This window comes from Bowmanella denitrificans (assembly GCF_002887595.1).
In the GTDB taxonomy this organism is placed as follows: domain Bacteria; phylum Pseudomonadota; class Gammaproteobacteria; order Enterobacterales; family Alteromonadaceae; genus Bowmanella; species Bowmanella denitrificans.
The window spans coordinates 115343-173013 of record NZ_PEBU01000002.1 but is presented as its reverse complement, the minus strand read 5'-3'; the positions used below and the strand labels follow the sequence as shown (position 1 = coordinate 173013).

Below are 57671 nucleotides of genomic sequence, written 5' to 3'. Positions count from 1 at the left end.
GTCGGGTGTTGCAGATAGTTATCCTGCTGATACAACACTCCTCCGGGAACAAGGTAGCTTTTTAAAAATCTTCCCAAATCGGTTTCTACCGGGTCCGGACAGCTGTCGCTGGCATAAAGCTCGTTGTATAAAGAGCGACTGTCATCCAGCGCGTAGTAAGCACACAGATAGGAAGCATCCGTTATACCGGAAGTGTGGCTGGCCAGATGCGCGAAACTGGCCTGTTGTGATATGCCTTGCAATGGAAAATCCAACCAGTTTTGCACCGGTGCAGATAGGTCCAGTTCCAGCTCGTGCTGAGCATGAGCCAGTGCTGTCCCGAGAAAGGTCTTACTCACTGAAGCCAGCTTGAATGGCGTATCCAGTGTCACAGGCCGGCCGCTGTCATCAGCCTGACCATAGTTACCCTGCCAGACAATTTGCCCCTGTTTGATTGCCGCAATACTGGCGCCCACCAGGTTAACGTCGGCCAGTATGGTCTCAATATTGTTATCCAACTCGCTTTCACTGCTCGCTGGTGCCAGTTTTCCACCCAGTTGTGTCAGTACATAATCGTAACTACTGAAGCGGCCAAACTGCGCACCGGAAAGACTGTAAGTTGGCAGATACACATCGGGCGGGATACCGCTCTTTTCAAAATGGCGGCCAAGGTGATCCCAGTAAAATTCATGAGAAAGCTCAGCGTCCCAGCCATTAGGTAAACTTCCGGGTAATTTGTCTGACAACCCGCCCCAGGTTGATTGCCCGACTAAGGTCACCTGAGGCAGAGCCGACATGGCCAGGGTGAAGGTTTCGCCAGCGCTGACAGTATCTTCACTGACAAGCAGATAAACCGGTTTATTGTAGAATATGTCGCCATCCGGCTCGATAAAGAACTCACCGACTGGCGAGTTTCCATGCTTGTTTCTGGCCTGTTTGGTAAAGGCGAGTCGCCGTTCATTGGTCAGGTAAGAGGCAATCTTTAGTCCCAGCGGATCAAATCCGCCGTCATTCAGGCGAATATCGACAATCATGCCCTTAGTGTCAGCCAAATCTGCCATGATTTCAGGCATGATTTCGTCCAGTACCGCCAAGTCTTCCGGGGCACCTTTACCACTAAACCCGTACATGCGGGTCACCACCAGTATGGCGACATTTTGTGCGGTTTTACCCCAAATCATGCCAGGCATACCAGAGTCGCCCAGCTCACCACCACTATCGGCGACGATATAGCTACGAATGCGCTGTATGTATTCGTTAATGTAGAGTTCCTGCAACGCGTCCAATTGCGCTTTGCTAATACTGGGGTCATCCATAAAGGCACTAACCTGCGCCTGCCCAATTTGTTTAAACAATTGGCCTGTTTTACTGGTAGGCGCATATTCCTTGTCCAGGGTTTGTGCAGACAGCACCACATGGCCGTCTTTCAGGGGCTCAACCATCTGGGTAAAGATATCGAACAGTTGCTCATCCGTAGTGGACGCATTAACAAGCGGGCGATACCTGTCATAGATGGCTTGCCAGTCCACTTCACGCAAAGCAAAAAAAGCATACAGTTCGTTAAACTTATGCCAGAAGTATTCGAAGTTCGCTACCGGGTCCTGGCTTTCGTCGGTGCCATCCGCACATACCGAAGGCAATGAATCGACCCGTTCAAACAAAAAGCGGTAATAAGGGCCATACTCAATGAGATCAAACTCCAATCGATTGGCGCCGGGCAACGAGAAGTCACCAAAAGTGTTATCAGCTTGCGCCATTGGTACGTTCATCAATGGCAGGCAGCCGACCTGATTGGCCTCAAAAATGCGCAGTCCCTGGCTGTCCGCCTGCAAATAGCGGCCATACCCTTTTTGTACCCATGCCCCTTGTGCCTGCTGATATACAGTCGGTTCAACCGGCCTAACGGGTTTCTTATTGTCTGAACCGCAGCCGGCTAACCCCAATGCAATAGCAGATAAACAAAATAGTCGTAACATACTCAATCCTTTTGTTGGTGATGTGGCCAACAGCATGCCAAGCGGACAGCCTGAATTCCGATCAGGCTTGTGGCAAAGTTGTATGTGAATGTCGAAACTTGTGGGGCACTAAATGAAGTGGGATGGCAAAAAACATCGGTTATGCTGGTAACCGCCAGCATAGTAGATTATCCGGTGCAGCGATGCGCAGGGAAATACCAGACATGCACAATCTTCTGCTCCCTTAACTCATATACAGCAACACTGCATTGACTCTTCTCAACACCATTGGATTGCCAAACGGCTTGTTCAAGGGTGTAGACAAATTCACCACTGCTGTGTATTGAACGGATCCTGGAACGGGCGCTGGGCATACTCTCAAAGTAACTCACCATAGCATCGCGAAGTGATGCCTGAGTTGAAGTTTCAATTGCAAGCTGTTGCCTGGAAATACCCATCCAATGTATGTCAGGCGCAGACAGTGCCAGCATGGCGTCCACATCATGGCGGTTAAATGCGCCAATAAACTTTTCGACTGTTGTGGTACTTTCCTGCCCTTGCACCAAGCCGCAGAGTAACATTGTCGCCAGCAAAGTCAGCCGTTTTATATGCATGTTCATCCCCAAACTAAGGCAGAAACCGATGGGAAAGGTCCTCATCTGGCAGCCAACATTGTTGTCGTCCAAATAAAGTATAGCGATGCTGTGCCACCCAGCGATAAAGCCAGTCCCTTATCCCTTGTGGCAGCATACGAAGCAACACTAAACAACGTGACCAGCCCTGTAACTGTGCAGCAATAGTTAATGCTGCATCACTCATGGTCAGACAATGATGGTCCTGAACGAGTAAAAAACTGTCTGGCGCAAGCGCGTTTTGAGCAAATTCGTTCAACAAACGCTGCCCCGTTTCCCCTTGTATGGCGGCAAATTGAAACACAGCCTTAGGATCTCTGGCGATGATAAAATTCACTGCGCCATGACACAGATTGCATACCCCATCAAATACGATGATCTGCCGACTAGCCACCAAAATGTGTCCGGTAATCCATAGGCGTAAAACCAAAGCGTAACTTGAACAAACGACCAAAGCTATTGGCACCGCTAAATCCGCATTCCTGACACACCCGCTCCAGATTATAACCGTCACACAGTAACAGACTGCGCGCCCGATCCAGACGCAACTGCTCAAGGTAACGGCTGGGGGAAAGGCCAAATCGCTGAGTAAAAATGCGCCTGAAATGCCGCTCACTCAGACAGGCCTTATCTGCCATTTGTGCCAGGCCGATGGGACGGTGTAAGTTGTCGAGCACCCATTGTTGTAGCTGAATAAAACGGGTTTCTTCGCTGGCCTGCACCGTCAGTGGTCGTGAATACTGGGTTTGATTGCCACTGCGGCGCAGGTACATGACCAGCTCCTGGGCCACGGTTTGGGCCAGATGCAGCCCCAGATCTTCTTCCAATATCGTCAAGCACAAATCAATACCCGCCGTCATACCGCCAGAGGAATAGTATTTATCCTCCTTGTGATACAAGGCCTCAGCATTAACCTGCACGGCAGGAAAGGCGTCCTGCAATTGCTGAGCAAAGCGCCAGTGAGTAGACAAGGTTTTGCCATTCACCAGACCACTGGCAGCCAGTAAGAATGCCCCAGTGCAAATACTGATTAGTTTTTCAAGCTGACTATCCTGGCTGCGCAACCAGTCCAAAAACACAGAATTCTGCTGTAGTTGCTGGTTACCGCTGCCACCGGGCAGCACCAGATAATCCAGTGCAGGACAATCATTCAGTGCGACGTCTGCCATCAGTTTCAGCCCGTTTTCGGCCCTGACCGGTTGCGTATTCAAACCCAGCAGATGTATTTGATAAAACGTCGGGCGCCCCAGCTTTTTCAGCTCCTCATTAGCCTGCCCAAAGGTATCTAAAGCACCGGCTAAATCAACGGCTTGCACCTGCTCATAAATAAAAATACCCACTTGCTTCATTGGCTGCTCCACCTGAGGTTTTAAGCAACTATAACAATGCCCAACACTGACCGAAAGGACGCAAAAGTGCAAATTCGGCCATAAAATATGAGATTTCAGGCGGCTTGATGAAGCGAATCAAGAATATCCAACAAGGCGGTTTCGTCCGGCTCCAGATCGGTTTGTTGCTTCCCGCTGAGGCGCTGACGGGTATGCCAGTCGCAATTTTCAATCACAACCGGGTCGATATAGCCAGGATCATTGTGCAATGACAAAGGACCTGGATGCAGACATTGCCAAAGGCGCGCGGAATCAGTCAGTTGTTGCTGAAAATAGGCCGCCTGAATCTCGGCCTGTCGCCAATGTTCGATATCTGCTTTAAGGGGAAAGGCGGGGGCCCCCGTCAGGGTTTCGGGGGCCTCAGGCAACGCCACCACAGACGGCTCGCTGGCAATCTGCAGGCGTTCAAGCAGATTTTGTTGCAGCATACTCAGCAGCAGACTGAAGGTCTGGCCCTGGCCCGGCCGGGCGGCCTGGCTTAGCTTACCACTGAACTCCAAATCGTTGACGATATTGCGCATACTCTCCCCACCTTCCAGCTACACTTGGTTATCGTTTACGCAGCACATAACTTTAGTTTGCTTTGTGGCGGTGATTCAAAGAAGATGGCTGGAGCAGTAACTATTGGATGTACGAAACTCAGGCTAAGATGGCGACCCTGTCCTACCATAATAAACGCGTATTAGTCGTTGATGATCAACGACCCTTTCTAATCCTGTTGCGCGGCATAATGAACAACCTGGGTGCCACTTCTGTTGTCGTGGTGCAAAACGGTGAGTCTGCCGTGGCGGCCTGCCGCCAGGAGAAGTTCGATATTATTATTTCCGATCTGCATCTTGGCAGTGACAAAAAAAACGGCTATCAGTTGCTCGAAGAGCTGCGGGTACGCAAGCTGATTAAGTCCACCACCATCTATATGATGGTCAGTGCCGACAGTGACCGGCCAATGGTATTGGGCAGCATTGAAAAACAACCTGACGGTTACATTATCAAGCCGTTTTCACAATCGCAGTTACATAGCAGATTGTCCCGTGCCTACCACAAACGGCACACGCTCAAAGACGTTTATCAGAAAGTGATGGACGGTGAAAATGTGGCTGCCATTGAGGAATGCCGCAAACTCATCCGTTCCGGTAACAGATATAGCAAATACTGTCTGTCCATCCTGCTGGATTTACTGTGGCGGGAGAACCGCAATGAAGAAGCCCTGCAACTACTCAACTCTATCAGTGACGCAAAGCCCCTGCCCTGGGTAAACATTGCCCTGGCACGCACACATTTATACCTTGGTAATATTCCTGATGCCATGCTGCTTGCCAGCCGGGTCGCAGCACAGAAACTCTATGCCGTGGAAGGCCTGGATATCATGGCCCAGTGCCGGGTTAAGCGAAACGAGTTGGATGACGCACTAAAAACCATACAAGCAGCCCTGAATATTGCCCCATTTTCTCTCACCCGACAGTTCCTGGGCTGCGAGATCGCCAGATTGGCCGGCGACTTTGAGTTAGCCAAAAACTGCTGCCAAGCCATCTTAGAGCAAAGCAAAAAGTCGGTTCATCGCAGTGTCACCCACCTGTGCAACTATGTACGCAGTATATTGGACGCTGCGGAACAAGCCGAAGATAAGAAACTGCGCAACCGTTACCATCAAGAAGCCATGCTGGTGTTGCAACGTAACCGCAACGATGAATTGTTAAGCCGCACCAGAGAAAGCTTTGACTACAATATATTTGAAGATCTGGTTGGGGCCAGAATAAACCTGATTGACGGCAAGCTGCTGGAAGCCAAACGCACCTTAAATGCCACCCAGTTTGAACTGCGCAGCCGCTTTGAGGAATATCCCATGGCGCTGGCACCGGATTCCCTGACACTGATGACCGATCTGGGGGAATTTGAAGACGCGAATCGTCTGCTCAGTGAACTGAAAAGCAGCAACCTGCCGGTGGATCCCAATCTGCAATATTTAATTGGTAATATTGAACGCAGACAAACTGAGGTCAGAGAGAACTACAATAAGCACAACAGAGCAGGTATTTCGCAATATGCGGAAGGTCAATACGAGGCCGCCTACCAGTCATTTCTGCAGGCGCAGGAACTGGCCCCCATGAACACCGGGGTGGCACTGAACTTGCTGCAATGCTTGCTTAAATTGATGGAAAAAATGACCAAGCCCGACCAGCAACTGCTGATGAAATGCCGACAAACCTACAGAATGGTAGATGGTATGCGTTTGCCGGAAAGTCATCAAAGCAAGTTTGACAGTATAAAAGAAAACGTTAAAAGCTATCTGGAGCACAGATGAAAAAGCACACACTGATCCCCGCATTGTTGGCCAGTCTGGCAATAGGTTGTACCAGCACTGACAATCCTTGCGAGCGAATTCTTGAAGTGAAGCAACAGGAACAGCAGTGCGCAGAGTGGCGCAAGGTTATGATGGATAAGGAACATCCTCAGCAGGCGCTGACAGCGAAAAAACGGTATGAGGAAGCCTGTCTGGAATTACGCTACTATCGCGATCAGTATGACACTATCTGTAAAGGTGACGAGCGCGCCATTGGCGAGCCAAGAAAGCCTGAAGAATCAAAGCAGTAAGTCAATTGAAGAGGCTGGCTCTAAGCCAGCCGTCCTTGTTGATAATCACTGATAGCCTGTTTGATTTCGGCCTCTGTGTTCATAACAAAAGGCCCATATTGCACCACAGGTTCGCCGATAGGCTCGCCTGCCACCAGAATAAATCTGGTATCAGTTGCCAACTTAAGTCCAAGATTCTCCCCATGCCCCAATACGGCTAGTTGCCCTTTTTTCAGCAGCTTGTCGCCAACGCTTAATTGCCCTTCATAGGGATAAATAAAGGCGTTGTGATACTGAGGCAATGGAATGTCTATTTCACCGCCCTGCTGTGTCTGAACATCCACAAACAGCGGTTTAACAGCCTGCGTACTGACAGGACCCGTTGCGCCAAACAGCTCTCCGGCCAACACCCGGATAAGTATGCCCGGTTGTGGCGAAACTTCGGTAACCTTATCAGAGGCAATATCCTGATAACCCGGCGCCGACATCTTCTCACTGGCCGGCAAATTCACCCATAATTGAAAGCCTCGCATTACCCCTTGGGTCTGCTGTGGCATTTCTTCATGAATGATTCCTTTTCCGGCATTCATCCACTGCAAGCCGCCAGTCTCGATAACGCCTTTATTCCCCACAGAGTCGGCGTGACCCATTTTACCCGCCAGCATATAAGTAACAGTTTGGAATCCCCGATGAGGGTGTGGCGGGAATCCGGCCAGATAGTCACTTGGCTGATCAGAGCCAAACTCATCCAACATTAAAAAAGGATCCAGGCGCGGCAAAGCGGGTTGTCCTATCAGTCTTGTCAGCGCCACACCAGCACCATCCTGGGTGCGAATGCCGCTTAGGGTCTGGATAATCTGTCTGTTAGCCATGGTTGTGCTCCTGGAAAGTGATGTGCTGATTGAACCACCGAAGGAAGAGAACATAAAGCGCAATTAATACGCAGATATATTCGATTAAATAGAACTATTTTTCCAACTCACTGACCACAGCCCGGGCGATGGGCATGGCCGATGTGGCCGCTGGCGAAGGGGCATTGCCCACATGCAGGGTTCGCTCACTGTGCACAAAGCGAAAGTCATGCAGCAGCTCACCACTTTGGGTTACCGCCTGAGCCCGCACCCCATGACGGTATGGCAGAAGATCATGCAGTTGAATCTGCGGACAGTACTTTTGCACCAGTTTCAAATACTGCGATTTAAACAGCGAATGGCGTACTTCGCTCAGGCCGCTCTGCCAGTATTGTCTGGCTAACGGCCAAAAGCCTTTGTAGCTGAGATTTTCCCAGCAGTCTTTAAAGTTGATATGCGTCCAACTATAACCTTCCCTGGCCAGCGCCAGTACCGCATTAGGACCAACCGTCACACTGCCGTCTATCATGCGGGTCAGATGCACACCTAAAAAAGGTAACTGCGGATCAGGAACCGGGTAGATCAGATATTTAACCAATGCATTGTACTTGTCAGGCAAACGATAATATTCGCCCCTGAACGGCAGAATGCGAAAATCCGTGCTCAGGCCCTGCATCTGAATCAAACGATCAGCCATCAACCCCGCGCAGTTGAGTAACTTTTCAGTCAGCAGCCGCCGTCCATCATGCAAAGACACCTGCACCTCATGTGCTGTTTCGTGAATGTCGCTGACTTGCGCACAGTATTCAATTTCTGCCCCGGCCTTAATGGCTTTTTCCAGCAGTCGACGGGTAATGGCAGTATAGTCCGTGATGGCGGTATCCCTGACCAGAATGGCTGCCCTGCCACTAATCGCCTGCTCGGTTTGGCGCAAGGCATTGGCATTCATCCACTGCGGATGCAACCCGTTGTCCTGACTGCGCTGATAAAGTGCCTGTAGACGAATTTCTTCCTGCGAATCGGTGGCCACAATCAACTTACCACACTGCAACAGAGGTATGTCTTCAGCCTGGCAAAAGGCCAGCGTTTCACTTAAGCCCTCGCGACAATACTGGGCCTTGAGGCTACCTGGAGCGTAGTACACGCCAGCATGCACCACCCCCGAATTGCGTCCGGTCTGATGGCGTGCCGGTGCTGACTCCTTTTCAATTATCAGAACTTTTTTACCTGGGTGGCACTGCAAATAATGCCGGGCACAGGCGGCACCAAGGATACCGGCCCCCACAACAATCAGGTCATAGGTTTTACCCAACATCAGTGCTCAATCAAGTCGTTCAGGTCGTCAATACGCTGCTGCATTTCGCGTAATACATGACGCTTTTGTTTATCACTCAAACCTGGGGTCAGTTCAGCAAGCATACGTGCATAGTATTCGCGGTTGGCCAGATCAGCTTCCCGCAAGGCATCGGACTGGTAATCCTGAGGACGCACCAGAAGAAGCGTGAAAGTATCCCGCCACGCTTTCGTATCCACTCGCCCCAACAAACTGTCCATCGCAGCCTGCTGCCAGTTTCGGCGGTATTTAAGTCTCAACTCGTAGGTTGGTGCAAACCCTTCGGCCCATTCATTGAGTTGCGCCTTTTGCTCAGCGCTCAGTCTGCCAGTCCACTCCTGCATGTCTTCGTGCAAGTTTTCCCTGCTTTTTTCCAGACGCTCCTGTTCATCGAGCTCGTTACGCTCCTCTTCACGCTCTTTTTGCTGTTCTTCAAAAGTGGCGAACATATCTTTTATCTGTTGATCATTAAGCTGTAGAGATAGCTCGGCCAGATCCGGACCAAGATGGTTGATCAGCGAATACCAATGGCCACGCACCCTGGAAAAAAACTCCTGCCACTGAGTTTGAGTCATCTGTCCCTGTTCAAACTGCTGTTTCAAGGCCACCAAGTCATCGCGGTATCTGGGCAATTGCTGATGTCTGTGCCACTTCAACCAGTCCTGCATTTTATGGTCAAACTGCTTTTTTTGCGCTTTATTGAGTTCGACATAATCGTCTATATACCAATGCACCAACCAGTCGAGATTGTTGTATACGAAGGTAGTTGAACAACCACTAAGCGTTAAAACCAGTAGTAACGCGGCAAAAATTCTAACCATGCATGATTCCCTGATACGCCATTTTGATCGAGTGTAACAAGGCTTTGATCTTAGGCAATAACCAAGTTATTACGGAAATTTAAACTGAGCAGTGGAAAAATTACAAAGGCCGGGTATAAGCTAGCCATGTGTCGCAGCGAAAAGAAGGACAAGGGATGAAACGCATAGCAGTGTTGACTTCTGGTGGCGATGCCCCAGGCATGAATGCCGCCATTCGAGCGGTGGTACTAGCCAGTCACTATTTTGACGTGCAGGTGATAGGCTACCGTCATGGATTTAATGGACTGCTTGAGCAGGAATACCAAATTCTGCAAAGCAGCGACGTCAACAACATTATTCAGCGCGGCGGTACGATTTTAAAAAGTGCCCGTTGCCAGGCATTTACCACTGACGAGGGCGGGCGTCAGGCGGCAGACAACCTTACAGCCCTTAAGATAGACGCATTAATTATTATCGGTGGGGACGGCTCATTCCGCGGTGCCGTGCATTTAGGTCGATTCTGGTCCGGCAAGATTCTGGGCCTGCCCGGTACCATTGACAATGACATTAATGGCACTGATGCCACCATAGGCTACTACACAGCCATAGATACGGCGCTGGAAAGCATTGACCGGGTCCGGGATACGGCCGATGCCTTTGAACGAATATTTTTAATTGAAGTCATGGGCCGTCACGCTGGCTTTATCGGCCTCAGTGCAGCCGTTTGTTCCGGGGCTGAGCAGGTTTTGCTGCCCGAGCTTTTCACCGACAACCTACCGGACCTGGACAGCCTGGCCGGGCATATTCAAACTGCCCAGAAGATCCGTGGCAAATGCAGTTATATTATGGTGGTGTCGGAAAACATCTGGCCAGGTGGGGTGATGGACTTAGCTGACCAACTGCACCAGCGCACCGGTATCGACTGCCGCCCGGTTATTCTGGGTCATGTACAACGAGGGGGTTCACCGGTCAGCCTTGATCGGATCCTGGCGTCAAAGTTAGGTGTTTATGCTGTGGAAGCCGCACGTGCAGGTAAAACCGGTATTATGATTGGCGAACATAATCAGCAAATGGTGGAAGTACCGTTTCAAGATACCTGGAACCAAGCCAAAGCCCTGGATCCTTATCTACTGCACATCCAGCAGGAAACCTTTGACTTGGAAAAAAATAGCAATAATCCATAAAAAAACCCCGCTTTCGCGGGGCTAAGGGAAAAATTGGGCAAAGTCATTTATCTGATTTAAGAGGCGTCAAAACCATCAGACAAATGACGCCCAAATGCTTTACTCAATTTATCTGCATTAACTGATACGTGACATCAGTTCCTGACCGATTGCACCAGCCATATGGCCATTTGCTTCTGCCCACTGCTGCAGAGCCATACCGTCTTTTTCGGTTTTTTGCAGGTCTGACTTGCTCATCTTCTTGATCATAAAGGTGCCAACTTCAGCTGCATTGTTTTCCATCGAGTAGCGGATCAGGCTGCTTCCACCACAGCTGATACCGTCGTAGTAGTCACCCAGACGCAGGTTGTAATCATCCTGTACTTGTTTGATTTTCTTGCGCAACTCAGACTTATCATCGTTCTTTACAATAGTGCAGATGTTTTGCAGATCTTCGTTGATATCAGCAAAGCTCAGTGGGGATACAGCCAGAGTCATCAAACCAAACAGGGTAACAGCAGATTTTTTCATGGATAACAGCCTCTTAAAAAATGTTGTAAATCTTGACGGCGCGAATCATACAGAGGCGCATGGTTTTTACCTACCACCAGGTTGACACCTATGTATATGTTTTAATACCAAACAAACCACACCTATGACTTGACACTTAACTTAATGAATTACAAAAGGTTAATGGAGGAAAAGTGAAACATAAAGCAAAGGTAAAAAAGCGCGTGATCGGCATGGGTAGCGGTATGATGAACAGACAAGGACAGTGTTAGCTGTTAGCCGCCTTAATCTTCCAATTTAATTCATTGCGCTTCCACTATTGCGCAGCCGCCTCCCCTGGCGGCCAGTAATAAGGGCTTTGACATATCATTGGTGAATCATATTCTTCACTCTGTCCCTGTGGCTGCGGCTGACTTTCAGTTCCGTACCATTTTGCAGGACCAAGTGATATTCACCACTGACGTGACTTACCAGCTTACTGACAAACTGGATATTAGCGATGGCGCTGCGGTGAACGCGCACAAACCGGCGTGGGTCCAGCTCTTCTTCCAGTTCTTTCATGGTACGCCGCATAATATGGGTGCTATCGCCGGCGTGCACACACATATAGTCACCGGCCGCGTCAATCCACTGAATATCCGTAACCGGCACCCGGGTGACTTCATTGCCATCTTTAATCGCCAGAATATCCGGATACTGACTGATAGGTTCTCCGTCTGCCAGGCGGCGTAAAATTTCTTCGCAATCGTCACCGATAATATCCGCCACCAAACGGGCTAGTTTGTCTTTACGACTGCCTTCCTGGCGCAATTCCAGCGTTTGGCAAACCTTGTCCACTGCCGCCTTAAGACGCTTGTCGTCCACTGGCTTAAGCACATAGTCAAGTGCATGTACATCAAAGGCTTTGATAGCATAGGTATCATAGGCCGTAACAAAAACAATCAACGGCAGATTACGGCTTTTTTCCCGCAACTGATTGATAACCTGAAAGCCGTTCAGCCCAGGCATCTGAATATCCAGAAAAACTAAATCCGGTTGAAGCTTGCTTATTTTCTCCACAGCCTCCAGGCCGTTCTTGCATTCGTCCAGCACTTCAATATTGGCAAAGTCGCCTAAACGAACCGCCAGACCGCGTCTCGCCAGTGGTTCGTCGTCTACAATGATAGTTCTAATCTTGGTTTGCATCCTGACCTACCTGATAAGGAATTCTGATACTGACTTTGACCCCAGATGGCTGATTCTGGGCGATCACAAAGGAAAAATTATTAGCGTACAAAGATTGCAATCGTTCACGGATGTTGGGCAAGCCCACGCCACCATTTCGTTGTAACTGGCCGTTCACAATATCAGCACCAGGCCCATTATCTGCTACTTCAATCAGCAGGTCACGACCAAAGGCTTTAGCACTGATAGCAATACAGCCGCCCTGCTCTGTGCGGGCGATGGCGTATTTAATGGCATTTTCTATCAGTGGCTGCAAAATAAGGCTGGGCACCAATGCTTCACGCGTCTCAGCGGCGACATCCCACTGCACCGTCAACCTGTCTTCAAAACGCACCTTTTCAATATCAAGATACATCTCTATGGCCTGAATTTCCTGCTCAAGAGGGACTTTCTTAATAGGATCTTTGTCCAGCGAATAGCGCAGAAAATCACTTAACCTCGACACCATGGCATTGGCGGTGTCGTTCTCTTTAATCAGCACCAAGGTAGAAATAGCATTGAGGGTGTTAAACAAAAAGTGCGGATTAAGCTGATAGCGCAACATTTTTAGATGGGCCTGATGGGCCATGGTCGAGGCCTTCAAAGCATTTTGCTTTTCATGCTGCATAAGTTGGTAGTACTTAATACCGAAGTACAAACCACTCCAGCACACAATCACAGAAAAGCTGTTAACGCTGTTGCTAAAGTAATAAATCCATTCATCCGGGCGATAACCGTGTTTATAGATTTCCCAATAGTTGATGTTCTTAATCACCGCCCACAGTACCCCAACAAAATAGGAACACAGTAGCGCTGACAGTACCATTTGCCAGGTCTGTAAACGCCATAAACGGCGGAACACATAGCGCAGGGGAATGGTAATCAACCAGCCGGCATAGGCATTGAGCAGTATCACAAACAACCAGATACTGCGCATATCGTGCAGGAAAGACCCCAGATAATAGATCAGGGCAAAGCCGGCCCAGCCACCTGTGTGCAACAACCAAAACTGACGCTCTCTGTCGTCAAACATTTTCAGCCAGTGGATCAAACCTAACTCTCAGGAGATAACAACCATTTGAATTATACGGCTTTAACGGATTGACCCGAGGCTGCTGGTCGTAAGCCTTACGTCATCCGCCGCAATGCTGGTTAAGGTGGCGTAAGTGAATTTGCCATCAATAGCTGATATTCATTCTTTTCAGCCAATGCACCCACCACCAGGCTGGTCCCACCAGCAGAAACTGAAGGTCTTTGAAAAAAGAGGGTTTCTTACCTTCGATATGGTGACCGACAAATTGCAGGATCCACATCAGTACAAACAGCGCCAGGCAAAACTGCCACACGGTAATATCTAAAACCACCAACAACCTGATGCCCAGAAATACCAGAATAGATAACAGCGTCATCGCTGCCCCTATCGGCCCTGACAATCTGAAGTAATAGTAAAGGGTGGGAATCATCAGCACATGGGCCCAGGTTGCACCGAAGTAAGCAATAAAATCCGGTACCGGGATAGACCATATCAGCCCCACAGTGACGAAATAAATGGACGGCACCGCAATGGCATGGATCAGGATATTGGTTTTGTTGGTATGGCTTTCACCATATTCATTTAACAACGCATCAATCTGTCGCATCTGTCTCGCTCCTTTTATGGCGGTAGCTCCATGGTCTACCTAGAAGTCTATAAGTATTTCCGACAACAGCGGGGCGATTTGTTCATCACCCTGCTCAAACTTGATTCCGTAGTAATTGTATTCTTCATCGGCCTTGTGGTTCATCACCTGCCCCTTAAGGCGATAGACATTGTCTTTGACCGGCCTGATGGACAAGAGCAAATGTTTGCCGGTCAGCTTCACGCCACCTTGCACTGAACGCTTGACGCCCACCCGACAGCCACTGGCGGAAATATCCAGAACCAATGCGTCAAACAGCGGTGCTCCGTTTTCGCCATCAGACAATTCCACCGGGGTACGAGTACTGGTGCGCTTGTCGCTGCGCAGTCCCTGGTTTTGTATCGCCATAGGAAAAGTGACAAATACCAGTTGGGTGGGCTTGGTGGCGACCAGCAAGATCCGGCTTTTAAAGGCGATGACTTCGCCGGTCTCATCTTCTAAAATAAAGCGCACGATCATGCTGTTGTCAGCATAAATAGCGTCTTTGAGGTTACCCCATTTGCCTTCGTCGGGATAACGTAAAATAATACAGCGGGTACCGTCCATACCAACAAACTCGGTGCGGACTCGTTTGGCTGCAGTGGGTGACTTGACCTGAATATCGAGGACCATGCCTGGTCTCATAGAACGCAACTTGCGTAGATCGGAATTCGAGAGCCCTACTTTTTCATTTAAAATCGCCATGTGTTCAACCGTTCGGGCAATCCAGTTATCATTATTATCTTTATGATTTAGCAAGCATAATACCGGCGAAGTCGAATAATTCGCTGGTGTATGCACAATGTAGCCGCATGTTGAAGCAAACACAACGCTTCATCGGCAACAACATTGTCACAAAAGAATCGATTCAGGGTTTAAACATGCATATTGATTACCGGGTTGATCTGACCCAACGCAAGCGCCACCTGTTCACTATTGAGCTGCGTATCCCGGCTCACCAGCCTGAGCAGCTTCAACTCAGTTTACCGGCCTGGATCCCTGGCTCTTACATGATTCGTGATTTTGCCAGGCATATCGTCAAAATAGAGGCGAAATGCACCGCCAAGCAGACGCCTCTGCCACTGGTCAAAATAGATAAGCAAAACTGGTTGCTAACCACTCATGGTCAGGCTTGTACCTTGTGCTATGAGGTTTACGCTTTTGACAGCTCGGTGCGCACCGCTTACCTGGATGATGAGCGGGCCTTTTTTAATGGCACCAGTGTGTTTCTGAAAATTGAAAGCATGGCCCATTTGCCTCATCAGTTGGAACTGTTGGCCCCGCCAGAAAAACATCAGTGGCGCGTGGCAACCGGCCTTACCCGCCAGCAGAATACAGAGAAATATGCTTTTGGCCATTACCTGGCGACAGATTATGCAGAGCTTATCGACTGCCCGGTGGAAATCGGCTGCTTCGACGCATTCGAGTTTGATGTATTGGGTATTCCCCATCATTTGATCCTGACCGGCAAACATTATGCGGATAAGCACCGGCTCTGTGCAGATTTAGCCAAGCTCTGCGAACACCATATCCGCTTGTTTGAACCCCAATCCCGGCAAGCTCCCTTCAACGAGTATTGGTTTTTGACTAATATCCTGCCTGACGGTTTTGGCGGACTGGAACATAAAAATTCCACCGCGTTATTGTGCTCAAACTTTGACTTTCCCAATCCAAACCGCCCCGAGCACATGTCAGACGGCTATAAAACCTTCCTGTCTCTGGCATCCCATGAATATTTCCACGCCTGGAATGTCTGTCGCATTAAGCCGCAGGAGCTGCATAATCCGGACCTTGGCCGGGAAAACCATACCAGCCAGTTATGGGCCTTTGAGGGGATTACCTCCTATTACGATGATTTCAGCCTGTACCGCTGCAACCTGATCAGCTTTCAGGACTACCTGGCACTGCTGGCTAAAACCTATACCAGGGTATTGCGCGGTCAGGGCGAATTAAAACAGTCGGTGGCTGACTCCAGTTTTGACAGCTGGACCCGTTTCTACCAGCAAGGTGAAGACGCGCCGAACAATATTGTCAGTTATTACACTAAAGGCAGCCTGGTCGCCCTTTGGATGGACCTCAGCATCCGGTTAGGGAGCCATGGCAAACACAGTCTGGACGATCTGATGCGAGCGCTCTGGCAACAATTCGGTCAAAGTGGCCAGGGCACCAGCGAAGCCGATTTTATTCGTTTGTTAAGCCAATTCAGCGGCCAGGATCAGGAACTGGCCTTTAAGGCATTGTTGCATAACGCCGAGCGCATCCCCTTAGCCACATTGCTAAACCAAGTTGGCATTGAACTGACATTGCAGGCACCACAGCTTAGCGATCTATTGAAGGCAGAAGAAAACTCGCATAATCCCTGGCTGGGTTTTCAATACCGCTCTCATGCACTGGGCGTGGAAATTCAGACGGTGATGCAGGATTCACCTGCGGAACAAGCGGGCCTATGCCCCAAGGATATCCTTATCGCACTGGACAAGCAGAAGCTGGACAACACTAACCTGGCGAATATTTTGCAAAATCAACCGGCTGGCCAACAGGTCGAAATTCATCTGTTTCGGAACCAACAACTGTTAAACTTGCAGGTCGTGCCAGCGCCAGCCCCCAAATATGTGGTAAAGCTGACGGAAACAGATGCCCAGCGCAGTATGCTGTGGCAAAACATTATTGGCTGATAATCACCGCACCAAAAGTAAGCCTTTTGGTGTTAAACCTGTCGCTGGTGTTTGGCCAGCGACAGCCGTTAACCATGAACAGATGCAATGCAAGTACAGTTAGCTTATCAATTTGATACCGAACAGGATGCCTATCGCTTCCTGAATGCCCTTAAACACTGGTCAGTGGCCGATGTTGAGGCTAAATTTCATCGTGGCCCCAGCAGTGTCAGGGTCAGTTACCGCTACCAGGAGCAGGGCTTTGATGCAACCAGCAGCGAGCTGGATGACCTGGCTGCCAGTCACGGTGGCCGAGAAACCAACTAACCAGGGAGCCGTCTGTGAGCGGGCACATCAGAAGTAATATCCGTAAGGGGCTGCAGGTCGCGGTCGTGCAAAAGCAAGATCAGCGTAGCGGCAAACTGACCGAGGGTGCGGTGCAGGCAATACTGACCAATTCGCCCAATCATCCCCATGGCATTAAAGTCCGGCTTGAATCCGGTGTGGTTGGAAGAGTACAGAAAATACTTTCTTAGTCATTGGTATTTTCTGCAGGATCACGACGCAAACAAGCAATGAAAGTTAGTGACGTTCAGGCACTAACAATTGAGGATCAATGCGCTCGCCAAACCAATTGATACGCCAGTCCAGATGCGGCCCTGTCACCCGGCCGGTGTTACCTATTTCGGCAATCTTCTGGCCTTGTTTAACCTCATCCCCAGCCTTAACCAGACTTTTGGATAAATGAATAAAGGTGGAGGACACGCCAAAACCATGATCCAGAATCAATGTGCCACCGGAATAATACATATCGGGTACAAATAAGGTCACCACAGCATCGGCGGGGGCCACCACCGCTGTGCCTATGGGGCCAGCGACATCCAGACCGAAATGTGGCCGTTTAGGGACCCCGTTAAACACCCGCTGGCTGCCGTATACACCGGAAACTCTGCCTTCGGCAGGCCAGATGAAGTCCTGCAGGAAATCCAGCCGGTCGCTGTTTATCGCACGGGCTTCGCCAATCTGGCGATTGTCTCTGGCGATACGTTCAGTAACCTCTTGGGGTGGTGAGACGTATTTTTGCGCCACCCCTTCAATACGCTGAATATCGTATTCTCTGGCGTTAAGGCTAATGGTCTGCTGCCTGCTACCCTGGCTATCGATGAGACTGAGCTGATGTTCAAGTGCCGCATCACGACCAAAACCTAAAACAAAATGGCCTTGCGCAGAGACCTTAATCGGCTTGTCATTTAAACGCACCTGGGTACCGGGCGCCACCTGGCCACGCAACAACGTGCCTTGTACCATTTGCCCTTCTAGCTCAACAGCCTGCGCCAGACCGGATATCAACAGCAGAGCAGACAGCATCCTAGGCATAGGCGATAGCTCCCTTGCCCACGCCTTCAAAGGCAAATACCTGAAACTCGGCATCAGGCTCCATGCGTTTATGCTCATCGGCCATAAACTGAGCCAGACACTCAACTGTGGAATCAGTATCTACCAGATCGGATTCTGATTTTGGAATAATCAGCTCAAATAAGCCCTGCGAGGACTCATAAGCAAACAGATGATGCTCAGAAAAGTCCAGTTCACCAGCATGTTCTGACAGATGCAACTGGCTTTGAGATACCAAATCCTCACGGGTGCCGATATATATATCCTGCCAGCGCTTTGCCCAATAACGCTCTGATTGGATATCCTGCTGGGTGTTTTTGACCACCTTGACCCTGGAGCGATGGCCATGGGCAATACGCTGGCAATTGCCATCGTGTTTTTTCAGACCATGGGTGTAGTGATAGTAGGGGCCGTCAATCACCTCTTCACGCAGCATCAGCGTCAGGCCCTGAACATTATCCGGTAACTCCGTGGCAATGATTTCCTTCAGATACTGACTGACCGACGCCATAGTCACTTCTTCGGAGTAGATAAAGGCATAGGCCTCAGGTGGACAATGCAAATGGATAGAACGACCATCCGGGCGCAAAAAGTCCAGGTTAACCTGGTCGGTCAGCGGGTCGTGTTTGACCCTGGCAAATTCATGCTCAGCGGGTACCAATAGCTTGTGATCCACATGTTCATCAATCAGTCGCTTCAACTGCTTTTTGACTTTGGAAAAGTCCAGCACCATGCTTTCTTCATTCAGACCACCGTCCAGAATTACATCAACAATCCAGCTTTCTCCTACCATGCCACGTCGTGGGCACAGGTAAGAAAAATCCATTACAGTCAGGTCATTTACGAATAGTTGCATCAGGAAGGACACTTTAAAAAATCAGTAAGTATTATAAGGCCCGAAATGGGCCAATGTAAAAGCACAGGCTTGCGTCTGTCGCCAGACCTTATTCCTTAGCCTGCTTTAACAACTGATCCTTAAGATTGGGGGGAATGCCCTTGATCACCAGGGTATCGGTATTGATATCGTAGCGAACCCGTTCCCCATATAAGCCGCGATCAAAACTAATAGTGACGCCGCCGCCTGCGCCGCTAAACTTACTAAGACCTTTAAGTGCGCCGCGATCAGCCTGAAAGACCTCTTCCAATGGACTCTCACTGATCTCGGTTTTAACAAAATCATAGAAAGTACCGCCTTCATCACCGGGCAAGCGGCCGGACAGCTCCTGGATATTGATATCTTCCCCCAAATCCAGTTTCTCTTTGTAATACTCTGCCACCGCCTGACGGCTTTGCTGCTTCTCTTGCGGGGCTAACTGCTCGGACGCCAGGTATTCATCCACTGACGCCACGAGCTGTTTGTTCTGTTGCTTGATATCCACTAATTCCTGGCAGCCGAGAAAACTCAGAAAGAAATCTGAGACTTTACGCCCGGCCCGACCTTTAATAAAACTTACGTAACGCTGCTTGTCAGCATTGACCCGCATTTCGGTCAGATCCACCCTGGCAGCCAGTTGCATACGAGCCAGGTCAAGGTGATCGCTATAGGCCAGTTCCAATTCATGATTGATTTCTACGTGCTCTTTAGTGTTCACCAGTGCCACCAGCAGATAATCGGTGGCAAGAAACTGATAGCGGCTGAAAATCACAAAACCGCTTTCTGGGGTGGCAAAGTCCAGCAGCGTCTTTTTCAGTAACTCGGCAATGCTCACACTGAATGCGTGAAAATCCAGCTGCTCGCCCTGTAGCTGGGCGAGCAACTGGGCAAAATCCGGATGCTCTTCATCACTCAATGCGCCTACCCCTTTACCAGGTTTGGCGTTATAGCTGTGGTGCAGTTGCTGGGCCAGCTCTTCTATTTGCGCACTGATGGAAAAACAGGCTGCCTTAGGCACCAAGACCAGCTCCTGCTCAGCATTGATTCTTAGTTGATGGACAATAAAATCTTGAATAACAGCACTCATGAATACAAACAGCCTTTAGCAAATAGTTATAAATTAAGCAGTTGTCGTAGCGATAGCGGCAACGGATTGGTAAACTTGGGCACAGACAATTTCAAAGAATGACAGCATGCCGCAAAAGTCCAAATATTCAGATGCACAATTCGACCAACTCACCCAGGATTTGATTGCCGTACTGGAAAAACACCAGGCCGGTCGCGATCTTTCGTTAATGGCATTAGGCAATCTGGTGACGAATGTATTCAATCACCAGGTTGCGCCACAAAATCGCCAGGCCATGGCTGAACAATTCAGCCAGATTCTGCTCAAAAGCATCGACACGAATCAAGCCGCGCACAAGGAATAAAGCAGCACATATGATACTTGGTGATACCCCCAGAAGGCAACGCGTGACCAAACTGGTCAGTTGGGGCCATTGGTTTGCGCTTAGCAATATCTTGATAGCCATTGTGATTGCGTCAATTTACGTATTCAACTCGCCCATGCCGGAAACCGGCTTAGGCGTGGTTTACCTGCTGAGTAACTGGTTCAGCCATATCGCATTTCTGACCTTTATGGGGTTTATCCTGTTTGTCTTGCCCTTGTGCTACCTGCTGCCCAATGTCAGGGCCGTTAAGGGCATCAGTTCCGTGTTTGCCGCGGTGGGGCTGGCATTACTTGCCTTTGATGCATTGCTTTACAACAAACATGGCCTGCATCTGAGCCTGGGCTCAGCCGATGTGATTCGCTCGGAAACCCGCAATGCCATGATGAACTTTAGTTGGCAGCAGTGGAGCTATCTGGGCTTGTTGTTTGTTGTGTGGCTGTCTTTTCAGTTAATGATGGCAAATGCCTTGTGGAAGCGCATTGAACGCTTTCAGAAGAAGCGCATTGGCTTACCTATTTTGAGCTTTTTTGTGTTGTGTTTTGTCAGCAGTCACGGCAGCCATATCTGGGCCGATGCCAACTTGTATCAGCCCATTATTAAGCAGGACGACATGTTCCCCTTGTCGTATCCGGCCACCGCCAAAACCCTGATGTCCAAGTATGGATTGCTGGATATTCAAAGTTACCAACGTCGCAAAGAACTGCAACTGGACAGCCAGTTTAATGCCGTTACCTATCCGGCTGCGCCTGTATACTGTGGTATTCGTGACCAGGCCAGCCTAGTACTGTTGGTGGCAACTGAGCCCGTGCAACTGGGGCATTTGGGTTCAGCCCTGGCCCTTAAGCATCACCCACAACATTTTGATGTGGCCGCCGAACAATCCGCGGCCAGATTCTCGGTACTCTATGGTCTGCCGTCCCTGTATCAGTCCGCCTTGCAGGGCCAGCGGCCGGTTCCGCTGGATTTAACCCATAAACTGGGTTTACCTACCCTGATTTATTCAACACAACGTTTGCCCTCGGGAGTGCAAAGTCTGAGTAGAGACTGGCCAGAGTTTTTCAATCAGGTTAGTCAGCCTGGTCCCAAGCTGGCAATAGGCTTTGTCAATGCTGAGCAACTGAACACCTTAATGAGCGGCGATTTGCACCAGCACAGTCAACTGCTGCTAACGCAAATGCGCCCCAATCAACAAGTTGGCTTGTTTAGCAGCATGGCGTTAAACGGCACAGTATCCAGTCATGAAGATTTATTACCCACCTTGATGGGACTGTTGGGTTGTAATGCGCCAAGCCTGAATTACAGTACCGGCCAATCCCTGACCAATGTGCAGCGCAACTGGCTGATCAGTAACAATAACGGCAAACTGGTGCTGCTGGATGACAACCAGCGGGTAGAAGTCGATCCGCAGGGCAACTACAAAATCTATGATTTGCAAAGCGGTGAACAAAGTCCCAACAGTTTGAATATGAGCCGGCTCAGCCAGGCGATTAAACATCTGAGCCGCTTTGCTGAACATCGATAACCCGCAACAAAATAAAGCCGACAATTTGTCGGTTTTGTTTAGAAGCTGTTTAGGGTTCAAGCCTAGGTTTTGCTAGGGAATGTTAGTCAGCTTGTGAATTACTACACTGCCTTGGGGTGCTCCTTCAGTAACCGTGTGTGCAAAGAAATATCGCTTTTTGACCCCGGCCCGCTCGGCCGCCTGCATGTCTGAGACTTTATCCCCCACCATCACCGATTGGCTAAGATCAATATTCAAGTCTTTGGCGGCCTGGAGCAACATACCGGGCTCGGGTTTGCGGCAGTCGCAAGCCAGTTTGTATTGGCCCTGAGCACTTTCACTGTGATGGGGGCAGTAATACACACCAGCCAGCGGGGCCTGCTGTTCAATAAAGCGCTGCTTCATCCATTCCGTTAGCTGGGCAAAATCTGCTTCACTATAATAGCCCCGGCCGATACCAGACTGATTGGTCACCACCACCAGCAGGTAACCCGCCTGGTGAAAGCGCCGGCATAGCGCGAATATCCCTTCAACAAACTGAAAGTCTTGTGGCTTATACACATAACCATGATCGAGATTAATCACCCCGTCCCGGTCCAGAAACAGTGCCTTATGCATAGAACGACTCAATAACTGCGCGAGGGGAAAGAGGATAACAGAATTAGCGTTTTCATTGCGCTTTCTTGCAGCTCACCCAGATTGGTTAACAAACTTGGTCTCTTATGCCCATACATATCTTTTGCACAACGACCAACTTGCCCAACTTATAATCCGACAAAACTTGGGCGACTTATTAATAATTCTGCAACATAAGTAAAGTAAAACACTAGTGTTGTCAGGGATTGATACTCGTCAAGTGAATAAATCTAAGTATGGATTCAATAGTTTATCTCTAATACTGAATCTGACTTATGCAGGATATAAACAAACATCCAGTGGTGTTGCCTGCATAAGACCTGAAGGTTCAGACAATACCTCACCAACACCAGTTCCATTGACTCTATTGATGCTTAGCGTCGCTGCGGAAACACCTGCAATAAAATGCCTTCATAATTCTAGAGTTTTATATTGGAGCTTCAGTTTAAAAAATGAAATTCAACTACAAGACTTTTTTTACATACTTAGCACTATGCGAACTAACATATTATTGCGTCACAACATATATTTTAGGCTGGCAGTTTGACTTTAAAAATATGTCTATTTACGTATTACTCGCTTGGTGCTTATACATTTCATTTGAAGACAAATAAAAGTGAAATAGCACTCATAAGAACCGAAAAAACCAGGCTTTATTTAGACAGATCCGGCGTTCAAACTGCTGCTCTAGCCTGTATACAGTCCTGGGACAACCAAGTCGAGAGACTATGGAATGCATTGCATGACAACGTTGAATCACCAATGCCGATGGATTGAGCGACTTACTAGAGCATGTGAGACAATTTGTGATGGCTGCCAGCCCATTTCCCGGTAACAACCATGGACTGGCAGAAGTGGACGCATAATTAGCGTCAGTTATTTAGCCATTTTCTATCGTGTTCGACTAAACCAATTTACACCCGAGTGCCACCATCCAGCTCCAGCACCCGTCCGGTAAAGTAGTCATTTTCAAAGATAAAGCCTGCGGCATGGGCCACTTCCTGCGGATCGGCCAAACGGCGCAACGGCACGGTGCTAAGAAAACGTTCACGCATTTCCGGGCGCATTTGTGCCGCCATGGCAGTTTCCACCAAGCCAGGGGCAATACAGCCGGTACGAATACCAAATCGTGCCAGCTCTTTTGCCCAGGTTACCGTCATGGCCGCTACCCCGGCTTTAGACGCCGAATAGTTACTCTGACCAGCATTGCCAGCTCGGGATACTGAGGAAATATTAATAATCACACCCTGGCTGTTGGTGTTAATCATCTGTGCTGCGGCTTCACGACCACATAAGAAGGTGCCGGTCAGATTAACGTCAAGCACCGACTGAAACTGACTCAATGACATTTTGTCCACCAGCTGCCCGTCTTTTACCTTCAGCAACATGCCATCACGCATAATACCGGCGCTGTTTATCAGACCATTCAGACGGCCAAACTGCGCAGCAATGTCGGCGAAGGTCTGCTCTACCTGCTGTTCATCGGTCACATTGAGCACAAAGCCTTTGGCGTTAAAGCCCGCCTGAGTCAATTTGTCCACGGCCTGATTGACCGCATCGGCCTGCATATCCAATAATGCGATTTTAGCGCCCCTGGCCGCCAGAAACTCTGCCATAGCCAGACCCAGTCCTTGTGCAGCACCGGTGATGGCAATAACTTGATCTTGCAACTGCATACATTCACTCACTTATCTTGTTGGCCAAACATGGCAAAAATACTGGAAAAATCTTTTGTGCCGTTGCCATGCAAACTGTGCATGGCATACAGGCTTTGCGCCAGCGCGCCCATGGGCGTAGTGGAATGGCTTTGCAGGGCAGTATCCATGGCCAGGCCAAGATCCTTACGCATTAAATCCACCATAAAGCCACCCTGGTAGCCATTGCTGCTTGGCACATTGTCCATCACACCGGGACAGGGATTGTATTTTTGCAGCGTCCAGTTACAGCCCGAACTTTGCAGCATGATATCCGATAGCACACTGGCATCCAGGCCATTGTCGAGCCCCAGCTTAAGGGCCTCACTGGTTCCCACCATCAATACCGACAACAGCATGTTGTTGCAAATTTTGGCAATCTGCCCGGCGCCATGTTCACCGGCATGAAAGATATTTTTACCCATGGCTTCAAGCACGGGTTTGGCCTTGGCAAATTGGGCCGGGCTGCCCCCCACAATAAAGGTCAGCGTGCCGGCTTGTGCACCGGCCACCCCACCGGACACCGGCGCATCGACAAATTCAATCCCTTTGTCTGCCAATCCGGTGGCCACTGCCCTGGCACTTTGTGCATCAATGGTGGACGAATCAATAACCAGTGCACCGAACTTCAGATGTTCAACCAGGCCATCCTCGCCAAGATACAGATGACGCACATGCTTACCTGCCGGTAACATGGACACCACAACATCGGCGCCACTGGCCGCTTCCACTGCTGAGCCTGCCGCTTCGGCACCTTTTTCGGTCAGGGCTTTAACATGCTCCGGCATCAGGTCAAACACCCGCACACCAAAGCCAGCCTTAATCAGATTGGCGGCCATTGGGCCACCCATATTTCCCAGTCCGATAAATGCAATACGCATAGTCGCTCCTTATTCCTTACCCAGTTCAACAAGCGGATGTTCTGTGGCGCTCCACAGCGGCGAGAAAAAATGTTCAATCAGAGCCTGTGGCACATCACTCACACTTTCATAACGCCATTTTGGCTGATTGTCCTTATCAATCAAAAGGGCCCGGACCCCTTCCTGAAACTCACCCAATTCGCCGCAGCGACAGGACATATTCAGCTCCATTCGAAAGCAATCTTCCAGACTCAACTTACGGCCACGAGCAAGCTGCTGCCAGACCAGATGGGCGCTGATGGCAGAGCCGCCATTAAGCGTCTGTACGGCGCGGGCCAGCCAGTTATCCTGCATCGGCTCCAGGGCCTGAATTGCGCTAACCACTTGCGGCAAACTGGCGTGACTTGTCACGTCCGCAATAAGATTTTGGTGCTCTTTGATATTGCCTTTAGGCAACTTGCTCTGGCTATCACGCTGAAACTGGGCACACAAGCTGGTGAGTTTCTCGTGATTAAGAGTCTGGGTGCCGCCCCATTTCAGGGCCAGCATTTGTGCAACAAAATCGTCTTTAAGTTCATGGCTGATAAAATGGTCGGCCAGCTTTACGTAAAGGGCATCGGTTGCATTAATGCTGGCTCCTGTCAGTCCCAGAAACAGGCCACAGCCCTGCGGCATACGATTTAAGAACCAACTGCCGCCCACATCGGGATACAGGCCAATACTGATTTCCGGCATGGCGATACGCGAACTTTCCGTCACAATACGGTGGCTGGCACCGCTCATCAGCCCCAGGCCGCCCCCCATCACAATGCCGTTACCCCACACCAACAGCGGCTTGTTGAAGGTATGCAGCAGATAATCCAGACGATATTCCTCGGCGAAAAACGCTTTTAACAGCTCGGGGACTTTACCAGGCTTCTCAGCCATGGCGTTATGCATGGCCACCACGTCACCACCAGCACAAAAGGCCTTATCACCGCTACCATCGAGGATCACCGCCACCACCTCATCGTCCTGCTGCCAGGCCAGCATTTGTGGCATTAACAAACGAATCATCGACAGATTCAGGGCGTTCAGGGCCTTGGGCTTATTCAGAGTGACATGACCGATTTTCTTTCCGTTGGCGGTAGTCAGTTCACTGGCCAGCACCAAGGCATTTTGCTCTTGCATAGTCATCTCCTACAGGATCTCTGTGGCACCTTCCGCCAGTAACCGCCTGGCGACAATCAAGCGCATAATCTCATTGGTGCCTTCTAAAATCTGATGCACCCGAACATCGCGAACATGCCGCTCCAATGGATATTCACGAATATAGCCATAGCCGCCGTGAATCTGCAGGGCGTCGTCACACACTTTAAAGCCTACATCGGTGGCAAAACGTTTCGCCATGGCGCAGTAAGCGGTTTTTTCCGGGTCGTTATTGTCCAGCTTAAATGCCGCCAGACGCACCATTTGCCTGGCTGCCACCAGTTCGGTGTTCATATCGGCCAGCTTAAACTGCAGGGCCTGAAAAGCCGCCAGCGGTTTACCGAACTGCTGGCGCTCAAGCATATAATCACGGGCCGTATTCAGGGCCTGCTGAGCGGTACCAATAGAACAGGTGGCGATATTAATGCGGCCGCCATCCAGGCCTTGCATGGCAAATTTAAAGCCTTCGCCCTCAGCGCCCAACAGATTGTCCAGCGGCACTTTGACATTTTCAAAAGTCACCAACCGGGTTGGCTGCGCATTCCAGCCCATTTTTTCTTCGGCCTTGCCATAGATAATGCCTTCGGCATCTGCCGGGATCACCAGCGCCGATATGCCCTTAGGTCCTTGTTCGCCGGTACGCACCATTACCACCAGTACGTCTGTTTCACCGGCGCCTGAGATAAACATCTTCGAGCCGTTCACCACATAATGATCGCCGTCTTGTTTGGCACTGGTACGCAGTGATGCCGCATCCGAGCCCGAGCCCGGCTCGGTCAGACAATAAGACGCCAGTTTCTGGCCCGTCACCAGCTGTTCACACCACTGGGACTTAATCGTTTCGGTGCCCCACTTAGCAATCATCCAACCGGCCATATTGTGAATAGTCATCATCGCCGTTGTGGCGGTGCAGCCCATGGCTAGCTGTTCAAAAATGATGGAAGAATCCAGTCGACTTAACCCAAGACCACCGGCGTCCTCTGGGGTGTATAAACCACAAAAACCCAGCTCTCCGGCCTTTTGGATCACCGCTTTAGGGAAAAAGTGCTCTTTGTCCCAGGTCGCGGCGTTAGGCGCCAGCTCCTGCTCGGCAAACTGACGGGCGGTTTCAGCAAATGCGGATTGATCATCGGTAAGATTAAAATTCACCTTGGTGACCTCTGATGTTCATGTTTGATGATGGACGCTGTCCGTCCAACGAAATTTAGTTAAACAAGCACTGAGACACATCAAACGACCGCGTCGCTAATCCATTGGATTAACGACGCGCTGCACACAGTGCCAAAGTGGTTTAGGTTATCAACGCAAACTGATGGTCATATTCGGACCATGGGGAATGTCGTCCTCAAACCAGCGACTGGTGACGGTTTTGGTTTCGGTATAGAAACGCACCGCCTGTTTACCGTAGGCATGCAAGTCGCCATAGAAGGAGTTTTTCCAGCCGGTAAAAGAGAAAAATGGCAGTGGCACAGGAATTGGCACATTGATACCTACCTGCCCTACTTCAATTTCATGCTGATATTTACGCGCCGCCGCACCTGAGGCCGTGAAAATGCTGGTGCCATTACCAAAGGGATTGCGGTTCACCAGCGCAATGGCATCTTCCAGCTCGTCGGCTTCCATACAGCACAGCACAGGACCAAAGATTTCTTCTTTGTAAATGGTCATCTCTTCTGTGACATTGGTAAATACCGTCGGTCCCACCCAGTTACCTTCTTCATGACCGGCCAGGCTAAAGTCGCTGCCGTCCACCAGACAGGTCGCGCCCTCGGCTTTGCCCTGTTCAATCAGCGACAGCACACGTTGTTTGGCTCTGGGGCTGATTAGCGGCCCGTAACCGGCTTCTTTGTCATTCCACAGGCCAGGTTTAACCTTACCAATCATCTCGGCCAGCTCTGGGATCCACTCTTTGGCTTTACCCACAAATACTGCCACAGAAATAGCCATACAGCGTTGTCCGGCCGCGCCTACAGAAGCGCCTACCAAATTGTTCAGCACCTGGGCTTTATTGGCATCCGGCATAATTACCGAATGATTCTTGGCACCTGCGAAACACTGAGCCCGTTTCATATGGTCTGTGGCTGTTTTATAAATATGCTGACCAACAGGCACAGAACCGACAAAAGACACGGCTTTAATGTCCGGGTGGGTCAGCAATTGATCCACTTCCCTGGCACCGCCATGCACAATGTTTAATAGCCCTTTGGGCGCACCGGCTTCAATAAACAGCTCTGCCAGTCGGGTCGGCGTCATTGGGTCCTGTTCAGACGGTTTTAACACAAAGGTATTACCTGCAGCGATGGCCAGCGGGAACATCCATAGAGGGATCATGGCCGGGAAATTAAAAGGGGTAATACCGGCGCACACACCAAGGGGTTGAATATAGCTATAGGTGTCGATACCACGGGCCACATTTTCCACGGTTTCGCCCATCAGCAGGGCGGGAATATTCATGGCCTGTTCCACCACTTCAATACCGCGCCAGACATCGCCCTTAGCATCATCAAAGGTTTTACCCGTTTCCTGGCTGAGGATTTCGGCAATCTCATCATGGTGCTGTTTCAGTAGTGCCTGATAACGCATCATCAGACGGGCCCGCTCGGGTACCGCGACGTTGCGCCAGGTTGTAAATGCCTCCTTGGCAGAGGCGATGGCTTGCTGCACTTCCTGCTCGGTGGCACAAGGTACCTGGGCAATAACACTGTTGTTGGCCGGATTGGTCACATCGATAAGCTGTGACGACTGGGAAGCAACAAACTCACCATTGATTAGCAAGGGTATCTGTTTCATATGACATCCATCTGTTGCGGGCTGTTCACCACTGGAACAGCTTGTTAATGAAGTGTGAGCTACCTTAGCAGAGTTTTTACCTTGACGTTAACGTAAACTTGTAAAAATTTATCCTCCGCCATGACAACTTCTCTGTACAAGGTTAGCCAGATTGTCATGTGCCGCCAGCAAAGCCTGACAATTCCTGTCTTTTATTGCCTACTATTTGATATACATGGATTTTCTATCGATTTAAACGATGCCTTTGCTATGCTGATTGCAGTGCATCGACTTTTTTGGAGCCCGTTTGGCCAATCCACTTATCAATATCGCCATTGTTGAGGACAACGGCGTTGCCCGCCTTAACCTACGTAATCACCTGATGGAAATGGGTTATGCCGATATTGGTTGTTACAGCCACGGACGTGAACTTAAACCTGTGCTAAAGCAGCGGCACTTCGACCTGATCCTGATGGACTTTCATCTGGGCTTGCATAAAAACGGGGTGGAAGTGGTCAACGAACTGCAAAAAGAGGGGCTGATTAAACCCTCAACCAGCCTGGTCTTTGTCACCTCAGATCGCATGCCGATGATTATCGGTCAGATTGTCGATGTGCACCCCGACGCTTTGGTATTAAAGCCTTATACCATTCGCAATCTGGAAAAAACCCTGACCGCCTGTATTGCCTTTAACCGCTATTTGTCGCCGGTATCAAAGCTGATGGACAATGACGAATTTGATGCGGCCCTCAACACGCTGGATGAGCTGTTGCAGGGCAACCAAATGCCCCGGGCGAAAACCAATATGATTAAGCTCAGAGCCAGATTGCTGACTAAACTGGGCCGCCACACAGAAGCAGGAGAAATTTACACCCAGATATTGCAGGCCTCAGACAAAATCATCTGGGCCAAATGGGGCCTGATCCAAAGTACCTACCTGGCAGGTGACACGGAAAAGAGTGAAACCATGCTGGAAGCCCTGTTGGATACGCATCTGACCAATGACAAAGCCTGTGAATGGTTAAGCCGGATTAACATTGAAAAACAAGATTACCCCAAAGCCCAGCAATATATGGAGCGTATAAAAGACGGGGAACTGTCTTTGTCGGCCGCCCGGCTCAAGGCCTATCTGTTCCAGGTGCAGGATCGCATGGACGATGCCATTGCACTGTTGGAGAAAAAGCGTGAGTCCAATCGCAATATTCGTGAACGATTTAACGAACTGTCCCTGGATCTGGCCCGCTGCTACCTCACCCAGGCAGAGGGTAAACCGGCGCCTGAGCGAGCCAAACACCTGCAGGTGGCGCGCTTTCTGATCGGCAGCGCCAGTCGCAATATTCACGGTCAGGACATAGATATTAAACGCAACTATATGACGGCACTGGCCAATGTGCTGGAAGGCGACTTAAGCAAGGCCCAGGAACTGCTGGCGTTACAAGGCATGCTGGAAGCCGGCGACATGGATATTCCCACCCTGTCCGATGCCGTGCATGCCTGGCATGGTGTCGGGGATTTGGCTAAAGCCTCAGAGCTTCTGGATGAACTGGAGCGCAAATTGGGCAAGCTGCCGGATGAAAATGAGAAAACCCTTGGCAGTCTGATGCTGGTTAAAAATCAGGAAACGCTGGGGGATAAAAAAGAACGCGCTCTGGCGTTCAATAAACAAGGTCTGGAATTCTATCAAAAACAACTATTTGCTGATGCCATTGACGACTTCTACCAGGCATACTTACTGTTTCCCGAAGAAGCCGCTTTTAGCATTAACCTGCTGCAATGCATGGTGGAAGCTGGCACCAGAGAGCACAAGCGTGCATCCAGTGAAGTGTTGCACAATGAATTATCCAGCCAGTCGCTATCTAAAGCCAATGCACAACGTCTGCACGACATCAGCGATAAGATGGCCAAACGCCACTGGCTGAAAGCCCTACCACCTGATCCACCAGCGACACCGTCCGAATCTTGATAACGTAAAAAATAAGCCGCATTCGCGGCTTATTTAATTGCTCAGAGGCTGGCTTCCAGTTCCGGCAGGACCTGAAACAAATCCCCTACCAGGCCGTAATCGGCAATCTGGAAGATGGGCGCCTCCTCATCTTTATTGATCGCCACAATCACCTTGGAGTCCTTCATGCCTGCCAGGTGTTGAATAGCACCGGAAATGCCCACCGCAATATACAGCTCTGGGGCAACAATTTTACCGGTTTGCCCGACCTGCATATCATTCGGTACAAAGCCGGCATCCACCGCTGCACGGGATGCGCCAATTGCCGCACCCAGTTTGTCGGCTATACCTTCCAGCAACTTAAAATTATCGCCGTTTTGCATACCGCGACCACCGGAAATCACCACCCGTGCTGCGGTTAGCTCAGGACGCTCTGACTCTGTCAGTTCTGCGCTGACAAACTGACTCAGACTATTTTCTTTAACCAGGCTAATGGCTTCGACAGCGGCACTACCGCTTTCCTGCACCGCATCAAAGGCACTGGTGCGCACTGTTATCACTTTGATGGTGTCTTCACTTTGCACTGTGGCAATGGCGTTGCCAGCATAAATGGGGCGGACAAAGGTATCCGTGCCTTCCACTTTAATAATGTCGGAAATCTGTGACACATCTAGTAGCGCTGCCACGCGGGGCATAAAGTTCTTACCTGTGGTGGTGGCGGCGGCCAGAATATGGCTGTAGTTCCTGCCCAGCTCACTAACAAGCATGCCAATATTTTCAGCCAGTTGATGTTCATACGCCGCGTCATCGGCCACTAATACCTTGGTCACCCCGGCGAGCCTGGCGGCTTGCTCAGCGACGGCCTGACATTGGTGTCCCGCCACTAACAAATGCAGTTCGCTACCCAGTTTATTGGCCGCGTCCACCAACTTAAGATTTTCGGCTTTCAGGTGGGAATTATCGTGTTCTACATAAACCAGAATAGCCATCAGATCACCTTTGCTTCGTTTTTCAGTTTTGCTACCAATTCAGCCACATCGGCCACCTTTACACCACCCTGACGCTGGGCTGGTGCCTGCACTTTCAGCACTTTCACCTTGGACGCTAAATTCAATCCAAAGTCAGCAGCAGCTTTAACATCCAGCGGCTTGCGTTTGGCTTTCATAATATTAGGCAGCGAAGCATAGCGAGGTTCGTTAAGACGCAGGTCGGTGGTGACCACCGCTGGCAATGCCAGCGCAACCGTTTGCAAACCACCGTCTACTTCACGGGTCACCTTGACTTTGTCGCCGTCAATTTCCACCTTAGAGGCAAAAGTGCCCTGCCCCATACCACACAACGCCGCCAGCATCTGACCGGTCTGATTGTTGTCTGAATCAATACTCTGCTTGCCCAGAATAACCAGCTGTGGCTGCTCTTCGTCCACCACCTTTTGCAAAAGCTTGGCGATCTGCAATGATTCCAGCGCCAAATCGGTTTCAATATGGATGCCACGGTCGGCCCCCAACGCCAAAGCAGTGCGAATCTGTTCCTGACAGGCCTTGTCACCGATGGACACCACGACCACTTCCTGCGCCACGCCTTGTTCTTTCAAACGCACCGCCTCTTCCACGGCGATTTCGCAGAACGGGTTAATGGCCATTTTGGTGTTGGCGAGATCCACGCCTGACTGATCAGATTTAACCCGCACCTTGACGTTGTAGTCGATGGCGCGCTTAACTGGCACTAATATCTTCATTATTGACACCTTTTTTAGGGTACAGGGCAACGCAGCCCGAGTAGGAGCATTCCATTCATGGGCAAAAATGTACTTCCTGTTGACGTAAACGTCAACCAACACTACCCTTTGCCGCGGGCAGATAAATTTACAACATATTAATGCCGGGCTGATACTTTATTAACCTAGAACAGCTATAGCTTACAGCTTTAGCTAAGTGCTCAAAGCAAGCATAGACCAGTAACCAGAAAGATTGAGGAGTCTGCAGTGGAAAGAGAATCGATGGAATTTGACGTCGTGATTGTTGGGGCCGGACCAGCCGGACTTTCCACCGCCTGCCGTCTTGCCCAGCTTGGCCGCGAGCATAATCAGGAATTAATGATATGCGTGGTGGAAAAAGGCTCTGAAGTAGGTGCACATATTCTTTCCGGTGCCGTATTTGAACCACGGGCACTGAATGAGCTTTTCCCGGACTGGCAGGAAAACGGCGCTCCGCTGTCCACCAAAGTAACAGAAGATCATATCTACTTACTGCAGAACGAAGCAGATGGACGCAAATTGCCCAGTTTTATGACGCCCAAAACCATGCATAACGATGGTAACTACATTGTTAGCATGGGCAACCTGTGTCGCTGGCTGGCTCAGCAGGCAGAAGCGCTGGGGGTGGAGATATTCCCAGGTTTTGCTGCCGCCAGTTTGATTATTGAAGACGACGTGGTGAAAGGCGTTGTCACCGGCGACATGGGCCTGGACGCCAAAGGCGAAGAAAAAGACGGCTTCATGCCGGGCATGGAATTACGGGCAAAATATACGGTATTCGCCGAAGGTTGCCGCGGCCATTTAGGCAAAGAGCTGATCGCCAGATATGCGTTGGACAAAGACCGCTCGCCACAGCATTACGCTATTGGCTTTAAGGAAATCTGGGATGTGCCCGCGGATAAGCACCAGCCGGGCCTGGTTGTGCACAGTGGTGGCTGGCCGCTGGATGAGGCCAGCGGCGGCGGCTATTTATATCATGCCGAAAACGGACAAGTGCTGGTGGGCCTGATTGTTGATCTGAATTACAGCAATCCCTATTTAAGCCCCTTCGACGAATTCCAGCGTTTAAAACACCACCCGGTGTATAAACAATATTTGCAGGGAGGCAAACGCGTTGCCTATGGCGCCAGGGCCATTACCAAAGGCGGGTTGAACAGCCTGCCCAAAATGAGTTTCCCGGGTGGCTTGCTGGTAGGCTGTGAAGCCGGCACCCTGAACTTTGCTAAAATCAAAGGCAACCATACAGCCATGAAGTCCGGCATGCTGGCCGCAGAAACCCTGTTTGATGCAGTTAAGACCGGCAGCGTTGGTGCAGACCTTACTGCTTTTGAGGACAAAATTAAGGCCTCCTGGCTATATGATGAACTGTATCGTTCGCGTAATTTTGGCCCGGCCATGCACAAGTTCGGCACCTTCTGGGGCGGCGCGTTTAACACTATTGAGCAGAATTGGTTTGGCGGTAAGTTGCCAGTGACCCTGCGCGACGACACTCAGGATTATGCACAACTGCAGGACAAGGATAAGAGCCAAAAACTCAGCTATGCCAAACCCGATGGCATATTAAGTTTCGATAAGTTGTCTTCGGTGTTTTTGTCCAATACCAACCACGAAGAAGATCAACCCTGCCATTTGCAACTGAAAGACACCAGTATTCCGATAAATATAAACCTGGCCCGTTACGATGAACCCGCTCAGCGCTATTGCCCGGCCGGGGTTTATGAAATTGTCGAAGAAAGTGATGGCCCCAGGCTGCAGATCAATGCACAGAATTGCGTGCATTGTAAAACCTGCGATATCAAAGATCCCAGCCAAAATATTCGTTGGGTGGTTCCTGAAGGCACTGGTGGTCCCAATTACCCGAATATGTAACTTATAAAGGCCCGGTCAGGGCCTTTTGTTTATTTGTCTTTACGCTTAAAAAGCCACCATTTGTCACGCTTGTTAACAAGTAAGTTATTGCAAAAGGTTTCAAGACTTTACATAGTTCCATTGGCCACATGCCGACATTCAACCCGGTACAGTTGGAATTTGCACTGGCGGCAGCATGCTTCGGACAGCAACGGAAGCCGCATCACAAAATAGGAAAACAATAAGTGAAACTGAATAGACTCGTTATCGCCTTATCCATAGCAGGCCTTGCTGCCTGTAGCAGTACCCCAACCGGCCAGCCGGTTGGCAGCCAGTTGGTAGAACAGGTCAGTGCCGCTGGCAACGAACTGGTTATCCCCTATAAGAAATTTCAACTGGCTAATGGCCTGACCCTGATAGTACATGAGGATCATTCCGACCCGCTGGTGCACGTGGATGTGACCTACCATGTGGGTTCGGCTCGCGAAGAGCTGGGCAAATCCGGTTTTGCTCACTTCTTCGAGCATATGATGTTCCAGGGCTCAGAACATGTGGGTGACGACGAGCATTTTAAAATAGTCACCGAAGCCGGTGGCACCATGAACGGTACCACCAATTCCGACCGGACCAATTATTTCCAGACCGTGCCGGTAAACCAGCTTGAAACCATGTTGTGGCTGGAAGCCGACAGAATGGGCTTTTTGCTAAATGCAGTGACCCAGGAAAAGTTTGAAATTCAGCGTGAAACCGTCAAAAACGAACGTGGACAACGCATTGACAACCAACCTTATGGCCGTTTGGGCGAACGGGTTGCGCAGGCTTTGTACCCAGAAGGTCATCCCTACTCCTGGCCGGTGATTGGCTGGATGGACGATTTAAACCGGGTCAATGTCAACGATCTGAAAGCCTTCTTCCTGCGCTGGTATGGGCCGAACAATGCCACCCTGACCATAGGTGGTGACGTAAAAGCTGAAGAAGTGCTGGCCCTGGTCGAGAAATATTTCGGTTCCATCCCAAGAGGGCCGGAAGTGCAGCCTATGGCCAAGCCTACCGTGAGCCTGGACAAAACCCGCTACATTTCCATGGAAGATAACGTGCACCTGCCACTGGTGTATATTGCCTACCCCACCGTGCATCTGTTCCATGCAGATGAAGCCCCCCTTGATGTGCTGATGCAAATTATCGGCTCTGGCAACAATTCACTGCTATATCAGAATCTGGTGAAAAATCAGCTTGCCGTGCAAGCGGCGGCCAGCCATGGCTGTTCAGAGCTGGCCTGTCAGTTCGCCCTGTATGCGCTGCCACATCCTGCATCCGGCAAAACTCTGGCAGATATGGAAGCGGTGATCAGAAACAGCCTGGCTGAGTTTGAACAACGCGGCGTCACCGACGATGATCTGGCCAAGATCAAAGCAGAAATGCTGTCCGATGCCATTTTTGGTTTGCAATCAGTGCATGGCAAGGTTGCACAACTGGCCAACTATCAAACCCTGTTAGATAACCCTAACTATATTAACGAGCAAGTGGCGCGTTACCGTCGTGTCAGCAAAGAAGATGTGATGCGGGTGTATGAAAAATACATCAAGGGTAAAGCCTCTGTGGTGATGAGTGTGGTACCCAAAGGCCAAACACAGCTTGTCGCTGCTGCTGATAACTTCAGCTTGCCAGCACCGGTAGAAATGGGCCCCTCCACCACTACGGCAGACGACTTACACTTGCGTGTCGCCAAGGACAACTTTGACCGCTCCGTACGCCCAACCCCTGGCGCCAATCCGGCGGTGGATGTTCCCCAGTATTGGCAGGAAAACTGGGCCAATGGTATTGAAGTACTGGGCACACATAATGATGAAACGCCGACCACGTCCCTGCTGCTGAAGATTCGCGGTGGCAATTATCAGCAAAACCTGGATAAAGCCGGGGTGACCAGTATTCTGGCCGCGATGCTCACCGAGTCCACTAAGAGCCGCAGCAGCGAACAGATGGCGCGTGAGCTGGAAAAACTCGGCAGTAGCATTCGCGTTTCAGCGAAAGATGACACCATGAACGTGTTTGTTAACAGCCTGAGTGAAAACCTGCCCGCCACCCTGACCTTGCTGGAAGAATACCTGTTTGAACCGGCATTCTCGCAGGACGACTTTGCTCGCATTCAGAAGCAGAGCATTGAAGGGGTAAAAAACGCACAAAAAGATGCCGGCTATCTGGCCAGCAAAGCCACCCGTGCACTGATGTATGGACATAGCGTTGCCGGGCTGCCTGACGGTGGCACCGAGCAAACCCTTGCCAATGTTACCCTTGATGATGTTAAGGCCTTCTACCACACCTGGTTTAAACCACAAGGTGGCGAGATGATCCTGGTATCCAGTCTGGATAAAGCCAAAGTGTTTGCCGCCATGCCTAAACTAACCGCCTGGCAAGGCAGCGCCCCTGACGTTGCGCCTAGTATCGGCAAAGCGCAGTTTGAACCTGGTGTTATCTACCTGGTAAACAAGGACGAAGCTGCCCAATCTGCCATTCGGGTGGCTAAACCGGGTTTAGTGCAGGACATTACTGGCGAGTTTTATCGTACCAACCTGATGAATTTCCCACTGGGCGGGGCATTTAACAGCAGAATCAATATGAATCTGCGTGAAGACAAGGGCTACACCTACGGCGCCTGGACCGGTTTCTGGGGAGATAAATACTCTGGCACTTTCTCAGCCTCTGCCGACGTCAGGGCCGATGCCACCAAAGCATCACTGGAAGAGATCTATAAAGAGATTGGACAGTATGCCCAAGGCGGTATTCGCAGTGATGAGCTGAGCTTTATGCGCCTGGCGATTAACCAGAAAGATGCTCTGAAGTACGAAACGCCGTCAGCCAAGCTGGGTTTCTTAGCGCAGATTCTGGAATTCGACCTTAAGCCCAGCTTTGTTAAGGAGCGGGCTGGTATCGTCAGCAGCATCAGTCAGGCAGAGATAAACGCGCTGGCCGCCAAACACCTTAAGCTGGATGAAATGCTGACCGTGGTGGTAGGTGACGCCAAGACACTGAAACCAGAACTGGAAAAACTGGGTAAGAAAGTAGTGGAATACAAGCTGTAGAGCTTAAACACTGAAATAAACAAGCGGCCTAAAGCCGCTTGTTTTTCATCACTTGAGCATCCACACCATTGCCCCTTTAATACGCCACTAAAAAAAGTTTAGTTGCCTCAAAACAGCAACTTATAACTGACACAAGACTCGAATCCACCGTATACCGCAGAGACCCTTCCAACTAATCACTAACGACAACATGGAGACAATGCTCTTTTTGATATGACAAAAAGAGACAATAAGCCCATAGCCCTAACAAGGCAATTCATGCATAGTTTGTCTTTTTTGATCAAAAGCTGAAAAGTGACGGACGCTGTAATGCAACAAAAACACAACTTAATGATTGTGGAAGATTCGCCAAAGCTAAACGCGATGTTAACAGAATACTTCAAGCAACAATCATTTGAGGTCACGTCAGTAAGCAATGGCGAGGAAGCCTGCAAAAAAATTATTGCTCTAAAGCCTGACATTGTTTTACTAGACTTAATGCTACCAGGTGAAGATGGATTAAGCGTTTGTAGAAAAGTGAGACATAGGTATAGCGGAAAAATTATGATTTTAACCGCAAGCGATGATGATTTTGACCACGTATCCGCATTAGAAATCGGTGCTGATGACTTTATAACCAAGCCTATCAAACCAAGAGTTCTTCTCGCCCGGATACGCAACATGCTGCGCCATCACGCGAAGTCCCCTACACAGCGAGAAGCTCACATACTAGATTCTGGTCAACTGCATCTCAATTCTTCACGCCAATCGTGCCACTTTGCAGGTGAAGAAATTATATTGACCCAAAGTGAATTTAAGCTGTTGTGGTTATTAGCGTCGAATCCAGACGAGATATTATCCCGAGATAGACTCGTGCTCGAACTAAAAGGTATTGAATATGATGGCTTGGACCGTTCAATAGACAATAAAGTCATGTCATTACGGAAGAAACTACATGAAAGAATGGAGCAAAGGAGAATTCTGACCATCAGAGGTCAAGGATATGTATTTTCGCCCAACTAAATGCAAATAAAAATTCACTTAAAGTAGATAAATAGCTCATGATCAGACTTTATTTAGAATCTCTTCTTGCATTAGTCTTCTTATTTTCGCTTACCGTAGCCACTTATATTTTCTATGAGAACATATTAAGCTTCGACTATGACTCTATACTAGAACATGACCGGGTTATTGCCAATTACAAAATTTTGTCATTACTCAAAGAGCGAACTAATGAAGAAGAGTTTGAAAGTGCGCTGCAACAATATGCTATAAACTCTCATAACATCCTTTTGAAGTATCCTTCAGAAGACATACTACCTAATGAGGTTAGAAGTTATTTTAAAGCGGAAGACGTTCAATTTAACCATTATAAAAAAGAAGGAATTTTTTGGTTCAGATTTCCTCACACATCCGGCTTCTACAGCTTAAAAGAAAATACCGATTCAGAAGTTTTACAAGCGATAGATAAGAATGACAACATAGGCTACGTCATGATATTTCTTTGTTTTTGCACCCACTGTTTTGTTCTGGTTTGGTTATTGAATCGCCGTGTCAGACGACTTGAAGAAGTCACGAGATCATTTGCAGACGGGGATTTTCAACAACGTGCACTACTAGATAGTAGAAATAAACTAGGCTCACTTAATCTAAGCTTTAATTCAATGGCCGAAAAAATTACACATCTAATGGCCGCTAATAAGTCTCTAACCTACACAATAGCCCATGAGTTACGGTCCCCTATATTTCATATACAGTGGCAAGCTGAACTGCTGGCAGAAGAAGAGCTAAAGACCGAAACATCAAGTAGAGTAATTGCAATTATCGAAGAAACTGAAGCAATGGAAAGCTTAGTTAACGAACTGCTGAATTATGCGAAAACAGAACAGCCCGGCTTCAGGCTTAGCCCTGTGAGAATTGACTTAAATAAGTGGATGACTAAGCTGCTTCAAAATTGGAGAAAAAAAACATCGGTGAGAATAGAATTAGACTTTCAATTAAAGCGAAAAGTAGAAGTAGATGAACATTTGTTTCAGCGCATGATCAATAATTTGTTAGATAATGCTATCAAACATGCTCGAAGCAGAATAGTCATCTCTATTGAAAATGCAAGCAAGACTCATTGGCGCTGCTTAATTTCAGATGATGGGAAAGGGGTTGAGCCTGAGCACCGAGCCAACATATTCAAGCCTTTTTACACCGCCTCAACATCAACCAATAAAGGTATTGGCCTAGGATTAGCTATAGTAAACCAAATAGTCCAACTCCATCAAGGTAAGATCAATGAAGAGTCAGGCGAAACATTATCTGGAGCCGGATTTTTGTTCGAAATACCATACAATATTTCTTGAGCAGGTAAAGATTAAAGACAGCCTAACGAAAATTCTTAACAGAGCAATGAACATTTAATGACAGAGTCTGTTACATTCTGAGCTTATACTTTCCCAGAATAATTATTATAGCGAGGAAAGTAATGATACGAATAAATTTAATTAAGCACAGTGTGTTGGCATGTGGAATGATTTTCATGACTGCAGCTTGCCACAATGAAGCAGATAAACTTACTAACAATACTGATGATATTTCAAAGCTAGGTATATGGGAACATCGAGGTTATGGTGATATATATGTATTTTCAGATAATGGGGCAAAGAGATTACAACTAACTCAATATGCATGCGTACTTGCCGAGACATACTCTTTGGAGGAAGCCAACTTAGAATATTTAAACAGCGCTAATGTTTCGGATCAAGGTTTACGACTTTCCATTCAAACAGAAGGGTCACCTTTTGCAATGGAGTTGGAACGGTTGGAAGAGCTCCCCTATCTTTGTAGGGAAAATAAGCTTTTAACCTCTTCTAGTTCGCCTCTTGAAATATATGAATATTTCTGGTCAATCTTCCATGAATATTATGCTTTCTTTGAAGAAAGAAAAGTGGACTGGTATGAGGTGTATGCTGAAGCACAATCAGAATTAGATGATAACATAAGTGATGTGGCTCTATTTTCAGCACTGCAAACCTCTTTAAAGGACTTTAGTGATTATCATGTGTCACTTCAGTCTGAAGACTTAGAATTTTCTCCAGCTCCATCAAAGGGTGTAACTAAAATATTTGAGACCTTATTTGACTTGCAGACAGAACAAGAAGACTACAACGAGTTTTCAAAAAGCTTGTTTAGCCAAATATCCTCGATTCATCAAACTCGTTTAGATCCAGATAGCACGCACGTTATTAACGGTAACTTTGACTATCCACCATTTGGATTCGAGCGTGTAGTATGGGGAACTTTACAACAGGGAGATGTAGGTTATCTTAGAATAAACTTGATGGCATTAGACCTGGACCCAGATGACCCAGAAAACACGCAAAAATGGATTGAAAATGCTAAAAAGGTAATGAAAGATGTCATGAACAGCATATCTGAAACACAGTATCTTATTATTGATATGCGTTTCAACGGAGGTGGACTGGATGCTGTATCAATGGCAATAGCTAGCTGTTTTAACACCGTGAATCAAAGAGTAGTAGGGAAATATACAAAGACGATAGACGGAAATAGTCCGATACAATGGGCTGAACTTCCTGCATCGCCCAACTCACTTCCATATACAAAACCTGTTATCATACTCACAAGCGGTAGCACCGTTAGTGCCGGAGAAATGTTCCTGGTAATGATGAAAGCATTACCTCATGTACAAATTATGGGGGAAGCTAGTTTTGGCGCCCTTTCAGATGTATTAGATAAAACATTACCAAATGGTTGGGTTGTAGGTCTATCAAACGAAGTTTACGTAGATACTCAGCTAAAAACATTTGAAACTTTAGGAATAACTCCAGATATTCCAATGATACCATTAGATATTCAAGGGATAGAAGAAGGAAGGGATACTGTTCTGGAAGATGCAATTGAATCATTTCAGAATAATAAAGACTAAAAAGCCTACAAAATAGTAGAAAATGCGATATAGTGTCGAGAGTCTATGTTTTAGCAATATCGCATAATCTCTATACAAAATATTGATTCAATTAATTACTTAGACCTAATCTGGCGCTGACACAACAAAATTAGTAACCGTCAGATTTGGTCTGAGCCATTTCATTTTGGTCATGAATAGCTTGAAGATTATTTAGAATGTTTAAAATTTTTTTGTCATTCTCTGCAAAAGCTTTTTCCCCATTCTTCTCATGAAGTTCTAACTGATTCTCCCAATGTAAGATAAAGTCTTTCTTCTCAGTCGCTAGATTTCTATTCCCTCTAAAGCCTACCCCAAGCTCAGGTTGAAATGATAATAAAGCGTGCTCTCTGAACGAAATGTGATCACTATTAAATAGCTTCTGACTCATAATAGACATCTCTTGTGGGGACATACTTCTGACATCATAGTCTCTCGCCAGCTCTCGAAGTGATGTGGACTGCTCCAATTGTACCGAATCTGATGAGGATTCTTTCGATAAAGTAATCTCTAAATGCCTCTCAGTAGAATAGTTATCTTTAACACTATCCTTCATCGGTAACATTCTATCAACTCCATCAATAATGTTTATCATAATAATACCCAGCCTCAATATTAATCTAACAAGTTCTATTATCTATATTTTCACCAAATTTAAAAAAACTCTATAGGTCAATAGCATATCTAAATGACGATTTCTTGAAACCGAAAGATTCATAAAACTTATGAGTCTTCTTTCTCGCCAAACTTGTCGTAACTTCCAACTTATGGCAATCATTATCTCTGGCGCGTTCGCATGCTAAATCCATTACTTTCCGCCCTATACCTTTCCCCCTGAATGATTCTTCAATAACTACCGAAGTGATACGACAAATTTTTCTTTGTAGAGGAAAATAATCATAGTAGACAAGGGATATTAACCCCACCACCTGTGAATCAAAAATTATCACTAAAACCTCAGAGTTACTGTTCTGAAGTTCAAGGAATTTAATAATATCTTCTTCAACACTACTATAGCCAAGTTGGAGCAGTAACCTCTGAACAGAACTATTGTGTTTTTTGCTTGCTACTTCAAAACTATACATACACATTATTCAAAAAATGGATTAATCATATTAATTACAATCAAAATACTACTTATAGACAAGTTAGAAATGCCGGTAAACCGACATTTCCAATTGGACCAAGAGTTAACGGCAATTCGTGCTGTTTGAAATGCAGAATCCTGTCCGTATGTAACTATTAATAGCTCTTGCGGTTAGTGATACATCCCAACTAAATTTTGATTGTTGCTTCAGTTTATTAATAAAACTATCTAAGTCCCTATCGTAGCCAAGCAAATCCAGATAAGTACCAATTGATCGCTCTGGATCAATATAGCTTCTTTTTTCTAACAGCGAAGTTGTATCCCCAGAATAATTTCTGTATTCATCTATATTGAGAAAATGCCTTCCTTGTCCAGAAAACCAAGCATCCTGATTGCTTTTCGAATAAAAATAGTTATCAGAGAATCCCTCTTTTTGTGAAAGACTGAAATCTAACAGTCGCCCACTGCGAAAAATATTTGCATCGACACTAGATTGAATCTCATTATGATAAAAATCAATTCCGTGCTGAATATCGTAATCCTTAAATTGTACTAATGAGTTTGTACTTAACACATCATAAATAATATTTTCGCTGTACTGGACATTTACTGTATGCCCTATCGATTGAATAGCATAGTTATTCTTATTTTCTGGTGAACCCCAGCTTTTGAAAACATTTCCTCTAACCAAGCCACTTTGCCAGTCAGATACACCAAGTCCCCAACCCAATTCTCTACCAGTTGGTTTGGTCCGACCAAGATGCATCATGACATTATTAATTACATAAATATCCCTCCAGCGGGCACCATCATTCTGATCTTTATTGCCCCCAAGGCTAATACCAACTTCTCCTTCGATATACAAATTATTATCCAGCAAAATATTCCAAGCTTTTATTGTGTTTGCACCCTCGCCATCAGTCGAGTTAGATGTAAATTTATTACCAATACTAGATGCTCTTAGAAATATATTATTTCTAAATATGGTATTTTTTGTTTCAGTAAAGTAGGTATTGTGATTAAACATGGTGGCCTTTCCTTGTTCCTTTTTGGAATCATTACCTTGTTTAAACCAGCCATTATGATCAAAAATATTCTCTTCCAATAGCATTGATACTTCGGCCGAATAAAGGCCTTGAGAATGGGCAATTGTGGAATAATTATTATTAATAATATTTCTCCTTACAATCACATCCGGTATGAGCTTCTTTCTACCATCTTCATCAAAACTATGGGACTGAATGCTATTATTACCGAACCACTCAAACCAACAGTCTTCAATCAGAAGCCCACCATAATCATTATAGAGAGTTGCATCTATTCCCTTATCATTATTTACTTGATCGAAGCCAATAAAATCTGGTGAATAAGGGTCTCGCTTTGACGCATAAAAATGAAGACCAACAACCGCTAAATAACCGCTCTTATTTAGAAACACCCCTGAATTCAGAATTAATGGACGAGTTGGACTGTCACCATAGCTAGCCAGCACAGCTCTCTCAGATGCCGAACGCCCATACACTTCTAGTTTTACGCTGGGGTTCTCCCAGCTGTCACCTCGCTTGAGGAGTACATAATCGGGATAGCCTTTACGCATTTTAGCTAATGCAGATTTAATAGACGCATATGGCTTCACTTCCCCTATCGGGGCATATGGGTTGTCACCAATTACAGCGGCATGCTCACTTTTTGTCAGATCATAAACTATTGCAGTATCATCATTGCCGTCAGTGCTGGAAACATATATGACGTGTGAATCTTCGGAGGGGCGCAGTACTGACCAGCCATTTTCATCCTGCTCCGGTAGCGTATAGGTATCTTCCCATGCTACGCTAAAATTATCACTACGAACCTCAACAACATTAACATTTCGTATTGAATTTGTAGTAAGACCCTGCATATCCGTAACAGAATAGTGGATCTCGTAGTTACCCGCTCTGGATGTATCTACGTTAGAAAAGACATGTATATACTCTGACAAATTGCCGTCTTCGGAATCAAAGGCCGTAGCGCCCTGGTCAACAAATGTATCGCCAACATACAATTGTATAGTGTTCGCACCATTCAGTATGACCACTGGAGCTTGGTTCTCTAGGACTTCTACAATACGAGTAATGCTGCTGGTTGCTCCAGCGCTGTCAGTTGCAGAGTACACAATCTCGTAACGCCCAGCGACTAGGCTATCAATACTAGCTGAAGTGATAATATCATCCGTTAATTCTCCGTCTTCCAAATCTCGAGCAATAGCCCCTGGATCATCGAAGACTTTACCGTATTGCAAGACAACTAACTTTTCGCCCAATAATGCAATTTGAGGATTATTGTTATTGTAACGCATATCTTCTTCAGGATAACTATCACAAGTAGCAGCAATTGCCGTCTTGAATACAGCTAGAAGAAGATAAGCAATCAGTAGCAAGGTGAATTTAAACTTCATTATTCATTCCCTAAATTACTAAGTAGTCAAACAGACATAATTTTTAAAAATCAACTCAATAAAAATATCAATTTATCAACAACTAGAATTTGCTGCGTTCATTAACTTCAATGCCGAACTAAGCATCTCAAACGATACTCCATCACAGCGAAGTTCAGCAGCTTTAAGACCATTTTCAGCCTTGTCTATAAAATTTACTTTTTGACCGTCGGATAACATGGCTACCGAATTCTTGTTTGAAGCGGGCATTTTAAGTGTCATTGCCATAAAAGGAAAACTTTGATCCAATGTCATCTCTCCACTTTTTATTTTCCCATTCATCCAGTTAAACAATTCAAGCCGAGTAGAGTTTGTAAAGTCTATACTGTTAGAATTCGGTTCTGAAAACTCTTCACCTGTATATTTTTGCATTAATTTCGAAAAAGACTTATTGTTATCAGTAGCTTCTAATAAGTTATCTACATCCGAATGCGGCTGGCTAGTAACAAACTTAACACCATCTAATTCCATCTCACTCTCCTTTCATATTATAGATCCACTCAATGCAGCTAAATCCTTAACTAAAATATATGTCCATCAATATTCAGCTACGTATTTTTTAACAAATATAAAAGTTCTGAACTCACGATCAATGGTTCTGAAATTGGCTTGCCGTCAGCATAAAAAAATGGCGATACTCTGTCTTTTCCACTTATCACATAAACCAGCATCCTAGCCATTTTACCTAACCAGTTTACAAAACTATCTTGTTCACGTAGTTTCATTTCTTGGTTAACCGATTTTCTTCCTATTATTGAAGTAAAGAATCTAAAATCTTTTTCAATAAATCCCGTTTCAGGGAAGAAATTAATGAGACTTAACATTGAAAAAATCGAGTTATCTCGAGTATTACCAATAGGGGTATAACAGCAGTCACAAAACCATCTAATAAGCCCACCATCACTAAATCTCAAAGCTCTTACCCTATTCTTTCCCTTTAAGATATTAAATCGATTTTGAGGAATTTCAATTAAATGTATTCCACCACCATCAATCAGAATAGACTCATCGCAATATTTGGCAAACGCACGACAATCAGAACAACAACAAATAATACCTCTACTAGTGTATCCGCCTAGAACAATAGCTTGAAAACATCCACAACGACATTTAAATCTATGCGTCATAACCCACCCAAAAACATATTAGAAAATAAATTAATAGTAGTTTTTCAATGTAGATAACACCGCCGCCTTTTTTATTTAGGCTAAGAATCATACTTTAATTATTCTCAAGAAAAGAAAACGCAGCATCCAGACCACTATCCCTACCAAGCTTCCTATCCTCCATTGAAGCGAATGATACTTCTATGTCAACTGGAATTCCCTCTTGCTCAAACAGCTGCCTCTCACTAGATAGCTGCTTCATATTAGATATTCCAACTTTGAATCCATTCGCCAAAGATTTAGGAAGACTACCTGAAAGCATTCCCTGAGTTCGCTCACCGATTAATGTGACATGCTCTAGTGAACTTAGCATTAAAACCGCCAACTCAGCGGCAGACGAAGTAGAATTACTTGTTAACACTGCTACGGGCCTCACAAAATTTGAAACCTTTGGACTTAGTTCAATATTTACTTCGGGTGTAAAACCTTCTGCAAACTTAGCACTCTTTATATATCCCGTTGTATCTTTTTCGACAAAATACTCAACTAAAGCTTTTGCTAAGTAGGCATAACCACCACCATTAAATCTGAGGTCAATGACTATTCCATCGGTGTCAGAAAAGTCTTCTAATACCTTAGACATGCTCTCATGCATAATTCTAAATGTTTCAGCATGACCATCGCTGCCTGTTGTGAAATCATTAAAGCTAGCAACATGCAGGTACCCTATATTATTATGCTTTCCCCAGATAATATTATTATTGGCGGCATAAGACAGTTGTGAGTAGTTCAAATATCCAATAATAGATTTTTGGATTAAGCTTTCATTATCTTCAATATACTCATTTAGCTTTTGATTATCTTCTTTTGTAAGAGGCGGGCTCAGACTGTGCTGCTGAAGAAACTCCGATGTCAAACGGTCTATCAAGACTGGTTTGTCTGCACGACGATATCTGGCAAGTTTGTCACCGTCAAGAATGTACACATGTCCATTCTGCAAATAACTAATGGCCTCACTCATAGCAGAAAATATTTCATCTCGAGTACTTACTGATGATATTTTACTTCTCGCTGCTTGGGCGACTGTTGTCCAATCAACGTTTGCAGATTCAAAGCTAAAGTAATATTCTTCAAATATTTGTAAAAATAGTTCTAGGTTCTCTTCCGGATCTAGCGAATTGCCATCTGACGTCAAGTCAATTAAACCGTTTAAGCAACTTTCTGGTAATACATTCACAGAGGCATAATGTATTCCATAATCATCCTCATTTTCCGGTATTCCTGGGTAAGTAGGAACAAACAGGCCATCAGTTTCTTGCTTGTATCGCAAGTTAAACTCAGTTTTAGTCAACTCTTCGACGTCTGTTTTCAAACAGAAATCATCAGTAAACTCATAGGAAAAGACAGTATTAGAAATAACTTGTAAGGCTGAACCATGCGATTCCGATACCCAATATCCTTGATCGCTATCGTCAAGCCGGTTGTCGCCACAGCCTAACAATATATATGGTAGCAATATTGCTAGAATTTTCTGCCGAATGGATTGCATAATACGATAAACCTCATCAATTCACTTCGTATGAAGTTTATCTATCTAAGTCAAATTGTAGTATCAATTTATCGTGACGAATTTTGACCAATTGTGACAGTGTGGGACTTCACAAATCTTAACCTCTGTCGGAATTAACATCATTAAACAACCAAACCATACGGTCTAAAAACCAACTTTTGGCAAGATATGTTATCAAAATTCCTAACATGCATATTGGCGCATCAAATTTATATACGCCCCAAAAGCATGCCATTACACCAGCACTTGAAATGGCATTAAGCACCATAAATATTGGTGAGTTGTGATGTTCTGGCAATTTATAGATATCTCTATTGATATATATCCGTTCTCCTAGTACAGACTTTGACGCCCAACTAGAATAATTTTTTGGTTTACTAAATAAAATAGGATTAAAAAATGTCCAAGCCAATGCAATAACTATCAACGCCCCACACATCCAGACATTCCACTCCCTCAAAAATCCAGCAAAAGCAAAAATTGGTAAAACTGAATAACGGGTCCAAACGCTTAAAGGGTTAGCATGCCTTTCCCATCCATCATCATCCAGCATGAATATCTTCGCTAACTTACGCTCCAAAGTCATATTTAAAATTCCTAATTAAGATACATACAGACTAGCCAATTAAAACTAGCTTATATCGGCCAACGAAATGAGATCTTAGCCCCTCCAATCTTTGACGGTCCCGCTTTCACTTCTCCTGAATGCCATTGGGCAATGCACCTGACAATTGTCAAACCACAACCGTGACCACTCGAAACATCTTGCCTATTATTATCAAGTTGTTCAAAAGGCAAAAACACCCTTTCAACATCGTCTTCAGCAATACCAACTCCGTCATCACTAACATCTATAATGTATTCAGATAACACTTTATCGTAGAAGACTTCCACCAACACAAATGATTTTGAAAATTTACATGCATTGACTAAGATATTAGAAAGAGCTCGCCTTATTGCAACATCATCAAAAAAAGCTCTTTCTTTTCCATCTTCAATTTTAAAAATTAAATCATAGTTGATATTTTCATACAGCTGAAAAACTTTTTTACATTCGTCTTTAGTTAGTTTTATTAGATCATGATACGCAAAGGACTTGTCTTTTTTATCGCTACTATATTTAGATAGCGCCAATGTTTGATCAATTAAACCATCCAAATCTTCAATGCTACTGGATATAGAGTCAAAGTATTTTTTATTTTCATCATATGAAATGGATTTTTTTAAAATTTCAATTGCAAACTTCAAGCGATATATCGGAGTTCTGAGATCGTGAGCTATTGCATTAGTCAGTGTATGTTGACGCTTAACTAGCTGCTCTGTTCTTTCAGCCATCCCATTAAATGCTTCACTGAGTCTAGTAACTATCGATATTTTTGAGACTGAGGCACGAACAGTAAAATCTCCTTTTCCAAACCCGGATGTTGCAACAGCCAAACTCTCTAAGTCACGCCAGAGAGGGTACACCCAGAAAAATAGACAAGCCGATATTATGAGAACAAAGATAAATATAAGGAATAGAACCACCGATGGCTCAACAGAAGATAGAGGGACAACATCACAGGCAAGTAAATAGCTACTGTCGCCGATTGATATATAGAAAACTATTTCATTGTCATTTTCTCGCCAGAAAAATGAATATTTAAGCATTTCTTTTTTTTCATTATTACTCATATTAATTGACTCGATCTCTTCAAGTCTCATATTATATGGGAAATCCTTAGATAGCTCATCAATCAATTTAGGCCACATTTTCATCTCTGCATCCCTGAATTCCCTTTGGAGCAGGTACACTGTCCCCATTGCGCCTCTTCGTATCTTCTCTGATGCGGAAAAATCGACATAGACCTTAACAGCCCATTGACTTTCTTTTACTCTCTTAACTAAATACTCAGGTTCTGAATTGAAAAACTGAATTTCGCTCCCATTAGTATATTCATCAAGTCCAATGTCGACTAACTCTATGTCAAATCCAAAATTTTTGGAAATAGTCTCGACTTCATTTTTCCAATACGCGAGAGGCTTCCTCTTGAGTCTTGATTCAATCAAATGAAAGGTACCCTTGTATATTTCAATATAACGAGTACCTTCCACGTGTTCATTAAAATTAACTATTGGATTAAAGTGACTAGGATAAAGCAAGAAAAATAATGGAGTAAAAACTAGAAACCATAATCCTATTAGTGATTTATACATTATCTTCTCTCTCAGTATAAATACATAATTGATAGCCAACGCCTCTTACGGTTTTTATTAGTTCGGTTCCTTTATATACTTTAAGCCGATTCCTTAATCTTGAAACTCTGCGATCGATAGCTCTATCCAGACCATCATATTCAAAACCTCTAATCTTCTTTACTATCTCTTCTCGACAGACGACCTTTCCTACCGACCTTGCGAGTAGTACTAATAATTCAAACTCTGCACTTGTCATCTCGATTTGCACGTTATCAATTTCAACTGTCCGCCTATTCATACATATTTTAAGTGGCCCACAAGTTAATGAATCTTTACTCTTTTCGGATATATTTCTAGTTGATCTTCTTAATAACGCATTTATTCGACTAAGCAGTAGCTGAGGTTTAACTTTCTTAATAATGTAGTCATCTGCACCAATTTCTAGTCCAGTCATTTGATCTGCGTCATCGTCTAAAGCAGTTTGTATCAATATATAGCCATCATAGTTTTTCCGTACCATTCTGCACACATCCATGCCATTGATACCTGGAAGCATTATATCCAGTATGACTAAATCCGGCTTTATTTCCTGTATCACTCTAACTGCTTCATAACCGTTTGAAATGATGTCAACTTTAAAATTGTAACCTCTCAGGAACTCACTTATCAGGTTAGCCAATTCAGTATCATCCTCAACCAAAAGAATGGAGTTCTGGTTATTATTTTTGAAATTCATTTTTTCACTTCTTAAACAAGGATTGCCTGGTAGCCTTTTAAAAAATCCAATGTTAAATAAATTCAGCTATACTGGAACGACGATTTCACATACTCATGGGCAACTGATGCTCCGAATTAGCGCACCAAACAGTAAATTATAAATCATATTTTATGATATTTCTGTGACATTTTGTGTCAAACAGCATTATGTTTTTTTACAAAACCTGAGTAGATTTTTAGTGTCTTCTTTGTATTTTTCTTAACTATCAGGCATACCGATATACCTAACCTTAGTTTCGGATTACATGGTTAAGTTATATCATCTACCTTTAATTTAAGGAGAGTATAGATAGTTTGTTATGAATGAAGGTATAGCAATTACCTATCAAAACACATCAATTTTTTATGATAGGGATTTCCACGGCAAAAAATTTCCTCTGGGCGGTAATTTTTTTCCGTTTATTAACACGAAAAAATCGGCATTCTATAATGATTACTCTGAACCCCCTATTATTCAAGATGACTATCTACCAAGGATTCTGGCAGGAATATTGCATTGAAACACCAATATTTACTAGATAACTTGTCAACGTAAGCTTTGGCATGCCAATTACAGAGGAAAATCACATGAAAATTGATGATACATCTCCAAATACAGCTGTATATGTTTCAACATTTAGTACATTTCAGCTTCCCTCTGATTCCAACGATAATTTGGACTTTGTGAATATTGAAGCAAACAAGAATGAGTCTAAAAACAATCGGGCTACCTTAGACTTAATACAGATTAAAAAGGATATTAGCAACTCTCTAGATCTTGGCATTGCAGAGAAGCAGTCGTTATTATCCAAATTGGAGGAGCAGCTGATGGCCCAATATGTAAAATCGACCGCTGAAAAAGAAGAGCCGGTTCAACATAATCCCCGCACTATGACGTATACAGTAAATCAAATGAATGCAAGAGTTTATCAAGTAGAAGGAGAGCCCACTCGAACTAAGTCAGAAAAAAGCTTATTAGTATAGTTGAAATTCATCTGTATCAAAATTGCTTATTTTCTCGTTATAGTTATAAAACAAGCGGCCTAAAGCCGCTTGTTTTCTTTTTTACTTTACTGATTATCGGATTGATTCCCCATAGGTTGGTACATTTCCCGACCTTTGTCGTCTCTGGGATAACCAATGTCCCGATATTTTTCCCAGGCCTCTTCGGCACTGCCCGGCTCGCAGCGACCGACTCGTTCAAATCGGGCATTACCCCAGCCAATAGTGCGGCCAAAACGACTGTCTTCACGCCATTCTTTCCAATGGCCAGCCCCCATATTATTGCGGGAACGGGTCACGATTTCCCACTCCATACCGTCATGTCCTACATCCTGGGCATAATCACCGTGCATAAATATCTGATCGCCCTCCTGCGTTGCCAGCCCGTTCCAGTCTGGGAAGGTGTCAGACACCCACTGATATCGCTGCTGGGACCCGTAAGTTCCGGCATAATAAAAGCACAGGCCCTGGGTGGCCCATTGGTTGTGGGTGCCGCTTCCGTCATCATAAAAGGTAATGGTCCAGCGATTACCTTCTGCGACCAGGTCGGGTTTGAATGGGGGGGTGGCATGACTGGATACGGCACTGCAAAGCAGCGCACAACTGACAGCAGAAACTAAATACTTTTTCATAGGATTAACCTCCGTATTAATAAACTGAATGTCCCGACAGCATTGCATCCGGCAAAGAAGTCTCCGTGACAGAAAAAGGCAGGCTCCTTGATGATCTCGGGGCTGTAAACGTAGTTGAATTGCTCGGGGTTGCAAGCCAGGTGCCGTTTGAAATTGTTCAGTTGCTTTTACAGTTGCAGGTAAGTATCTGGCGAGGTGGGAATTCAGTCGTCTGTCTGCTCCAAAAATAATTTCAAAAAACGTCGGACTCACGTCCAACCCACTGTGAGGTGACCTTTAGTCCAACAACAATGAATGGTAAATCTCTGTCTACTTTGTTGGGGGCATGGTCAGTGGATTAAGCTTTGCACTTAAAACATGGTCCTGCCACTTCCCATTAATCTGTAGATAACGTTTAGCCAATCCTTCCACTTCTAATCTACCAACCACTTTCCGGCTTTTTCGTAGCGGATACTGTGTCGTTGCAAAGCACTGAAATCGCGCAGATATAAGCCGTCTACCTGGCCATTCAACGGGCGCTTAACAGCATATATGTCGCCGCTTTGCAGCCATTGGCTGAGTTGGTTGAAACTGACCATTATTCGTACAGCAGATTCCTGACTTTTATCGTTGTAGGGCCATTGGCGCAACTGACGCTGTGGGGAAGCCGCATAGTTATAGAAAATATTGCCAACGCGCAAGACTACGACCTGGCCATCCACTTCTTCAATCCTGGCCATACCAAAGGGATACTGGTACAGATCCCAGTTAAGCCGGGCACTGTGACGTATCAGCGGCTGAGCATTGTCATCCAGTAACCGACTAAAATCCATAAAATAGAGATCGCCCGCGGCCGGTGAAGACACTATTTGCTGGTATTGTTGTTGTGTTTGATACAGATGCAGGGTGTAGCACATCAATGCCAGCATAATCAGCCATAACCCTGTAAAGCGGCTGCCGAGATAGTATTTAAGGTATCTTGCCGGCAGTTGTCGCTGCTCATGCCAACTAACGGACCTAGGCGCCACAGCATGGGAAACCGACAGCAACATTAATGGCAGACTAAACAGCTCAAATGCCAGGTAACGTACTTTTGTCCAGTTGCCCTGAGTTAATTGTTTGCCATCGGCTTCTGCAGGATGCTCGATCCAAAGGGTCACTACTTTCGTAAAAAACATAAATTCAGCCTCCTTGCCTGTCGGAATAAAACAGGTCCTTTGTTGTCAGTGATAATCATCCTGACGCTATTGAGTGCCCAGCTGTTTTGGCAGTAACAGCCATATTTGCTCGTCAGCCGGACACTTGCCTTTTAATCCATCTTTAATGGGTTTGGATTCAAGTAAGCTTATCGCAAACTTCTCGGCGTACAAGCCCCTGATTTCCTCCTCCACCACCGAAAAAGGTGGCCCTGCTAACCTCTCCTGTTGGTAATCAAAGCTAATCAGCAATTGCGGTGCACACCCCGTCAGCGCCATCAGGTGCTGACTATACAGACGACGGGTTGAGGGTGGCAATGCCACCAATGCAGCCCTGTCGTATATCGCATCGATAGGCCCCAGAGCCTGAGAATGGAGTGCAAAAATATCGCCAACAAAGATATCCAGGTTGTCAGCACTAAACTTCTTAACCTGGCCAAGCTCGGTGATCTGTGGTCTGACACCCAGCTCAGCAAAAAGCTGCTCCACAGCACTTTGCACCCATTCTGCCCCGGTCACGCGAAAACCCTGGTTTAACAGCCAGGCGATATCCAGGCTCTTACCGCATAAGGGTAAAAACAAAATGTCACCGGGCACCAGTTTCAAGCTGGCGAGGTGCCTGACCAGCTTTGGATGCGGCTCTGGCAAATGAAATCCCAGCTCCTGCTTTTGCCATTTATCCTGCCAAAAATTCGCTTCCATTTCTTCACTCCCGCTCAAAGTCTGTAAAAGTCTGATTATCTTAAATGGCTGGCTTTGCCATGACGATCTGGCAAGCCATTTCCTATATCAGGAAATGGCTTGGCAAAAAACGGCTTCAAGATATTGGTGGTTAAAGTAGCCTAGTTAGTGCCAGTCTTGCACACCATAACGCTGTAAAATACTGACCAAATCTCCGGTTTTTCGTAATTGTTGCATCCCCTCATCAAACTCGGCCATTAACTGTGCTGAAAGCTGCTCAAAGGCTGGCGAAAAAGCCAGATAAAGGTATTGAAACTTAATACAGCCTAAGTTTTTTAACTGTGCATCAAACAGTTGTGGGTAGCGCTGTTGATAATAGGCATAGACATTGACGTCCATCCAGAATGCATCGGCTCGACCTAATTTCACCATATTCACCACCCTCTCCATGTAGCGACTATCAATTGAGAAATCGTCAAACAGTTCCTCATACTGGCTACTCCCTAAGGCAGCCCGATAAGCTGATTCATTTGCCCATCCCTTAAATACGATGGTACGCCTGTTGAGAAAGGAATAGATATCACCAGCCACCCAATTATCGGAAGCAAGACCGATAAAACAATCACTCTGTACCGCTATTTCACGCTCGGGAAACCACAATTCCGGGGTCTCGTCTTTACCAGCTGACAGTACACCATGCAACTCCCCTTTAGCCACGTCGGCCACCGCGCGCGCCCAGGGCAAAGCATAAAACTCCACGGTGTAGCCAAATTGTTCGACAAAAATACTTCGCGCAATATCAGTAGTAAATCCCTGATTTTCTTCATTTGGACACATATGCGGACAAGCTTCGGTATAGCCGAATTTGAGGACTGGCTTTTCGTTTTCGGCTGTGACCGTAAAGGCCAGCCCGATAATGAGGTACAGAAAGGGCGATTTCATGCTCCTTGAATGTAGCACAGAACATAAAGACGCCGCATGATTAAAATAAAAAAGGGCCATCAGGCCCTTTTCTCATCATCAGTTACCTACCAAATTACAGGTATTCAACTTCGATAATTTCATACTCCACAACCCCTGCCGGCGTCTGGATATTCACAACATCATCCTGGCTTTTACCAATCAGGCCGCGGGCAATGGGCGAATTCACCGAGATCAGGTTATTTTTAATATCCGCTTCATCATCGCCCACGATGCGATAGGTAATTTCGCTGTCGGTATCCAGATTTAAAAGGGTTACCGTTGCACCGAAAATCACCTTACCGTTGTTAGGCATCTTGGTGACATCAATAATCTGCGCCACCGATAACTTGGCTTCAATATCCTGAATACGGCCTTCGCAAAAGCCCTGCTGCTCACGGGCAGCATGGTACTCGGCATTCTCTTTGAGATCGCCGTGTTCACGGGCTTCGGCTATGGCCTGGATAATCTGCGGCCGTTTTACCGACTTCAGATGATTCAGCTCTTCACGCAATTGTTGTGCGCCCTTGGCTGTCATGGGTATCTGTTGCATTAACGACTTACTCTCTCGTGTAATTCCTGTACTGAGCTTACCCTGGCCCGATCATCGGCTTCCTGGGCATGCATGGTAGCAAACGCTGCATTCATAGTGGTGGTATACGCCACTTTATTCAAGAGTGCTTCGCGACGAATGTACACAGAATCGTTAATTGCCTGACGCCCTTCGGTGGTATTGATGATATAGCAGTACTCACCATTCTTAATGGCATCCACAATATTCGGACGCCCTTCCGACAGTTTGTTCACCACCGCACAATCCAATCCCGCCTCGGTAATCACCTGTGCAGTGCCTTTGGTGGCTTCCAGCTTAAAGCCTTTGGCCAGCATGGCTTTAGCCAATTCAACCAGACGGCGTTTATCGTTTTCACGCACCGACAGCAGCGCCTTACCACGTTTAGGTAAGGGTGCACTGGCACCCAGATTAGCCTTGGCATAGGCCTCTTCGAAGCTATCCCCTACGCCCATGACTTCACCGGTAGAACGCATTTCAGGGCCAAGCAGTGGATCCACACCCTGGAATTTGGCAAAGGGGATCACCACTTCCTTAACCGAATAATAAGGTGGGATAATTTCTTCCGTGACACCTTGCTGCACCAGAGTCTGCCCAACCATAGCCCGGGCGGCAACTTTGGCCAGTGCCACACCGGTGGCTTTAGACACAAAAGGCACGGTACGGGCGGCACGTGGGTTAACCTCAATCAGGTAGACTTCACCGTCTTTTACCGCAAACTGAGTGTTCATCAGACCTACCACACCCAGTTCCAGGGCCATGGCCTTCACCTGCTCACGCATTTTGTCCTGAATGGCATTATCCAGGCTGTAAGGCGGTAGTGAACAGGCAGAGTCACCTGAGTGCACCCCGGCTTGCTCAATGTGCTCCATAATGCCGCCGATCACCACATTCTCGCCGTCGCAAATGGCATCGATATCCACTTCGATGGCGTCATCCAGGAAACGGTCCAGCAGCACGGGGGAATCATTGGACACTTTCACCGCTTCATTCAGATAGCGTTTCAGATCCTTAATGTCGTAGACAATTTCCATGGCGCGGCCACCCAGTACATAGGAAGGACGAACCACCAGTGGGAAGCCGATACGCTCGGCCTGCTCTAGGGCCTGCTCAACATTGCTGACCGTGGCATTGGCCGGTTGTTTCAGGTTCAGCTTATGCACCATCTGCAGGAAACGTTCACGGTCTTCTGCACGGTCAATGGCATCCGGGCTGGTGCCGATAATGGGCACACCATTTGCTTCCAGGGCGCGAGCCAGTTTTAATGGTGTTTGGCCACCATACTGCACGATCACACCTTTGGGTTTCTCAACCCGCACGATTTCCAGTACATCTTCCAGCGTCACGGGTTCAAAGTACAAACGGTCTGAGGTGTCGTAGTCGGTGGAAACGGTTTCCGGGTTACAGTTAACCATAATGGTTTCATAACCGTCTTCACGCATGGCCAGCGCCGCGTGTACGCAGCAATAGTCAAATTCGATACCCTGACCGATACGGTTCGGGCCACCGCCCAATACCATAATCTTGTCACGGTCAGATGGATTGGCTTCACACTCTTCATCGTAACTGGAGTACATGTATGCAGTGCTGGTGGCAAATTCTGCTGCGCAGGTATCCACTCGCTTGTATACCGGCACAACGCCTTGCTTATGGCGATTGCCGCGCACATCAGCTTCCGCCACATTGGTCAGCGCGGCCAGGCGTGCATCAGAGAAGCCTTTACGCTTAAGCTTGCGCATAAAATCAGCATCAATACCGGATAAACCACGTTCGGTCACATCGATTTCCAGTTGCACCAACTCTTCAATTTGCACCAGGAACCAGGGGTCGATATTGGTCAGGGCAAAGATTT

General features: G+C 46.8%; 54 protein-coding genes (2 of these 54 running past the window's edge). 15 read left to right on the top strand and 39 right to left on the bottom strand.

The window, feature by feature from the left end:
* The 5 genes from CSR04_RS04320 to CSR04_RS04300 all read right to left on the bottom strand — a co-directional run.
* Positions 1 to 1955 carry the 5' portion of a serine hydrolase gene (locus CSR04_RS04320; RefSeq protein WP_172449230.1) on the bottom strand. Its footprint begins 601 nt before the window's first position, so 1955 of the gene's 2556 nt are visible here — the first part of the coding sequence; it begins with the start codon at positions 1953 to 1955; the stop codon falls past the left edge of the window.
* A 167-nt stretch (positions 1956 to 2122) separates the two neighbouring features.
* The gene (locus CSR04_RS04315) at positions 2123 to 2548 is read right to left on the bottom strand and encodes a nuclear transport factor 2 family protein (protein ID WP_172449229.1); all 426 of its coding nucleotides are present in this window, start codon (positions 2546 to 2548) and stop codon (positions 2123 to 2125) included.
* 13 nt (positions 2549 to 2561) lie between these two features.
* Entirely contained in the window at positions 2562 to 2960 is a 399-nt protein-coding gene (locus CSR04_RS04310; protein WP_245921358.1) for a thiol-disulfide oxidoreductase DCC family protein, read from the bottom strand.
* Positions 2953 to 3915: a GlxA family transcriptional regulator gene (locus CSR04_RS04305; protein ID WP_102795027.1), complete on the bottom strand. Its 963-nt coding sequence runs from the start codon at positions 3913 to 3915 to the stop codon at positions 2953 to 2955. Before CSR04_RS04305 ends, CSR04_RS04310 begins: the two co-directional genes overlap by 8 nt.
* A gap of 95 nt (positions 3916 to 4010) precedes the next feature.
* Positions 4011 to 4475 (bottom strand): VC2046/SO_2500 family protein, encoded by a 465-nt coding sequence (locus CSR04_RS04300; protein WP_102795026.1) that lies wholly within the window; start codon positions 4473 to 4475, stop codon positions 4011 to 4013.
* 107 nt (positions 4476 to 4582) lie between these two features.
* On the opposite strand from CSR04_RS04300, the gene CSR04_RS04295 reads away from it, so the two are divergent.
* A complete protein-coding gene (locus tag CSR04_RS04295) occupies positions 4583 to 6256 on the top strand; it encodes a response regulator (RefSeq protein WP_102795025.1) in 1674 nt (557 codons plus the stop codon).
* Complete coding sequence (locus tag CSR04_RS04290) at positions 6253 to 6546, top strand: hypothetical protein (protein WP_102795024.1); 294 nt, start codon at positions 6253 to 6255, stop codon at positions 6544 to 6546. The genes CSR04_RS04295 and CSR04_RS04290 overlap by 4 nt, the downstream gene beginning before the upstream one ends.
* A gap of 20 nt (positions 6547 to 6566) precedes the next feature.
* On the opposite strand, the gene CSR04_RS04285 is transcribed toward CSR04_RS04290, so the two are convergent.
* The 3 genes from CSR04_RS04285 to CSR04_RS04275 form a co-directional block, all read right to left on the bottom strand.
* The gene (locus CSR04_RS04285) at positions 6567 to 7397 is read right to left on the bottom strand and encodes a pirin family protein (RefSeq protein WP_102795023.1); all 831 of its coding nucleotides are present in this window, start codon (positions 7395 to 7397) and stop codon (positions 6567 to 6569) included.
* 94 nt (positions 7398 to 7491) lie between these two features.
* On the bottom strand, positions 7492 to 8691 hold the full coding sequence (gene lhgO / locus CSR04_RS04280; protein WP_102795022.1) for an L-2-hydroxyglutarate oxidase: 1200 nt from the start codon (positions 8689 to 8691) through the stop codon (positions 7492 to 7494).
* Entirely contained in the window at positions 8691 to 9530 is an 840-nt protein-coding gene (locus CSR04_RS04275) for a DUF6279 family lipoprotein (protein ID WP_102795021.1), read from the bottom strand. Before CSR04_RS04275 ends, lhgO begins: the two co-directional genes overlap by 1 nt.
* 155 nt (positions 9531 to 9685) lie before the next feature.
* Between CSR04_RS04275 and CSR04_RS04270 the strand changes: the two genes are divergently transcribed.
* A complete protein-coding gene (locus tag CSR04_RS04270; RefSeq protein ID WP_102795020.1) occupies positions 9686 to 10693 on the top strand; it encodes an ATP-dependent 6-phosphofructokinase in 1008 nt (335 codons plus the stop codon).
* Between the two features lie 117 nt (positions 10694 to 10810).
* Here CSR04_RS04270 and CSR04_RS04265 read toward each other — a convergent pair whose 3' ends face one another.
* From CSR04_RS04265 to CSR04_RS04245, 5 genes are all read right to left on the bottom strand, one after another.
* A complete protein-coding gene (locus tag CSR04_RS04265) occupies positions 10811 to 11203 on the bottom strand; it encodes a DUF3718 domain-containing protein (RefSeq protein WP_102795019.1) in 393 nt (130 codons plus the stop codon).
* A 345-nt stretch (positions 11204 to 11548) separates the two neighbouring features.
* On the bottom strand, positions 11549 to 12367 hold the full coding sequence (locus CSR04_RS04260) for a LytR/AlgR family response regulator transcription factor (protein ID WP_102795018.1): 819 nt from the start codon (positions 12365 to 12367) through the stop codon (positions 11549 to 11551).
* Entirely contained in the window at positions 12351 to 13418 is a 1068-nt protein-coding gene (locus CSR04_RS04255) for a sensor histidine kinase (protein ID WP_102795017.1), read from the bottom strand. The genes CSR04_RS04260 and CSR04_RS04255 overlap by 17 nt, the downstream gene beginning before the upstream one ends.
* 145 nt (positions 13419 to 13563) lie before the next feature.
* The gene (locus CSR04_RS04250) at positions 13564 to 14025 is read right to left on the bottom strand and encodes an Mpo1 family 2-hydroxy fatty acid dioxygenase (RefSeq protein ID WP_102795016.1); all 462 of its coding nucleotides are present in this window, start codon (positions 14023 to 14025) and stop codon (positions 13564 to 13566) included.
* Positions 14026 to 14064: 39 nt separating this feature from the next.
* Complete coding sequence (locus tag CSR04_RS04245) at positions 14065 to 14676, bottom strand: flagellar brake protein (protein ID WP_245921355.1); 612 nt, start codon at positions 14674 to 14676, stop codon at positions 14065 to 14067.
* Positions 14677 to 14855: 179 nt separating this feature from the next.
* Here CSR04_RS04245 and CSR04_RS04240 point away from each other — a divergent pair, with 179 nt between their 5' ends.
* The 3 genes from CSR04_RS04240 to CSR04_RS04230 all read left to right on the top strand — a co-directional run bounded on the left by CSR04_RS04240 (position 14856) and on the right by CSR04_RS04230 (position 17233).
* Positions 14856 to 16718 carry a M61 family metallopeptidase gene (locus CSR04_RS04240; RefSeq protein WP_245921352.1) on the top strand — a complete coding sequence of 621 codons (1863 nt, stop codon included), beginning with the start codon at positions 14856 to 14858 and terminating at the stop codon, positions 16716 to 16718.
* Between the two features lie 87 nt (positions 16719 to 16805).
* Complete coding sequence (locus tag CSR04_RS04235) at positions 16806 to 17024, top strand: hypothetical protein (protein ID WP_102795015.1); 219 nt, start codon at positions 16806 to 16808, stop codon at positions 17022 to 17024.
* Positions 17025 to 17038: 14 nt separating this feature from the next.
* Positions 17039 to 17233 (top strand): YwbE family protein, encoded by a 195-nt coding sequence (locus CSR04_RS04230; RefSeq protein WP_102795014.1) that lies wholly within the window; start codon positions 17039 to 17041, stop codon positions 17231 to 17233.
* Between the two features lie 46 nt (positions 17234 to 17279).
* Here CSR04_RS04230 and CSR04_RS04225 read toward each other — a convergent pair whose 3' ends face one another.
* The 3 genes from CSR04_RS04225 to yejK all read right to left on the bottom strand — a co-directional run bounded on the left by CSR04_RS04225 (position 17280) and on the right by yejK (position 20053).
* The gene (locus CSR04_RS04225) at positions 17280 to 18074 is read right to left on the bottom strand and encodes a M23 family metallopeptidase (protein WP_102795013.1); all 795 of its coding nucleotides are present in this window, start codon (positions 18072 to 18074) and stop codon (positions 17280 to 17282) included.
* Positions 18067 to 18948, bottom strand: coding sequence for a 6-carboxytetrahydropterin synthase (locus CSR04_RS04220; RefSeq protein ID WP_102795012.1), 882 nt, complete (start codon positions 18946 to 18948; stop codon positions 18067 to 18069). The genes CSR04_RS04225 and CSR04_RS04220 overlap by 8 nt, the downstream gene beginning before the upstream one ends.
* 88 nt (positions 18949 to 19036) lie before the next feature.
* Positions 19037 to 20053 carry a nucleoid-associated protein YejK gene (yejK, locus tag CSR04_RS04215; protein WP_102795011.1) on the bottom strand — a complete coding sequence of 339 codons (1017 nt, stop codon included), beginning with the start codon at positions 20051 to 20053 and terminating at the stop codon, positions 19037 to 19039.
* Between the two features lie 106 nt (positions 20054 to 20159).
* On the opposite strand from yejK, the gene CSR04_RS04210 reads away from it, so the two are divergent.
* Positions 20160 to 20396, top strand: coding sequence for a YejL family protein (locus CSR04_RS04210; protein ID WP_102795010.1), 237 nt, complete (start codon positions 20160 to 20162; stop codon positions 20394 to 20396).
* Positions 20397 to 20406: 10 nt separating this feature from the next.
* Entirely contained in the window at positions 20407 to 21939 is a 1533-nt protein-coding gene (locus CSR04_RS04205) for a DUF3413 domain-containing protein (protein ID WP_102795009.1), read from the top strand.
* A gap of 72 nt (positions 21940 to 22011) precedes the next feature.
* Here the strand turns inward: CSR04_RS04205 and gmhB are convergent, their stop codons facing one another.
* The 6 genes from gmhB to CSR04_RS04175 all read right to left on the bottom strand — a co-directional run bounded on the left by gmhB (position 22012) and on the right by CSR04_RS04175 (position 29086).
* Positions 22012 to 22536, bottom strand: a complete 525-nt coding sequence (gmhB, locus tag CSR04_RS04200; RefSeq protein WP_102795008.1) for a D-glycero-beta-D-manno-heptose 1,7-bisphosphate 7-phosphatase — start codon at positions 22534 to 22536, stop codon at positions 22012 to 22014.
* A 932-nt stretch (positions 22537 to 23468) separates the two neighbouring features.
* Positions 23469 to 24230, bottom strand: coding sequence for an SDR family oxidoreductase (locus CSR04_RS04195; protein ID WP_102795007.1), 762 nt, complete (start codon positions 24228 to 24230; stop codon positions 23469 to 23471).
* 8 nt (positions 24231 to 24238) lie between these two features.
* On the bottom strand, positions 24239 to 25129 hold the full coding sequence (gene mmsB / locus CSR04_RS04190) for a 3-hydroxyisobutyrate dehydrogenase (RefSeq protein ID WP_102795006.1): 891 nt from the start codon (positions 25127 to 25129) through the stop codon (positions 24239 to 24241).
* 9 nt (positions 25130 to 25138) lie between these two features.
* Positions 25139 to 26278 carry an enoyl-CoA hydratase/isomerase family protein gene (locus tag CSR04_RS04185; RefSeq protein WP_102795005.1) on the bottom strand — a complete coding sequence of 380 codons (1140 nt, stop codon included), beginning with the start codon at positions 26276 to 26278 and terminating at the stop codon, positions 25139 to 25141.
* Positions 26279 to 26287: 9 nt separating this feature from the next.
* Positions 26288 to 27445 (bottom strand): acyl-CoA dehydrogenase family protein, encoded by a 1158-nt coding sequence (locus CSR04_RS04180; protein ID WP_102795004.1) that lies wholly within the window; start codon positions 27443 to 27445, stop codon positions 26288 to 26290.
* A gap of 150 nt (positions 27446 to 27595) precedes the next feature.
* Positions 27596 to 29086, bottom strand: a complete 1491-nt coding sequence (locus tag CSR04_RS04175; protein ID WP_102795003.1) for a CoA-acylating methylmalonate-semialdehyde dehydrogenase — start codon at positions 29084 to 29086, stop codon at positions 27596 to 27598.
* A gap of 286 nt (positions 29087 to 29372) precedes the next feature.
* Between CSR04_RS04175 and CSR04_RS04170 the strand changes: the two genes are divergently transcribed.
* On the top strand, positions 29373 to 31028 hold the full coding sequence (locus tag CSR04_RS04170) for a response regulator (RefSeq protein ID WP_102795002.1): 1656 nt from the start codon (positions 29373 to 29375) through the stop codon (positions 31026 to 31028).
* Positions 31029 to 31069: 41 nt separating this feature from the next.
* Here the strand turns inward: CSR04_RS04170 and CSR04_RS04165 are convergent, their stop codons facing one another.
* Complete coding sequence (locus tag CSR04_RS04165; RefSeq protein WP_102795001.1) at positions 31070 to 31996, bottom strand: electron transfer flavoprotein subunit alpha/FixB family protein; 927 nt, start codon at positions 31994 to 31996, stop codon at positions 31070 to 31072.
* Positions 31996 to 32745: an electron transfer flavoprotein subunit beta/FixA family protein gene (locus CSR04_RS04160; protein WP_102795000.1), complete on the bottom strand. Its 750-nt coding sequence runs from the start codon at positions 32743 to 32745 to the stop codon at positions 31996 to 31998. Before CSR04_RS04160 ends, CSR04_RS04165 begins: the two co-directional genes overlap by 1 nt.
* A 261-nt stretch (positions 32746 to 33006) precedes the next feature.
* On the opposite strand from CSR04_RS04160, the gene CSR04_RS04155 reads away from it, so the two are divergent.
* From CSR04_RS04155 to CSR04_RS04135, 5 genes are all read left to right on the top strand, one after another.
* The gene (locus tag CSR04_RS04155; protein ID WP_216362515.1) at positions 33007 to 34632 is read left to right on the top strand and encodes an electron transfer flavoprotein-ubiquinone oxidoreductase; all 1626 of its coding nucleotides are present in this window, start codon (positions 33007 to 33009) and stop codon (positions 34630 to 34632) included.
* A gap of 224 nt (positions 34633 to 34856) precedes the next feature.
* Positions 34857 to 37691 carry a M16 family metallopeptidase gene (locus tag CSR04_RS04150; protein WP_102794998.1) on the top strand — a complete coding sequence of 945 codons (2835 nt, stop codon included), beginning with the start codon at positions 34857 to 34859 and terminating at the stop codon, positions 37689 to 37691.
* Positions 37692 to 38000: 309 nt separating this feature from the next.
* Positions 38001 to 38693 (top strand): response regulator, encoded by a 693-nt coding sequence (locus CSR04_RS04145; protein ID WP_102794997.1) that lies wholly within the window; start codon positions 38001 to 38003, stop codon positions 38691 to 38693.
* Between the two features lie 38 nt (positions 38694 to 38731).
* Positions 38732 to 40021: an ATP-binding protein gene (locus CSR04_RS04140; protein WP_102794996.1), complete on the top strand. Its 1290-nt coding sequence runs from the start codon at positions 38732 to 38734 to the stop codon at positions 40019 to 40021.
* A 122-nt stretch (positions 40022 to 40143) separates the two neighbouring features.
* Positions 40144 to 41607 carry a S41 family peptidase gene (locus CSR04_RS04135; protein WP_102794995.1) on the top strand — a complete coding sequence of 488 codons (1464 nt, stop codon included), beginning with the start codon at positions 40144 to 40146 and terminating at the stop codon, positions 41605 to 41607.
* Between the two features lie 130 nt (positions 41608 to 41737).
* Here CSR04_RS04135 and CSR04_RS04130 read toward each other — a convergent pair whose 3' ends face one another.
* The 9 genes from CSR04_RS04130 to CSR04_RS04090 all read right to left on the bottom strand — a co-directional run bounded on the left by CSR04_RS04130 (position 41738) and on the right by CSR04_RS04090 (position 50778).
* Positions 41738 to 42220 carry a hypothetical protein gene (locus CSR04_RS04130; protein ID WP_102794994.1) on the bottom strand — a complete coding sequence of 161 codons (483 nt, stop codon included), beginning with the start codon at positions 42218 to 42220 and terminating at the stop codon, positions 41738 to 41740.
* Between the two features lie 70 nt (positions 42221 to 42290).
* On the bottom strand, positions 42291 to 42710 hold the full coding sequence (locus CSR04_RS04125) for a GNAT family N-acetyltransferase (RefSeq protein WP_245921348.1): 420 nt from the start codon (positions 42708 to 42710) through the stop codon (positions 42291 to 42293).
* A gap of 105 nt (positions 42711 to 42815) precedes the next feature.
* Positions 42816 to 45149 (bottom strand): DUF5011 domain-containing protein, encoded by a 2334-nt coding sequence (locus CSR04_RS04120; RefSeq protein WP_102794992.1) that lies wholly within the window; start codon positions 45147 to 45149, stop codon positions 42816 to 42818.
* A gap of 75 nt (positions 45150 to 45224) precedes the next feature.
* Positions 45225 to 45659, bottom strand: coding sequence for a hypothetical protein (locus CSR04_RS04115; RefSeq protein WP_102794991.1), 435 nt, complete (start codon positions 45657 to 45659; stop codon positions 45225 to 45227).
* Between the two features lie 77 nt (positions 45660 to 45736).
* The gene (locus CSR04_RS24680) at positions 45737 to 46315 is read right to left on the bottom strand and encodes a DUF6151 family protein (protein WP_146027096.1); all 579 of its coding nucleotides are present in this window, start codon (positions 46313 to 46315) and stop codon (positions 45737 to 45739) included.
* A 94-nt stretch (positions 46316 to 46409) separates the two neighbouring features.
* The gene (locus CSR04_RS04105; protein ID WP_102794989.1) at positions 46410 to 47843 is read right to left on the bottom strand and encodes a S41 family peptidase; all 1434 of its coding nucleotides are present in this window, start codon (positions 47841 to 47843) and stop codon (positions 46410 to 46412) included.
* Positions 47844 to 47961: 118 nt separating this feature from the next.
* On the bottom strand, positions 47962 to 48450 hold the full coding sequence (locus CSR04_RS04100; protein ID WP_102794988.1) for a DUF6653 family protein: 489 nt from the start codon (positions 48448 to 48450) through the stop codon (positions 47962 to 47964).
* 50 nt (positions 48451 to 48500) lie between these two features.
* On the bottom strand, positions 48501 to 50060 hold the full coding sequence (locus CSR04_RS04095) for an ATP-binding protein (protein WP_102794987.1): 1560 nt from the start codon (positions 50058 to 50060) through the stop codon (positions 48501 to 48503).
* Positions 50053 to 50778 (bottom strand): response regulator transcription factor, encoded by a 726-nt coding sequence (locus tag CSR04_RS04090; RefSeq protein WP_102794986.1) that lies wholly within the window; start codon positions 50776 to 50778, stop codon positions 50053 to 50055. Before CSR04_RS04090 ends, CSR04_RS04095 begins: the two co-directional genes overlap by 8 nt.
* Before the next feature lie 608 nt (positions 50779 to 51386).
* Here CSR04_RS04090 and CSR04_RS04080 point away from each other — a divergent pair.
* Positions 51387 to 51782 (top strand): hypothetical protein, encoded by a 396-nt coding sequence (locus tag CSR04_RS04080; protein ID WP_102794984.1) that lies wholly within the window; start codon positions 51387 to 51389, stop codon positions 51780 to 51782.
* 86 nt (positions 51783 to 51868) lie between these two features.
* Here CSR04_RS04080 and CSR04_RS04075 read toward each other — a convergent pair whose 3' ends face one another.
* From CSR04_RS04075 to carB, 6 genes are all read right to left on the bottom strand, one after another.
* On the bottom strand, positions 51869 to 52432 hold the full coding sequence (locus CSR04_RS04075; protein WP_102794983.1) for a hypothetical protein: 564 nt from the start codon (positions 52430 to 52432) through the stop codon (positions 51869 to 51871).
* A gap of 413 nt (positions 52433 to 52845) precedes the next feature.
* Entirely contained in the window at positions 52846 to 53589 is a 744-nt protein-coding gene (locus CSR04_RS04070; RefSeq protein WP_102794982.1) for a hypothetical protein, read from the bottom strand.
* A 66-nt stretch (positions 53590 to 53655) separates the two neighbouring features.
* The gene (gene tmpT / locus CSR04_RS04065; protein ID WP_102794981.1) at positions 53656 to 54309 is read right to left on the bottom strand and encodes a thiopurine S-methyltransferase; all 654 of its coding nucleotides are present in this window, start codon (positions 54307 to 54309) and stop codon (positions 53656 to 53658) included.
* Between the two features lie 144 nt (positions 54310 to 54453).
* Positions 54454 to 55230, bottom strand: coding sequence for a substrate-binding periplasmic protein (locus tag CSR04_RS04060; RefSeq protein WP_172449228.1), 777 nt, complete (start codon positions 55228 to 55230; stop codon positions 54454 to 54456).
* Positions 55231 to 55324: 94 nt separating this feature from the next.
* Positions 55325 to 55801 carry a transcription elongation factor GreA gene (greA, locus tag CSR04_RS04055; RefSeq protein WP_102794979.1) on the bottom strand — a complete coding sequence of 159 codons (477 nt, stop codon included), beginning with the start codon at positions 55799 to 55801 and terminating at the stop codon, positions 55325 to 55327.
* On the bottom strand, positions 55801 to 57671 hold the 3' portion of the coding sequence (gene carB / locus CSR04_RS04050) for a carbamoyl-phosphate synthase large subunit (RefSeq protein ID WP_102794978.1). Its footprint extends 1351 nt past the window's final position; 1871 of the gene's 3222 nt are visible here — the last part of the coding sequence; its start codon lies beyond the right edge, outside the window — the gene reads right to left on this strand; it ends in the stop codon at positions 55801 to 55803. Before carB ends, greA begins: the two co-directional genes overlap by 1 nt.

Bases quoted from the DNA above. Each gene is read 5' to 3' on its own strand.
- CSR04_RS04315 (WP_172449229.1), bottom strand. From the start codon at position 2,548: ATGCATATAAAACGGCTGACTTTGCTGGCGACAATGTTACTCTGCGGC.
- CSR04_RS04305 (WP_102795027.1), bottom strand. From the start codon at position 3,915: ATGAAGCAAGTGGGTATTTTTATTTATGAGCAGGTGCAAGCCGTTGAT.
- CSR04_RS04300 (WP_102795026.1), bottom strand. From the start codon at position 4,475: ATGCGCAATATCGTCAACGATTTGGAGTTCAGTGGTAAGCTAAGCCAG.
- CSR04_RS04295 (WP_102795025.1), top strand. From the start codon at position 4,583: ATGTACGAAACTCAGGCTAAGATGGCGACCCTGTCCTACCATAATAAA.
- CSR04_RS04290 (WP_102795024.1), top strand. From the start codon at position 6,253: ATGAAAAAGCACACACTGATCCCCGCATTGTTGGCCAGTCTGGCAATA.
- CSR04_RS04285 (WP_102795023.1), bottom strand. From the start codon at position 7,397: ATGGCTAACAGACAGATTATCCAGACCCTAAGCGGCATTCGCACCCAG.
- lhgO (WP_102795022.1), bottom strand. From the start codon at position 8,691: ATGTTGGGTAAAACCTATGACCTGATTGTTGTGGGGGCCGGTATCCTT.
- CSR04_RS04275 (WP_102795021.1), bottom strand. From the start codon at position 9,530: ATGGTTAGAATTTTTGCCGCGTTACTACTGGTTTTAACGCTTAGTGGT.
- CSR04_RS04270 (WP_102795020.1), top strand. From the start codon at position 9,686: ATGAAACGCATAGCAGTGTTGACTTCTGGTGGCGATGCCCCAGGCATG.
- CSR04_RS04265 (WP_102795019.1), bottom strand. From the start codon at position 11,203: ATGAAAAAATCTGCTGTTACCCTGTTTGGTTTGATGACTCTGGCTGTA.
- CSR04_RS04260 (WP_102795018.1), bottom strand. From the start codon at position 12,367: ATGCAAACCAAGATTAGAACTATCATTGTAGACGACGAACCACTGGCG.
- CSR04_RS04255 (WP_102795017.1), bottom strand. From the start codon at position 13,418: ATGTTTGACGACAGAGAGCGTCAGTTTTGGTTGTTGCACACAGGTGGC.
- CSR04_RS04250 (WP_102795016.1), bottom strand. From the start codon at position 14,025: ATGCGACAGATTGATGCGTTGTTAAATGAATATGGTGAAAGCCATACC.
- CSR04_RS04245 (WP_245921355.1), bottom strand. From the start codon at position 14,676: ATGGTCCTCGATATTCAGGTCAAGTCACCCACTGCAGCCAAACGAGTC.
- CSR04_RS04240 (WP_245921352.1), top strand. From the start codon at position 14,856: ATGTTGAAGCAAACACAACGCTTCATCGGCAACAACATTGTCACAAAA.
- CSR04_RS04235 (WP_102795015.1), top strand. From the start codon at position 16,806: ATGCAAGTACAGTTAGCTTATCAATTTGATACCGAACAGGATGCCTAT.
- CSR04_RS04225 (WP_102795013.1), bottom strand. From the start codon at position 18,074: ATGCCTAGGATGCTGTCTGCTCTGCTGTTGATATCCGGTCTGGCGCAG.
- CSR04_RS04220 (WP_102795012.1), bottom strand. From the start codon at position 18,948: ATGCAACTATTCGTAAATGACCTGACTGTAATGGATTTTTCTTACCTG.
- yejK (WP_102795011.1), bottom strand. From the start codon at position 20,053: ATGAGTGCTGTTATTCAAGATTTTATTGTCCATCAACTAAGAATCAAT.
- CSR04_RS04210 (WP_102795010.1), top strand. From the start codon at position 20,160: ATGCCGCAAAAGTCCAAATATTCAGATGCACAATTCGACCAACTCACC.
- CSR04_RS04205 (WP_102795009.1), top strand. From the start codon at position 20,407: ATGATACTTGGTGATACCCCCAGAAGGCAACGCGTGACCAAACTGGTC.
- gmhB (WP_102795008.1), bottom strand. From the start codon at position 22,536: ATGCATAAGGCACTGTTTCTGGACCGGGACGGGGTGATTAATCTCGAT.
- CSR04_RS04195 (WP_102795007.1), bottom strand. From the start codon at position 24,230: ATGCAGTTGCAAGATCAAGTTATTGCCATCACCGGTGCTGCACAAGGA.
- mmsB (WP_102795006.1), bottom strand. From the start codon at position 25,129: ATGCGTATTGCATTTATCGGACTGGGAAATATGGGTGGCCCAATGGCC.
- CSR04_RS04185 (WP_102795005.1), bottom strand. From the start codon at position 26,278: ATGCAAGAGCAAAATGCCTTGGTGCTGGCCAGTGAACTGACTACCGCC.
- CSR04_RS04175 (WP_102795003.1), bottom strand. From the start codon at position 29,086: ATGAAACAGATACCCTTGCTAATCAATGGTGAGTTTGTTGCTTCCCAG.
- CSR04_RS04165 (WP_102795001.1), bottom strand. From the start codon at position 31,996: ATGGCTATTCTGGTTTATGTAGAACACGATAATTCCCACCTGAAAGCC.
- CSR04_RS04160 (WP_102795000.1), bottom strand. From the start codon at position 32,745: ATGAAGATATTAGTGCCAGTTAAGCGCGCCATCGACTACAACGTCAAG.
- CSR04_RS04155 (WP_216362515.1), top strand. From the start codon at position 33,007: ATGGAATTTGACGTCGTGATTGTTGGGGCCGGACCAGCCGGACTTTCC.
- CSR04_RS04145 (WP_102794997.1), top strand. From the start codon at position 38,001: ATGCAACAAAAACACAACTTAATGATTGTGGAAGATTCGCCAAAGCTA.
- CSR04_RS04140 (WP_102794996.1), top strand. From the start codon at position 38,732: ATGATCAGACTTTATTTAGAATCTCTTCTTGCATTAGTCTTCTTATTT.
- CSR04_RS04135 (WP_102794995.1), top strand. From the start codon at position 40,144: ATGATACGAATAAATTTAATTAAGCACAGTGTGTTGGCATGTGGAATG.
- CSR04_RS04130 (WP_102794994.1), bottom strand. From the start codon at position 42,220: ATGATAAACATTATTGATGGAGTTGATAGAATGTTACCGATGAAGGAT.
- CSR04_RS04125 (WP_245921348.1), bottom strand. From the start codon at position 42,710: ATGTATAGTTTTGAAGTAGCAAGCAAAAAACACAATAGTTCTGTTCAG.
- CSR04_RS04120 (WP_102794992.1), bottom strand. From the start codon at position 45,149: ATGAAGTTTAAATTCACCTTGCTACTGATTGCTTATCTTCTTCTAGCT.
- CSR04_RS04115 (WP_102794991.1), bottom strand. From the start codon at position 45,659: ATGGAATTAGATGGTGTTAAGTTTGTTACTAGCCAGCCGCATTCGGAT.
- CSR04_RS24680 (WP_146027096.1), bottom strand. From the start codon at position 46,315: ATGACGCATAGATTTAAATGTCGTTGTGGATGTTTTCAAGCTATTGTT.
- CSR04_RS04105 (WP_102794989.1), bottom strand. From the start codon at position 47,843: ATGCAATCCATTCGGCAGAAAATTCTAGCAATATTGCTACCATATATA.
- CSR04_RS04100 (WP_102794988.1), bottom strand. From the start codon at position 48,450: ATGACTTTGGAGCGTAAGTTAGCGAAGATATTCATGCTGGATGATGAT.
- CSR04_RS04095 (WP_102794987.1), bottom strand. From the start codon at position 50,060: ATGTATAAATCACTAATAGGATTATGGTTTCTAGTTTTTACTCCATTA.
- CSR04_RS04090 (WP_102794986.1), bottom strand. From the start codon at position 50,778: ATGAATTTCAAAAATAATAACCAGAACTCCATTCTTTTGGTTGAGGAT.
- CSR04_RS04080 (WP_102794984.1), top strand. From the start codon at position 51,387: ATGAAAATTGATGATACATCTCCAAATACAGCTGTATATGTTTCAACA.
- CSR04_RS04075 (WP_102794983.1), bottom strand. From the start codon at position 52,432: ATGAAAAAGTATTTAGTTTCTGCTGTCAGTTGTGCGCTGCTTTGCAGT.
- CSR04_RS04070 (WP_102794982.1), bottom strand. From the start codon at position 53,589: ATGTTTTTTACGAAAGTAGTGACCCTTTGGATCGAGCATCCTGCAGAA.
- tmpT (WP_102794981.1), bottom strand. From the start codon at position 54,309: ATGGAAGCGAATTTTTGGCAGGATAAATGGCAAAAGCAGGAGCTGGGA.
- CSR04_RS04060 (WP_172449228.1), bottom strand. From the start codon at position 55,230: ATGAAATCGCCCTTTCTGTACCTCATTATCGGGCTGGCCTTTACGGTC.
- greA (WP_102794979.1), bottom strand. From the start codon at position 55,801: ATGCAACAGATACCCATGACAGCCAAGGGCGCACAACAATTGCGTGAA.